Origin of the sequence: Pseudomonas syringae, assembly GCF_002157375.1 — a bacterium.
GTDB classification, from domain to species: domain Bacteria; phylum Pseudomonadota; class Gammaproteobacteria; order Pseudomonadales; family Pseudomonadaceae; genus Aquipseudomonas; species Aquipseudomonas syringae_T.
Window position 1 is genome coordinate 1 of the sequence record NZ_MTSA01000013.1, and the last position, 57,457, is coordinate 57,457.

Below are 57,457 nucleotides of genomic sequence, written 5' to 3' on the forward strand. Positions count from 1 at the left end.
ATCATCCACTGCAGCGACGTCACCACAGGTTTCGCCGCACGATTTCCCAGTCAGGCATTGATGAGCAAGTACCTCGCATTCCTGCGCGAGGTACTTCCAGCAAAGACTCAATACACCGAAAAAGCCACGAACTGGTATCAGGGCTGATGCAACTCAGGCTTGAGCCATCCCCCCTCAAGCCCGAGAAAACAATCAGTGCGCGATCGGTACCGTAAAGCGGAACTCGCTGCCCTGGCCGAGCTGGCTGTGTGCGGCCAGTTCGCCGCCGTGGGCCTTGATGATGCCTTGGGAAATATACAGCCCCAGGCCGGTGCCGCCCGGATTGCCTTCCTTGACCGTCCAGTAGCGCTCGAAGATATGCGGCAATTGCTCAGGAGGAATGCCCTCGCCGGAGTCAACCACCGTAAACACGATCTCGTTGCCGTTGGACATTGCCGCCACGCCGATCTTGCCCTGCTTCGGGGTGAACTTGATGGCGTTGCCAATCAGATTGGACAGCACCTGAAACAGGCGCTCCGGGTCCGCGTTGACCTTGATGTCCGGCTCGGCGCTGAAGGAGATCTCGATGGACTTGTCCATCGCCAGCGGTGCCAGCAAGGTGTAGGCCTCTTCGAATATCTGGCTGACTTCCAGCGGTTGCGGCGTGATGGTGTAGCGGCCGGCTTCGATTTTAGAGGTGTCGAGCAGGTCTTCGAGCAGCACGTTCATGCGGCTGGCCGCCTGTTGCATGGTGTCGATGGCCGTAGAAATGCGTCGCGAGGTGTGCGGGCCGTCGGAGCTGAACGATTTCTGCATCATCCCGCAAAGCATGGAAATGACCGTCATCGGGTTACGCAGGTCATGGGACACGACCGCCACCAGCTCGTCGCGGGCACGAACCGCTTGCTGTTCCTTGCTCACTTGCCGGGCAAGGTCATTTTCCAGTGCGGAGCGGCGCAGGTCGTTGGCGGCGAACACGTCGCCGTGGCTCCACTGGGTGGCAATCCCGGTCATTTCGACCTTCCAGATCTCGAACGACGTACGCGGTCGCAGACGCAGGCCCTGCTCCGAGCTTTCCATGTTCAACGGCTTGTTCGGATCACCGCTCCAGCGAACACTTTCCTTGACCTCGGGACGGAACCAGATCACGCCGTTGTCCACCGGTTTGGGCAAGCTCATCGCCAATACACCACTGGCGATCGGCTGATAAGCCTCGGCTGGCGGGTACACACTGGAAAGATGATGACTGGCATACACCGGCTCGCCACTCGCCATCATCCAGGCGTGCAGTGCCCGGATATCGGCAGGCGCTGGACAGTGACCGAAACAATGCGTCTGACGGTCCTCGATGATCGCAACGCCGGTTGCGCCCACCAGATCCATCAACAGTTGCGGTTGCTGCGTCAGCCCATCAAACACGTCTGCGTCAGACGTCGCCATCAAATGATGCAACTGTTGCAGGGTCTGAAGCTTGGTCTCGCGCTGACGGCTGACTTCGAGCGCCTCCATTGCGCTGATCTGCAGCGACAACACCTGGCCAATGGCCTGGCAGGCGCTGCGCAGCTCGTGGGACACGTACAGCGGCGTACGGTGCCCGCAACTGATCAACCCCCACAGCTTGCCGCCCTGGATCAACGACACACTCATCGAAGACAGGACGCCCATGTTCTTCATGTACTGGCAGTGAATAGGAGAAACGCTACGCAGTGTCGAGAAGCTAAGGTCGAGCTGTTCTTGAGTGTCCGGACGCAATTGCGGCACCAAAGGCACCGGTGTGTAATCGGCGTCCGGAATGATGCGCAGCCAATTGCGGCGATACAGTTCGCGCGCCTGCTCGGGAATGTCAGAGGCCGGGAAGAACAGGCCGTTGAACAACTCCATCGATGGCGCCGACGCTTCGGCGATCACCTGGCCGTGGCCTTCTTCCTCGAACCGGTAGATCAGCACCCGGTCGTAACCGGTCATCTTCTGGATTTCGCGGACGCTGACTTCGTAAAGCGTCTGCAAGTCGGTGGCGGCATGCAACTGGCGCAACATGCGGCCCATATTGCCGGTACGCTCGGAATAACTGACGGCCTGAGCAAGCTTGTCCTGAATTTCGAGTTCCAGTACCAGAACATTCTGACTGCGGTGCAGCATGGCTTCAAACTCGACGCCGTTGACCGACATCAGCAGGCGCGGCGCATCGACAAGCGAATCGTGGGCGCTGGCGCTTCTGATCACGTCAGCCCAGCCGGCCCCCAGCACACAGTCCAGCGACTGCCCCGACAGTTGCTCCGGTGCCTGTCCCAACACCGCCTGCACATTGGCACTGACCTGCAAGATCGTCAGTTCCGGCTCTGTCAACGTGAACAGTATGCCGTGCGGCTGAATGGCACCCGGAAACTGGATAGGCTCATCCGCGCAATTGGCCAATAGGACTTCAAAAGAGTCCTTGTCGAGTTGGCTCATAACAGTACCTCTTTACCACCGAGCCAGTGCTCGAAAAATGCAAATGTAGAGTGTGCCGCCTGTGCAGCGGCTTCAGTAAAAACAACATCTCGCGGTACGGTATCAAGGTAGCCTAAAAAAGCTTTCCAGCGAGGCCCCGTCTCGACACCGTACACGTCAAGAAACGCCGCGCCGCTCTGTTCGTCCAGCCCCAGACGCTTGAGCACCTCGCGGCGCAGCACCTGCCCGCCCAGCGTTGCGCCTTCCAGCACGTACATGACGCCCAGACAGGCGCCGGGGGAATCGATGACCGGCAACTGCGGGCAATGCGGAAGTTGTCTGATGTCATGTTCAGACATACCCAGCGTACGCAAGTCCTTTACCAGCACGGACGTTTTGAGGCGCTCATCCGGAACGAGCGAAAACGGCACGAAACCGCTCTCGCGCAATGCCGCTTCAAGGGGCGCATAAAAACCGTAATAAGCCTGTAGCAAACGAAGGTAATGCGCATGGTCCAGAACAGGTGAAAAAAACGGCATGCGTTTTTCGAGTTGAACGTGCAACTGATTCGTTTCAGCGCGAAGTGCATCAAGCAACTTCGGCGGGGTAACACTTGAAGAACATGCCGGCATCCAGGAAGGCTCTTGAGTATGCGATAGACGGATAACGCTTCCGAACAGAAACTGGCGGCCAAAATACAGAGTCAATGCAAAACCTGACAGGTATTTCCTGTCTTAGCGATGAAATGCTCTTTTGCATGACGAAAACAGCCGACGCTCAAAGGCCGGCTATTTCAGTTGTCCGGACCCCGCTGTCAATGATGACGACAGTCCGGAAGGCAACCCTGTACGCGATTCGAACGGTGTCGGATCACATCATACGGCGTTTTAACATCATCCAGTACAATGCGGCCTTCGCGCAAGCACCGCCCCGCTCGGTTTGCACGGTCAGGCGCGAAAGAGCCACGCGCCTGATCAGCGCACATTCTGGTAAAGCATCATCCGCGACGTCTCATGCAGGCCCCGCGTGAGCTCATGCAGGCGCTGGAACTCTTGCGGGTGCTGCCCGGCGACGTTGTCCAGCGGCGTCGGCGAGGCCAGATCGTGAAGGGTTGGCGAGCTGCCGTCGTGCTCCATCTGCAACAGGAAGTGGCGCGTCACGCCACCGATCAGCGGGAAAGTGCCTTCGCGCAGGACCAGCGGGACAACACGTTCGCCCTCGGGTGAAGGCTGCTGGATGTCACGCCCCATCGTACCGCTGATGAACGGCATGCCTGTCATGCCCGCGAGTGTCGGCAGCAAGTCCGCCAGACCGACCGCTTCATCGATCACGCGTGTGCCGAGCAAGCCGGGAGCATGAATCAGCAGCGGGACGTTGTTGCTTTCCAGCCCCAGTTGCTCGAATGCCGGCGCCATGTGCGGGATCTGGCTGATGCGCGTGTTGTGGTCACCGAACAGCACGAAAATCGTGTTCTCGTAGTAGCCGCCCGCTTTGGCCAGCGCTATCAGCCGTCCGATATTGAAATCCAGCAGGCGCACCGCGTTGTATTGCTCGACACTGCGCGAGCCTGCCGCCTGAACCTGTTCCAGCGTCTTGTCGCTGACCTGAAAGCCGTCATTGTCCTTGGGAATGGTAAAAGGCCGGTGGTTGCCTGCGGTTTGCACATACGCGAAAAACGGCTTGTCGGCGGGCAACGCACGCAGAATCCGGTCGCTTTCCTTGAACAGGTCGAGGTCGGAAATGCCCCACACATCTACCTGCGGCGACTTCCAGTCTCGTTCATCGTACAGGCGCACGTCATCGATACTGCGGCGGATCAACGCGTTCATGTTGGCCCAGCCTGAATTGCCGCCAATCATGTACAGCTTCTCGTAGCCCTTGAAGTCATTGATGATCGTGTGCTGACGCGTCAACAACGGGTGACGCGTCGCGGTTTCCTGGCGGGTCACGTCGGGCACCCCGGTGATGCTCGCCCAGACGGTCTTCGCGGTGCCTGTCACGGGCACATAAAAATGCCTGAAGAACCAGCTTTGGGTCGCCAGATGATCCAGATTCGGCGTCGGATTGAGCGGGTTGCCATAAGCGCCGACTGCGCTGGTGCCCAGGGACTCGAGCATCACGAACATCACATTCAGCGGTCGCTCGCCTGCCAGTCGATACGCTTGTTCAGGCTGCTGACGCTTGAAACTCAGCGTCTGTGCATTGGGTTGCTCTACACCGAGGTAGTGCGCGACCACCGGATAATGCTCGCGCACCTGGGCTTCATCGAAGTGTGACTGAGCGACCTTCAACGTGTCGTACAAAAACAGCGCCGGATTGAGTCCGATAGCTGCGACCTGACTGTTGCCGGAAAAAAATGCATCGCTCCAGCGCAACGGCACCGGGTTTTCCAGGTTGAGGTGTTCGACCCGGCCCAGCAACCCGAGAAACGTCGCGCACACCACCACCGCCGACACCCACACCACGGACGCACGTTTGACCGGCCTGGCCTCGCGATCAAGCGTGGCACGTTCCAGCCGCAGTAGCGCCCAGCCCAGAACCGCGACGCTCAACAGCCAGCCGGCGGTGATCCACAGCACCGGGTAGGTCTGCCAGAGCATGTCGCGGGAAATCTGCGCATCTTCCAGGTAGCGCACCACGCTGGCATTCAACCTGACGCCGAGGTAGGCGTAATGACCGAAATCGACAATGTGGATCATCGTCAGCATCGCCAGCGCAATAATCAGGTAACCCCGAGATACCCAGCGCAGGGCCGGCACACTGATCAGGTTCCAGCGCGGCAGCCAGAGCAGCACGGCAACCGGTAGCAGGATCAGCAGCGCCAGACGCCAGTCGAAGCGCAAGCCGATGCCCAGCGTTTGCAACACCTCGGAGCGGTTGAACAACGCACCCGGCTCAAGGCCGGAGAAACCGTAGAAAAACACCAGCCTCAGCAGTGCCGACAACAGGAACACCAACAGGACAGCGCCCAGCCAATAGCGCAGACGTCGCGATTGCAACCCACTCATTCTTGTTCCTCTAGACGTTGCCGGCACGCAGGGCAGCCGAACGGCGCTGTCCTGTTGCACGACGGTATGCAAAACGGACTGCCAGAACCAGCAAAGCCGCACAACAGTAAAGTGCGAGAAGCGGGTCGATCAGGTAGTCCCAATAGTTTTCCGAGGGTTTTATCCGGAACGTGAACGCCAGCGTGGCAGCCGCCAGCATCACCACTGCCAGCGCGTTACGCAGCCAGATCAGCCCCAGCGCGATGACCGCCACGATGATGATCATCGGTCTCGGGTTGTAGCCCCAGCGGTAAGGATCGAAGTAGGTCAGGCCAAGCGTAGCCGGGTACAGCGTGAGGGCCAGGGCCGCAAAGACCAGCAACGCCATCAGGCGCGTCGAAGCGGCCAGCGGTTGCAGGACACCCAGCCGTTGCAGCGCCAGCCAGCCCAGCAACACCAGACTGCTGATCGCCAGATCATCGGTCAGACTGCGGGCGTAGGCCGCCATCGACAAGCCGTCAACCGAGACGACGCTCAACAGCGACGTGGCTGCCAACAGACCGCAGCGCCACCACAGTGATGAAGTCAGCGGTGCCAGCAAGACAAACAGTCCCCAGGCAAACGCCAGATGAGCCAATCCCAAAGCGATCATAAAAGCTGCTCCGCCAGCCAGGCCTCGTTGAAGCTGACATGCTTGATGAACGTGTTATTCCACGAATAGACCAGGTGATAAAGGCCGTCAGGGCTGCGGATGAAATACGGGTATTCGTACTCGAAATCACAGCCTTGCGGTGAACAGACGCGCTGATCCAGATTGCTCAGGAATTCCGCTTCCATCGGCTGACGACGTGCGCCGCTGGAGGCACGAAACCCTTCGCCGATGACTTCCTTGTAAGCGTCCAGAGAGAACGGCATGCCTGACGGGTCAGGCGACTTGTCGAAGTCCATCAGCGGTCGCCAGACGTCCATCTGCTCGTCAGTCCCATACAGGCTCAGCTTGAAGCGGCCTTCGCGCAGATCGTTGAGCGCGACCAGCAAGCCTTTGCCTGGCACGCCGACCGCCGCCAGCGAAGAGTTGGGGTTGCTGGGGGTCAACGGATACGGCTCGCTCCAGGTCTGCCCGCCGTCTTCGGTGCGGCTGGCCAGTACCCGGTGGAAGGTTTCACCGGCATAACGCAATAACGCCACGCCGCGCTGTGCATCCAGCGGCACCACGGTCGGTTGCAGGGAATTGTTACCGCGGCTGATGCGAAACTTGTCGATCACCTCGCCATTCGCGCTGAGGTACAGGTACTCGGCAAACTTGCCGAGAAACTCGTGGTACACCGGCAGGCCGATCGAGCCGTCGGCATGAAACACCGGCGCGCCGCGAACCAGCGTGCTGATGTTCAGAAACGGCGAGGTCACCAGTTGACGCGGCGGTGACCAACTGGCGCCCAGATCGCTGGAGACCATCGCATTGACCGAACTGCCCGCCCAGCCGCCCACCGAAACCGACACGTAGAACAGCCACAAGCGGTTGTCCGGGGCCAGCGCAATCACCGGATTGCCCAGTTTGCGGATGTACTTGCCGGTGCCGGTCTGGGTGGATTCACGGGTCGCCAGAACCTGCTCGCCGCCCCACTCTTCGGTCTGCGCATCGAATCGCGAGGTGCGAATCTCGACATCCCCCGCGCCTTCGCGGGAACCGGCAAACCACACCGACATCAGGTCGCCGCCGGGCAATGCCGTCACGGCAGAGGAATGCACAAAGTCGTCCAGGTCCGAGGAAGCGAACCGCGAGCTGTAAGACGCTTTGGGCGCAATGCTTTCAGCGCCGACGGGCGCCGGGGTTACCGCAAAGCCGGAAATCCGGTGCAGCGGATGGCTGAGCCAGGCGCTGACAAAAATCGCTACAACAATCAGGCCTGCGCTCCATGCAGTCAGGTTTCGGGAAATAGCACGCATCGGGAGGCATCACCGTGGTGAGAGACAAGAAGGGGAACTCAGCGAGGGGTATCGTCAGGCAGCGGACGTCGCTTTCCTGTCAGCATCGACAGCGGCAGGTTGTCACGCACCTGAACACTCTCGAAGACGGCCGCAGCCATGTGCAGCACCACCAAGGCGCACAGCGTGTTGGCGAGCACCTGATGGGCCTGCAATGGCCAGTCGGCGCCCCACAAGGCATCGACCTCTTCCATCAGAAAACCGGTCACGCCCATGCCGAAGATCAACGTCATCATCAGCACCATGACCAGCGCACCCAGCGGCGAATGGCCCAGGCGATGCATCGGCTGACGCTTGATCAACGATTGCACGTGAGACCGCAGACGCGCCGGGCTCGGCCAGAAATCGCGCCAGCGGGCGCTGGTCGGCCCGATGAATCCCCACACCACTCGCACCGCCAGCCAGGCAACCGCGTAATAACCCAGCCAGACGTGCCAGTCGTCGCCCGCTTCATTGAAGAAGTAATTGGCCACGAAAACACCCGCGATCGAGACGTGAAACAGCCTGACCAGCGGATCCCACAGGCGCAAGGAAGCGCGGTTCATTACTTGATCTCGGTCTTGACCGCCTTGCCGCTGACCGGATCGTGATAGATCTCGACCTTGCGCTTGTCCTTGTCGAAGCCGTAGATCTCGTAGCAGTTGCCGTCAGTCACCTTGAACTTGCTGATCTCGTAACCTTGAGCCTTCAGTTGCTCCTGGAATTTGGCCTGATCCTGCCATTGGGATTTTTCGGCGGTGGTGCATTGCGGGCCGGCGAGCGCCAACGGGCTGGCCAACAACAGGGAAACCAGCAGGACTTTACGCATGGCAGATGCTCTCGGGCAGTGAAGGAGCGCCTACTGTGCGAAACCAGTCTTAGGAAAAGCTTAATGTGCAACAGCTCGTAACATCTTCCCGGACACACGGCACTTCGCGGCACTGCAGGCTGACGGCATCATGGCGCCCTTCTCCCCCACTATCATTGGTCCACACCTATGCGCTTGCTGCTTGTCGAGGATGATCGTGCGATTGGCCAAGGTATCCGTGTGGCCCTGAACACCGAAGGGTATACCCTTGACTGGCTCGAAGACGGAGTGAGCGCGCTGCATGCCCTGCGCAGTGAACCCTTCGACCTGTTGCTGCTCGACCTCGGCCTGCCGCGCATGGACGGCTTCGACCTGCTGCGCCAGTTGCGCGCTGAAGCACTTGCCCTGCCGGTGCTGATCCTGACCGCCCGCGACGGCACTGCCGACCGCATCGCCGGGCTGGATGCGGGTGCTGACGATTACCTGGTCAAGCCGTTCGATGTCGATGAACTGAAAGCCCGGGTGCGCGCCCTGCTGCGGCGCAGTCAGGGGCGTGCGCAACCGCTGCTGGAGCACGCCGGAATCAGCCTCGACCCGGCTTCGCAGCACGTCAGCTTTCACGGCAGCGATGTTCAGATGACGCCGATGGAATATCAATTGCTGCATCAACTGATGATCCGCCCGGGCAAAGTGGTGACCCGCGAACGCCTGTCCAACACCCTGTACGGCTGGCAGGACAAGGTGGAAAGCAACACCCTGGAAGTGCTGATTCACAACCTGCGCAAGAAACTGTCCACCGAGCTGATCCGCACCGTGCGCGGCGTCGGCTACCTGCTGGAGCTCAAGGCATGACCTCGGTACGCGCACGAATTCTGGTCCCGGTATTGCTGCTGTTGCTGCTCGGCGACCTGTCCATCAGCCTGCTCGCCCTGCGCGACAGCCATCATGAAATCGAAGAAGTCTACGACGCCCAACTGGCCCAGAGCGCCCGTTTGCTGCAAGGCGTTCTAAGCCAGCGGGCAGCCGGCGAACAGGATCTGGACAAGCTCTATCAGGCGTTCGATCAGGCCATGAGTCGGGTCGGCACCAGCGGCGTTGCTCACCCCTATGAAACCCGGCTGACCTTTCAGGTCTGGCGCACCTCGGGCGAGCTGTTGGTGCGCTCGGCCGAAGCGCCACTGCTCAGCGCCCCGCCCGCCGAAGAAGGCTCCCATGACCTGATCGAGAACGGTCACGAGTGGTGCGGTTTTCTGTTGGCCGATCCACAGCAGGGTTTTCTGATCTGGGTCGGCGAGCGCGACGATGTCCGCCAAGACCTGATCCAGCGCATCGTCAGTCATACTTTGTGGCCGACACTGATCGGCGTGCCGTTGTTGGTGGTAGCGATCTGGCTGGCCATTGGCTGGGGCCTGCGTCCGCTGCAGTCGATGGCCCGGGTTATCCGCAAACGCGATGCCGAAAGCCTCGAACCCCTCGACGTGACGCCGCTGCCCAAGGAACTGGAACCCATGCAGCACGCGCTCAATCGCCTGCTGACCCAGATCGAAAGCGTGCTGGAACGCGAACGACGCTTTATCGCCGATGCCGCCCATGAACTGCGCACACCGCTGACCATCCTGCGCATTCATGCCCAGAACGCTCGCCAGGCGGAGAGCCCGGAGCAACGTCTGGAAGCACTGGATTTTCTGGTGCATGGTGTGGACCGCGCGGCCCGTCTGGCCAGTCAATTGCTGACGATGGCGCGGCTTGAGCCGCGCCTTGAAGTCAGCCAGTTACACACCTTCGAACTGAACACGCTGGTGCGCGAGGAAATGGCCGAGCTGACACCGCTGGCGCTGGAGAAGCGTGTCGATCTGGTGTTCGAAGCCGGTGAGGATTGCGTGATCCACAGCGACCCGGCGGCCATCACCATTGCGTTGCAGAACCTGCTGACCAACGCGCTCAACTTCGCCCCGCCCGCCAGTGAAATTCGCGTGATGCTCAACCGTCAGGAAGACGGCAGCGCGCACCTGTCAGTCGAAGACGCAGGACCGGGGATCGACGAGAAACAGAAGGCACGCCTCTTCGAACGTTTTTACAGCCAGGGCCACAGCAATGGCTCGGGACTCGGGCTGGCGATTGTCGACATGATCGTGCGCAAACTGGAAAGCAGCCTGCACCTGCGCAAGTCGGCGCAGGGCGGGCTGTGTGCAGAGTTGAGGCTCAAGAGCCAAACGGCCTGACGCCGGTTTGCTTCAGAGTACGACGCGCAGGCACTGTCCGGCGTGGTACAGGGTGAAACCGGCGTCATAGGCCAGGGCGCGCAGGCCGTTGGCCGACACTTTCTTGCTGCTGGAAAAGCCTACCGGCAGCGCCGCCTCGTCGTCGGTCAGCACATAATCGGCAAAGCACTTGCCCACCAGCGTTCCGGTGGTCACGCCGCGGCCATTGAAACCGGTCGCCGCCAGCAAGCCGGGCGCAGGTTCGAACAGGCGCAACAGGTGGTCTGGCGTAAAGCCGATCCGGCCGGTCCAGGTACTTTCCCATTCGACCCGGCCCAACTGCGGAAAGTAATGCTGCTGGACCCGATCAGCCCACTGGCGAATGAACCAAAGCGGATAGTTGCCGGCATTGCCGAGGCTGCCCAGCAGCAGTCGCCCGTGCGCATCGCGGCGGATATTGCTGAGCACGGTGCGTGTATCCCATGAGCCCTGCCCGCCACGCAGAATATCCGCCTGCGCCGCACCACTGAGGGGCTGCGACGCAACCTGATAGTAATAGCCCGCGAAAATGTGGTCCTTGATGTCGGTCCACTCGCCTTCGGTATAGGCGTTGGAAGCAATGATCACTTTCTCGGCACGAACGCTGCCGGTCTTGGTGGACACCTTCCAGCCATCAGCGGTGCGCTGCAGCCCGTTGACCGGGGATTCGCCATACAACTGACCGCCCCGCGCCACGACATTGAGCGCCATGCCGGAGACATAGGCCATCGGGTTCACCGTACCCGCGCGATGGTCAAGCAACGCGCCGCTGACCTTGTCAGTGCCACAGGCGTCTTCGCAGGGTTTGCCGGTCAGCAATTCGACGTTGGCACCGCGCCGTTGCCATTGCTCGGCACGGCTTTGTAAATCCGCCAGGCCCTTGGCGTTGTGCGCCATGTGCAGGTTGCCGGTGCGGGTGTCCTGACAGTCGATGCGGTACTGGTCGATGGTCGCGAACACCAGCGCTGGCGCTGCCCCCAATGCAGTATTGAGGCGACTGGCCTCAACGCTGCCCAGTACTTTTTCCAAGGCATCAGGCGCGACCCAGGTCCCGGCATTGACCAGGCCGACGTTGCGCCCCGAACCGCCGTGACCCACTTGATGGGCCTCGACCACGCAGACTGACTTGCCGCCCTCCAGCAATCGAAGGGCAGCCGACAGTCCGGTGAACCCTGCGCCGATAATGCACACGTCGGCACTTTGCTCACCGGTCAACGCCGGGCTCACCGGACGTTGCGGAGTCAATTGTTCCCACAGACAGCCTTGAGCAAACTGCACCATCGAAAAACTCCAGCAATGTCGGTCAAAAGCGCCCGTTCAGATCAGTCGAAAACGATGCCCTGCGCCAGTGGCAGCTCGCGGGAATAGTTAACCGTGTTGGTTTGCCGACGCATGTAGGCGCGCCACGAATCGGAACCGGACTCACGACCGCCACCGGTTTCTTTCTCGCCACCAAACGCACCACCGATCTCTGCACCGCTGGTGCCGATGTTGACGTTGGCGATGCCGCAATCGCTGCCCGCTGCACTCTGGAACGCCTCGGCTTCGCGCAGGTCCGTGGTGAAAATGCACGACGACAGGCCCTGCGGCACTTCGTTGTTCAGGCGCAAGGCCTCTTCAAAATCGTCGTAAGCCAACACGTAAAGAATCGGCGCGAAGGTTTCGTGACGCACCACCTCGCTCTGGCCCGGCATTTCGGCGATGGCTGGCGTGACGTAATAGCCGTTCGGGTATTTGTCCTGCAACTGACGCTCGCCACCGAACACCTGACCGCCCTCGTCGCGGGCTTTGGTCAGTGCGTTCTGCATGGCCGAGAACGCATGCTGGTCGATCAGCGGGCCGATCAGATTGCCTTCGCGCGGATCACCGACACGCACTTTGGCGTAGGCCGCTTTCACGCGGGTGACGACTTCATCCTTGATCGAACGATGCACGATCAGACGACGCAGCGTGGTGCAGCGTTGACCGGCGGTGCCCACAGCGCTGAACAGAATGCCGCGCACGGCCAGGTCCAGGTCGGCGCTCGGGGCCAGAATCATTGCGTTGTTGCCGCCCAGTTCCAGAATGCTGCGGCCGAAACGTGCGGCCACACGCGGACCGACTTCGCGGCCCATGCGGGTGCTGCCGGTGGCGCTGATCAGCGGTACACGCGGGTCATCGACCAGCGCTTCACCCGCGTCACGATCACCGATCACCAACTGCGCCAGCGCGGCGGGGGCATCCCCGAAAATCTTCAGCGCCTTGTCGAACAGCGCCTGACACGCCAGCGCGGTCAGCGGGGTCTTTTCAGACGGTTTCCAGATCACCGGGTTGCCGCAGACCAGCGCCAGGGTGGTGTTCCAGGCCCAGACCGCCACCGGGAAGTTGAACGCGCTGATCACACCCACCACGCCCAGCGGGTGCCAGGTTTCACGCATGTGGTGGCCGGGACGCTCGGAGGCGATGGTCAGGCCGTATAACTGCCGCGACAGGCCGACGGCGAAGTCGCAGATGTCGATCATCTCCTGCACTTCACCCAGACCTTCCTGAGTGATCTTGCCGGCTTCGACCGACACCAACTCGCCGAGGTCAGCTTTGTGCTCACGCAGCACTTCACCAAAGATCCGCACCAGCTCGCCACGGCGCGGGGCCGGGACGGTGCGCCATTGCAGAAAGGCGGCGTGGGCGGCGTCGATGCGCGCCACGACCTGCGCCTTGTCTTCGAGCGTGACCGAGGCAATCCGGCTGCCATCAATCGGGGTGTAAACCGGATAGTCCCCTTGGGTGTGGGCACTGTTCGCCACGCCCAGACGTGCTAATAACTCGGCAACCATGTTGATGCTCCTGTCATGGACTGAAAATCACTGATGACCGCAGTATCGACCCGGATGCTGCCGGTCCACAAACGACGATTTTGAAAAACATGATTCCTTTTAGGAATGAACTTTTGTGTTTTAAAGGCGTTAAGTGCGCCCACTTCGGGAATTATTGGAATGACCCGGTGATTTTATTTCGTTTGCGGGCGAAGTCTGATGTTTGCTTGGATAGCGCCATCATGATCACCCGCAGGCAAGGCCCGGCCGATGAGCGAATACATCAGCGAATCTATTTCCTTTGTCCACAGCATGACCCTGTCCCACGGCCGCAACGCTGAAGTCTGGGACACCACCGGCACGCGCTATATCGACTTCGTCGGCGGCATCGGCGTGCTCAATCTGGGGCATTGCAACCCGCTGGTGGTCAAGGCGATTCAGGACCAGGCGACGAAACTCACCCATTACTGTTTCAACGCCACACCGCACGATCCGTACATCCGGTTCATGCAGCAACTGACGCACTTCATGCCCGTGAGCTACCCGCTCAGCGGCATGCTCACCAACAGCGGTGCGGAAGCGGCGGAAAACGCCCTGAAGATCGTGCGCGGTGCCACCGGCCGCACTGCGGTTGTTGCCTTTGACGGCGGCTTTCACGGTCGCACGCTGGCGACCCTGAACCTCAACGGCAAGGTCGCGCCCTACAAACAGAAAGTCGGCGTGCTGCCTGGCCCGGTGTTTCACATTCCGTACCCCAGCAAAGACAACGACGTGACCACCGAGCAGGCGCTCAAGGCGCTGGATCGGCTGTTCAGCGTCGAGATAGACGTCAACGACGTGGCCTGCTTCATCTTCGAACCTGTACAGGGTGAAGGTGGCTTTCTGGCGATGGAGCCGGATTTCGCGCAGGCGCTGCGAAGCTTTTGTGATGAACACGGCATCGTGCTGATTGCCGATGAAATCCAGTCCGGTTTCGGCCGCACCGGGCAGCGCTTTGCGTTCACCCGGCTGGGCATTGAGCCGGACCTGATTCTGCTCGGCAAAAGTATTGCCGGGGGTATTCCGCTGGGTGCTGTGGTCGGTCGCAAGTCGCTGATCGACAACCTGCCCAAGGGCGGACTGGGCGGCACCTATTCCGGCAACCCGATTGGCTGCGCGGCGGGCCTCGCTTCGCTGGCGCAGATGACCGATGAAAACCTGTCCGCGTGGGGCGAACAGCAGGAAAACGCGATTGTTTCGCGCTACAACAGTTGGCGGGCGAACGGGCTGTCGCCGTACTTGGGCAGGCTGACTGGCGTTGGCTGCATGCGCGGTATCGAGCTGGTGACGCCGGACGGCAAACCCGGCACCCGACAGCTTGCCGAACTGCTGAACGCCACCAGAGACGCCGGGCTGTTGCTGATGCCCAGCGGCAAGTCGCGGCACATCATCCGATTGTTGATCCCGCTGACCATAGAGCCCGACATCCTGAACGAAGGGCTGGATATTTTCGAGCGTTGCCTGGCAGCGCTGGCTTGAACCTGTACGGAGAAAACACCCTGATGAGCACTGCACGCTTTGCCGACCCGGACAGTATTCGCGCCGGTTTCTCCAGCGCCATGTCGCACATGTACCAGCAGGAAGTGCCGCTGTACGGCACGCTCATGGCGCTGGTCAGCGAGATCAACGAGCAGGTCATGAGCCGCGACAGCAATGTGCTGAACAGCCTGCGCCAGACCGGCGAACTACAGCGTCTGGACAAGGAGCGCCACGGCGCGATTCGCGTCGGTACGGCACAGGAACTCGCCACCCTCGCCCGCCTGTTTGCGGTGATGGGCATGCAGCCGGTCGGTTATTACGACCTGACCGCAGCCGGTGTGCCGGTTCACTCCACAGCCTTTCGGGCGGTGCATGAACACGCTCTGCAGGCCAGCCCGTTTCGGGTATTCACCTCATTGCTGCGTCTGGAACTGATCGAGAGCGACAGCCTGCGCGAATTCGCCGGTCAGGTGCTTGCCCGACGCACGATCTTCACTTCCAAGGCCCTGGAGCTGATCGGGAAGAACGAGGCGGACGGCGGCTTGAGTGAGCCTGACGCAGCCGAGTTCATCCAGCAGGCGCTGGAAACCTTTCGCTGGCACAACACGGCGACCGTCTCGCTCGACGAATACCGACAGTTGAATGCTCAGCATCGCTTGATCGCCGATGTGGTGGCGTTCCGTGGCCCGCACATCAATCACCTGACCCCGCGCACGCTGGACATCGACGCCGTACAGAGCGGCATGCCTGACAAGGGCATTACGCCCAAGGCCGTGGTCGAAGGCCCTCCGCGTCGCGAGTGCCCGATTCTGCTGCGTCAGACCAGCTTCAAGGCGCTGGAAGAGCCGATCAGCTTCACCGGTCAGGGCAACACTCATTCAGGCAGCCACTCGGCACGTTTCGGCGAGATCGAACAGCGTGGCGCGGCACTGACGCCCAAAGGCCGCGCGTTGTACGACCGGCTGTTGAATGAAGCGCGCGACGAGCTGGGGGAGTTTCCCAATGAAGCCAATGCCGTGCGCTATGCAGGGCTGCTGGAGAAGGCCTTCAAGGCGTTTCCGGACAGCCATGATGAAATGCGTGCGCAGGGGCTGGCGTATTTTCGCTATTTTCCGACTGAATCGGGCGTTGCGGCCAGAGACTCTGGCAGCCTGGATGAGTTGATTCAAGCAGGCCACGTGCGTTTCGAACCGCTGGTTTACGAGGACTTTCTGCCGGTCAGCGCGGCAGGTATTTTCCAGTCCAACCTGGGTGACAACGCGCAGGCGCATTATGAAACCCATTCGAACCGGCAGGATTTCGAACGGGCACTGGGCTGCGAGACGCTTGATGAACTGGCGCTGTACGCCGACACCCAGCGGCGCTCGCTGGAAGCGTGTGCCGGGGCGTTGGGGCTGAAAGCACTGGGCTGATCTGATCTTGAATGCCATACCTTGTGGGAGCTTGCTCGCGAAGAAGCCGGTACAGTCGGTAACATTATCGTTCCTCACGCTCCAGCGTAGGAATGCAGTGCGCGACGCTCTGCGTGGCAAGAGGACGCGGAGCGTCCCGAACGGCATGCGACGCGGAGCGTCGCACGATAGTTAGATTGTCGTTCCCTACGCTCTAGCGCAGGAATGCAGTGCGCGACGTTCTGCGTCGCACGACAGTTAGATTATCGTTCCCTACGCTCCAGCGTAGGAATGCAGTGCGTGACGCTCTGCGTCGCACGACAGTTAGATTATCGTTCCCTACGCTCCAGCGTGGGAATGCAGGTCGCGACGCTCTGCGTCGCTAAAAAGGACGCGGAGCGTCCTGAACGGCATGCGACGCGCAGCGTCGCAAAACAGTCATAGCCGGATCATTTCACGCCCTTTCTGTGTTCTGTTTAACGCAACGATAAATAAAATTCGCAATATTGGTGTGCAACCCTCGGCTATGCATACTGCGATGGCGAGTGGACAGCAACGTGCCGTATTCAAAGGTTCATCCCTGCAAACAGGGCACGTGATGATCCCTCGCAAAAGGCTCGAAGCAGCCTGGTCCGGCTCACGCCAGACACTATAAAAAGACTCGGCCGGATACCGGTCTCCATGACGTCATGGACTTCAACGCTGCCCTGGCGCTTCACTGCGCCGACCTGAAAACAGAATAACGATTGATAAGGCCTGAAAAAGGCCATTCAGCAGGCAAGGGGATCATCATGCAAGACTCACACGCTGCAGTGTCGGGCGACAATCAGGCGGTTTCATCGATGGTGAAACTGTACGTCTGGGCCGCCGTTATCCTCATCATTGCCGAAACCATCGGTGCCATCAGTATTCCCCTCGGGCCTGGCAAGGTGGTGTTGCTGCCGATGGTATGGGCGCTGGTGTTAGGTGCGGTGATCGGCATCGCCAGCCGTCGTTTACCCGGCACCATCGGTATCGATCATGGCACCCAGCTGCGCTCGGCTTCGATCCTGCAACCTGCCCTGCTGATCTTCATCGCCAAGCTTGGCCTGGTGGTCGGCGGCTCGCTGCCGGTGGTGTTCGCCTCGGGATGGGCACTGGTGTTTCAGGAATTCGGTCACTTCGTCGGCACCGTGATGCTCGGTCTGCCAGTGGCGCTGATGCTGGGCATCAAGCGCGAAGCCATCGGCGCGACCTTCTCGGTCGGGCGCGAGCCAAGCCTGGCGATCATCGGCGAGCGCTACGGCATGGACTCCCCGGAAGGCCGCGGTGTACTTGCCGAATACCTGACCGGCACGCTGTTTGGTGCGCTGTTCATCGCCATCGTCGCCGGCTATATCGCCAGCCTGGGGATTTTCCATCCCAACTCGCTGGCGATGGGTTCGGGCATCGGTTCGGGCAGCATGATGGCGGCCGCAGCAGGTGCGATTGCCGCCCAGCAGACGCCGGAAGTGGCCAAGGAAGTCATGACCCTGGCGGCGGCGTCCAATCTGATCACCACCACCATCGGCACCTACTTCACCCTCTTTATTTCCTTGCCGCTGGCGGTGTGGGGCTATCGGGTGCTCGAACCGCTGATCGGTCGCACCACCAAAGCGTCCATGAGCGATGAAGGCGTCAGCCAGAGCGATGTGTCGCTGGAGGTTCCGGAACTGGGCTGGCCGGGCAAGATCAGCGCGTGGCTGGCAGCCGGTGCGCTGGCACTGATTGCCAACTATGTCGGCTACAAGACCCTGTCGGCCGACGCCTTTACCGGCATGGGCATCATGATCTTCTGTGCCTTTGTCGGTGAAGCGCTGTGCAGCCTGATCGGTCGCAAGATCCCGGCGGTGTGTACGGTTTCGCTGGTGGCTATGTTCCTGACGTCCCCTGCTTGCCCGTGGGCCACCGAGATCGCTCGGCTGACCAGTTCGATCAACATGCTGGCAGTCATCACCCCGATGCTGACCTTCGCCGGTCTGTCGATCGCCAAAGACCTGCCGGCTTTCCGCCGCCTGGGCTGGCGCATTGTGCTGGTGTCGTTCCTGGCCAACTTCGGCACGTTCATCGGTGCCGTATTGATTGCCGAGCTGTTTCATTGATACGGATTGACTGATCCGGATCAAGCTACCCCAGCGCCTCGCTCACCAGCCAGTCATGCACGGCGCGGCGTGCCGGGGTGCTGAGCGCACCTTCGCGGTAGGCCAGGACGTATTTCTTCCTGGCCTTGATCGGATGACCGAACGGTACGATCAGCAAGCCCTGCTCAAGCTCATCGGTGATCAGCGCCTTGCGGGCGATGGCCACGCCCATGCCCATGCGCGCGGCATCGATGGTCAGGTGGTTGCGGTTGAAGGTGTGGCCGCGGCGCACGTCGATACCGGCCGCCCCAATGGCCGTCAGGTAAAACTCCCACTCAGCGTATTCATAACTGCCGCGCCAGGCGGTGATGTCGTGCAGCAGCGGAAAATGCACCAGCTGGCTCGGCGTATCCAGCGGCGGCTTGCCCTCCAGCAGGCTTGGCGAGCAGACCGGGAACAGCTCTTCTTCCAGCAACGGCGTGGTCGACAGCCCCGGATAACTGCCGTCGTTCAGGTCGATGGCCAGGTCGAAATCATCATCACGCAACGACCCGCTGCTGTCCTCGGCGATGATCCGGAATTGAATGTCCGGAAACGCTTCCTGCAAACGCGGCAGGCGCGGCATCAGCCATTTACTCAGAAAAGACGGGATGCACCGCAGTTTGAACACCCCGCCGATACGCCCGGAATACAACAGTCGCAGTTCTTCGCTGATGCGGCTCTGCACCTCGTTGGCAACCAACGCCAGACGCTGCCCCTCTGCTGTCAGCTCAAGCCCGCGCCCGACGCGATGAAACAGCGCAAAGCCCAGGCGCTCTTCGAGCTGGCGCATCTGCTGGCTGATCGCGCCGGGGGTGACGTGCAGCTCTTCCGCACAGCGGGTGAAAGAAAGATGTCGGGCTGCACAGGCGAAAACCTGTAACCAGGCGTGCATCTGTGCGTTGAAGATTCTGCTCATTGAAGAGTTCCGCTAAAGCGTTGCATAGCAACAATCGTTTGTCGTTTCGAACGTCGAAGCCAAAGATAAGGACCAGAAAAAGGGGAATACCGAATTCCCGTGCATCATCTCACTTGAAGGACCTCCGTGATGGCCATCAGCGTCTTCGACATGTTCAAAATCGGCATTGGGCCGTCCAGTTCCCATACCGTCGGGCCTATGCGCGCCGGCGTACTGTTCGTGACCGAGCTGCGCAACCAGGACCGGTTGCACAGCGTAGAACGTATCGAGGTGCGATTGTACGGCTCTCTTTCGGCCACGGGCATCGGTCATGGCAGCGATCGTGCGACTGTCATGGGTTTGATGGGCGAGTGGCCTGACCAGATCGACCCCAGTCAGGTCAATCAGCGCATCGACGCGTTGCGCGCCGATAACCAGCTGATGCTGGCGGGCGAGCACGCCATCACCTTCGTCTGGGAGCGGGACATGTGCCTGCTCGATGAAAGCCTGCCCTATCACCCCAACGGCATGACCCTGTGCGCCTACGGCAAGTCCGGGGAAATTTACGAGCAAACCTATTATTCCGTGGGCGGCGGTTTTGTGATCGACGCCGAACAGGCCGCCAGTGGCGTGCTGGACAATGACACCACCGTCCTGCCCTACGACTTTTTCAGCGGTGCGCAGTTGCTGAGACTGTGCAAGACACACGGCATGAGCATTTCAGAGCTGATGATGGCCAACGAAAAGGTCTGGCGCAGCGAAGAGGAAATTCGCGAAAAAATCATGGTCATCTGGGCGGCGATGCGCGCCTGTGTCGACAAGGGCCTGCTTGAAACCGGCATCCTGCCCGGCGGGTTGAACGTGCGGCGACGCGCTTACCGGCTGCACCAGAACCTGCAGAACCTCGACAACCCGAACGTGATCGGCTCGACCCTGAGCGCTATGGAATGGGTCAACCTGTTCGCCCTGGCGGTCAACGAGGAAAACGCAGCGGGCGGGCGCATGGTGACCGCACCGACCAACGGTGCCGCCGGCATTGTGCCCGCAGTGCTGCATTACTTCATGAAATTCAAACCCACGGCCAATGACGACGACGTGGTGCGGTTCTTTCTGAGTGCCGCAGCGGTCGGCATCCTGTGCAAGAAAAATGCGTCGATTTCCGGTGCGGAAGTGGGCTGTCAGGGTGAAGTCGGTTCGGCCTGCGCAATGGCTGCCGCAGGCTTGGCAGAGATTCTTGGCGCAACCCCCGAGCAGGTTGAAAACGCCGCCGAGATCGGCCTGGAACATAACCTGGGGCTGACCTGCGATCCGGTCGGCGGGCTGGTGCAGATCCCCTGCATCGAACGCAACGCGATTGCCGCCGTGAAGGCCATCAACGCTGCACAAATGGCCCTGCGCGGCGACGGCGCTCACCACATCTCGCTGGACCACGCCATCCGCACCATGCGCGACACCGGCGCGGACATGCACGACAAATACAAGGAAACCTCACGCGGCGGGCTGGCGGTGAACCTGATCGAGTGCTGACAGGCAATCCATGACGCCTGACGCGCTCACCCTCGAGCGCGCAGGCCGGCGACTCAATCCACCGGCAGACACTGCTCCACCAGCGACGTCCAGACGGCTACGCCCGGCTCGATGACCTGGTCGTTGAAGTCGTAATACGGGTTGTGCAGTGCCGCCGAGGGTTTATCGCCATCGACGCCCATCCAGATATACGCACCCGGGCAGGCATGCAGCATGAAGGCGAAGTCTTCAGACGCCATCGAAGGGTTGCAGCCCCATTGCACATTGGTTTCACCCACGGCCGCGACCGCTGCACGACGAATCGTGGCGGCGGCTTCGGGGTCGTTTTCGGTGACCGGATAGCCCACGTTATAGACCAGTTCACCACGCACGCCGAATGCCGTCGGCAGGCGCTCGACGAATTCGCCGATCAAGTGCTGGACCTTCTCGCGAACCGGCGTCTGCAGGCAACGCACCGTTCCTTTTAACGTGGCGGTTTCCGGAATCACGTTGATGGCCTCGCCAGCATTGAACTGGGTGATGCTGACCACCGCCGAATCCAGGGGCGAGAGACGCCGGGAGACAATGGTCTGCAGCCCGAGTACCAGTTCGGCAGCCGCCACAATCGGGTCGTTGCCCTTGTCCGGCATGGCCGCGTGACTGCCCTTGCCGGTCAGGGTGATTTCGAATGTATCCAGCGACGCCATCATTGGCCCCGGGTTGATCACGACCTTGCCTGCCGGCACGCCCGGCCAGTTGTGCAGACCGTAAATGGCGTCCATCGGGAAGCGTTCGAACAGGCCGTCTTCGATCATGCGTTGCGCACCGCCCAGGTTTTCCTCGGCAGGCTGGAAGACAACATGCACCGTGCCGCGAAACCGGCGGGTTTCCGACAGGTGCCGGGCGGTGGCCAGCAGAATCGCAGTGTGGCCGTCATGCCCGCAGGCATGCATGCAGCCGGCGTGTGCCGACTTGTGCCCGCTGTCGCCCAGCTCCTGAATCGGCAAGGCGTCCATGTCCGCACGAATGCCGATGGTCGGGCCGTCGCCGGTACGCAGGGTGCCGACCACGCCAGTGCCACCCAGCCCGCGATGCACCTCGAGGCCGAAACCGGTGAGCAGATCAGCCACCTTGTCCGAGGTGTGCAGTTCCTGAAACCCCAGCTCCGGCGCGGCGTGGATCGTGCGGCGCCACACGGTTGCTTCGTCAATCAATGTCTTTGAAATAGGCATGTGTTTACTCCAGGCTCGCGCCGTAGCCAAAACTGGCTGCGGGCTTGGCGGCAGTTTCGACCCAGACGCTTTTCACTTCGCTGTACTCGCGCAGCGCATCCAGGCCCGATGAGCGGCCATAACCGCTTTCACCATAGCCGCCAAACGGCGAGCTGACGTGGATGGTCTTGTAACCGTTGACCCAGAATGTCCCGGCACGCACCTGTTTGGCAACCCGGTGGGCGCGGCCCACATCGCGGGTCCAGACGCCACCGGCCAGGCCGAAGCGGCTGTCGTTGGCGATGCGGATCGCGTCTTCTTCATCCTTGAAAGGAATCGCCACCACCACCGGGCCGAAGATTTCTTCCTGGGCGCAATGCAGCTCGTTGGTGCCCGCCAGCACGGTCGGATTGACGTAATAACCCGGCTTGTCCGGGATCGGATCAGCCTGCTCGCCGACCAGCCTGGCGCCGTCTTTCAACGCGCGCTCGACCATGCTTTTCACATGGTTGTACTGTTTGGCGTTGTTGATCGGGCCGATCTGGGTTTCCGGGTCGCTCGGGTCGCCGACCTTGAATTGCGTCGCCGCGACGGCCAGCGCATGGGTGAATTTCTCAAAGATCGATTCCTGCACCAGCAGACGCGAACCGGACACGCAGCTTTGCCCGGCGCCGGAGAAAATAGCGGCCTGAGCGCCGCGCAAAGCGACGTCCAGGTCGGCATCTTCAAATACGATATTGGCCGACTTGCCGCCCAGCTCCAGTACTGCCGGAATGCAGCGCTGCGCCGCCGCCACCGCAATGTGCCGACCGGTTGCCGGCGAACCGACAAACACCACTTTGCGGATATCGGCCTTGGCAATGAACGCCTGACCGATGGAATGACCGAAACCGGCAATCACATTGACCAGCCCTTTCGGCACGCCTGCGCGTTCGATCAGCACACCGACGACCAGCGAGCTGAGCGGCGTCAGTTCCGACGGTTTGAGGATGACAGCGTTACCCGCCGCAATCGCCGGGGCGATCTGCCAGCCGCAGGTGAAGATCGGCGCGTTCCACGGGGTGATCTGCAACACCGTGCCCAACGGCTCGTAGGTCACGTAGTTGAGGTGCGTGGTCGGCACCGGAATGATTTCGCCGTGCAGTTTGTCCGCCCAACCGGCGTAATACTCGAACATCTCGGCCACTTTGAGCACTTCGACGCGGGCATCGCGGATTGGCTTGTTGGCAGTCAGCGATTCGATCTGCGCGAGGTTTTCCTGCGCTTCACGAATCAGATTGCCCACCTGGTACATGGCACGCCCACGCACCTGGGCGGTCAGCGCCCACCACTGTTGTTGCGCCGTTTTGGCAGCCTTGTCGGCGGCGTCGACCAGAGACTCGTCGGCATCCGGAAAGCTCAGCAACAGGCTGTCGTCGTGGGCATTGCGCACATCGACCGGCGCGCCGTGGCCTTCGATGAACTGGCCGCCGACGTAGCTGGCGATGACACTGCGATCGCCCCAGTAAGGGCGCATCAGTTCAAGGATTTTTGCAGTGCTCATCATTTATTCTCCGTGACCGTAAAGTTTGGCGTCAGTGCGCTGCACGATGGCGCAGAAGTCTTCGTTGTCCGCCAGGGTCTGGCTGCTGGCTTGCCACAATTGCGCGACCACACGCGACAACGGCAGGTCCATGTCGAGGCTGTCCGCCAGATCGCTGGCCAGCCCAACGTCCTTGCGCATCAAACCCATGGTGAAGCCCGAGTCATAGGCCTTGTTCAGCACCCAAGTGGGGAACATGACCTGCGTTGCACCGCTGCGACCGGAACCGGCATTCAGGCCCTGCAGGAGTTTTTCCGGATCGACACCGGCACGTGCGGCCATCGCGACGGCTTCGGCGGTACTGATCAGGTGGCAGGCGGCGAGCATGTTGTTGGCGATCTTGGCCACATTGCCCGCGCCGCACTGCCCGACATGCACCCGTGTGCCGCTCATGCCTTCCAGCACCGGCATGGCGCGGGCCAGGTCTGCGTCTTCAGCGCCGATGACCATCGACATGGTGCCGGTGGCCGCGCCTTTCGGGCCGCCTGACACCGGGGCGTCGATGAATGCGATACCGGCTTTAGCCAGCTCAGCGGCCACCTTGCGGCTCATTTCCGGCGTCGAGGTGGTGGTGTCGACCACGATCAGCCCCTGGCGACCGAACTCGCGGATGCCTCCCTCACCGAGGCAGACCGACTCCACATGCTCGGCCTTGGGCAGCGACAGGATCAGAATGTCGACGCTCTGAATCAGTTGCTTGCGGTCGGCAACCGGCTTGACGCCTTTGCTTTCGGCCTGGGCCAGCGCGGCTTGCGACAGGTCAAAGCCACTGACGTCAAAGCCCTTGCCGGCCAGCGTGGCAGCCATGCCGCCGCCCATGTTGCCCAATCCGATCACACCTGCTTTCAAAGTCATGTCTGCATCTCGATTAAAGGTTTTGTATGCGTTCGAAAATGACGCTGCCAGCCGCTGTCGCCAGCCCTGTGCCGATGATTCGAGTATGGACAGCGCTTTCCCCTCTCAGCAATAATCCGAAAATCGAATTTATGTTGCCTTTAGCGCAACACAGGTGCCCCCCATGAGCCTCGTGCAAGATCGTCGCATCCTGTACTTCTTCGAAGCCGTCAGGCTGGGCAGCGGCCGGGCTGCCGCTGTCTTCCTGAACGTCGCGCCGTCGGCGGTCAGCCGCCAGATTGCTCAACTGGAACAGGAGCTCGGCTCGCCCCTGCTGGAGCGGCACCGGCGCGGGGTCAAACCGACCGAGGCGGGTGACAAGGTGCTGGCTTATTACCGCCAGCGATTGACTCAGCAGGAAGTGCTGCTGGATTCGATCCAGGCACTGAAAGGCCTGCACAGCGGCTCGGTGACGCTGGTGTCCGGCGAAGGTTTTCTCGAAAGCCTGGCGCAGCCGCTGGCGCGGTTTTCCGAGCTGTACCCCAGAATCGAGTTGATCGTGAACGTCTGTGGCAGCAACGAAGTGATCCGTCAGGTGGTCGAGGACGAAGCGCACATCGGGCTGGTCTTCAATCCGGCTGCCGACCCGAAAATCCGCTCGCACGCGCATCAGCGTCAGCCCGTCTGCGTGATCACCGGGCCTGATCATCCGCTGGCTCAAGAGCAAAACCCTGTCGAGCTTCGGACACTCGATCAGTATCGCGTGGCGCTTCCCGCAGTCTCCTACGGCATCCGCCAGATTCTGCTGCAAGCCGAACACCAATTGGGCATCACGGTGCAGCCGACGCTGACCTGCAGCACCTTCGCGATGCTCAAGCATTTCGCCATGCAGGGCGGCGTCACCTTGCTGCCGACCTTCGTTGTGGAAGAGGAGATCAAAGCCGGCACTTTACGTGCCCTGCCCTTGCAGCATGAAGTGTTCAGCAGCCCGCAAACCCACCTGATCAGCCGCCTGGGCCGTCAGCTCAGCGTGGGTGCCAGTCGTTTGATGGGCATGCTGCTGCAGGACATGACGGCGTTTCGCAATTGAGATAAACGGAGCCGGCCGGCATACCGTTAGTCCCACCTGAAACAATCGCGCTGAACCATCAAAATCCTCATGGTTCCTCTTTAGTAACGGATCAGAACGTCTGCTGCTATCGAGGATTAATCATGCGAGCTTTGACTTACCACGGCGCCAAAGATGTAAAAGTCGACACCGTGCCAGACCCGGAAATACAAGAAGCCGACGACATCATCCTGAAAGTCACCGCAACAGCCATCTGCGGCTCCGACTTGCACCTGTATCGTGGCAAGATTCCGACCGTGGAACACGGTGACATCTTCGGCCACGAGTTCATGGGCATCGTGGAAGAAACAGGTTCGGCGGTCTCCGCTGTGAAGAAAGGTGATCGCGTCGTGATCCCTTTTGTGATTGCCTGCGGCAGCTGCTTTTTCTGCAATATCGATCTGTTCGCCGCCTGCGAGACCACCAATACCGGGCGTGGCGCGATCATGAACAAGAAGTCGATTCCGCCAGGCGCAGCGTTGTTTGGTTTTAGCCATTTGTACGGCGGCATTCCCGGCGGGCAGGCTGAATACGTGCGCGTACCCAAGGCCAACACCGGCCCATTCAAAGTCCCCGGCACGCTGTCTGACGAGAAAGTGCTGTTCCTCTCCGACATTCTGCCCACGGCCTGGCAGGCCGTGACCAACGCCGGGGTCGGCAAGGGTTCGAGCGTTGCCATCTACGGCGCTGGCCCGGTCGGGCTGATGAGCGCGGCGTGCGCGAAAATGCTCGGTGCAGAGAAGATCTTCATGGTCGATCACCACCCGTATCGCCTGGCTTACGCGCAGAAAACCTATGGCGTGATCCCGATCAATTTCGACGAAGACGATGATCCGGCTGACACCATCATTCGCCAGACGCCTGGCATGCGTGGCGTGGACGGCGTGATCGATGCAGTGGGTTTCGAGGCCAAGGGCAGCACGACCGAAACCATTCTGGCCACCCTGAAACTGGAAGGCAGCAGCGGCAAAGCCTTGCGCCAATGCATCGCGGCGGTCAGACGTGGTGGCGTGGTGAGCGTACCGGGGGTTTATGCCGGGTTCATCCACGGCTTCATGTTCGGCGACGCGTTCGACAAAGGCCTGACCTTCAAGATGGGCCAGACCCACGTACACCGCTTTCTGCCTGAGCTACTTGGGCACATCGAAGCCGGTCGCCTTGAACCCGAAGCGATCATCACCCATCGCATGTCGCTGGAGGACGCGGCCAAAGGTTACAAGCTGTTCGACAAGAAGGAGGAAGACTGCCGCAAGGTCATTCTGACGCCGGGCAATAATACCCTTGCCGTGCCAGACACGGACACCGAAGCACTGGTGGGTGTGGGTGTGCCGGCAATGTGACAGCCGCGAGCTTGTTGTTCCTCACGCTGAAGTGGGAATGCCTCCGGTGAGGCTCTGCGTCATCTAGTTGAGCAGCGCTGCCGGCTCAATGTTCAACGGCTCAGATAGGCAAATCGTCCCTTGAACGGCTTGCCTATCGGGTCGGCCAGGTCGCCGTGCTTGCTGGTGGTCAGCCCCAGGTCCACCAGCGATTCCGCCAGCTTCACCGCTGCTGCAACGCCATCAATGACGGGCAGACCTATCGCTTCGCTGAGTTGCCTGGTCAGATCAGCCATTCCGCCACACCCCAGCACGATGGCGCCGGCACCCTCCTGATCGCGGGCAACAATGGCCTGCTCGGCCATCAGCTCGATGAGCTCCGGGCCGCTGTCTTCAAGTGCCAGCACCGGCAGATCGATACAGCGCACCGATGTACACAACTCACTGAAGCCATAACGCTGCAACAGGTGCTCGGCGATGATTCGGGTGCGGGTCAGCGTCGTCACCACTGCAAAACGGGTGGAGATCAGGCTGGCCATGTGAAAGGCCGCTTCGGCAATGCCGATCACCGGCGCGCTGGCGTATTCACGGGCGGCCAGCAAACCAGGGTCACCGAAGCAGGCAATGATGTGCGCATCTACCTGTTGCTCTCGGCCTTTGCGTATTTCCTCAAGCACGCCGAGGGTGGCAATGGCTTCGTCAAAGTGCCCTTCGATGGACACCGGGCCATCGTCCGGACTGCAGGCAACGATTTGAGTGCCTGGGCGTGCGATGGCTTGCGCCGCCAGTCCGATCTTGCGGGTCATGGCTTCGCTGGTGTTGGGGTTGATCACTTGAATACGCACTGGAACTCCCTCAGCGTCGTTTGAAGATGCTATGAAAATCGACTGTTTCGCTGACCGGCTCGTCCACGTTCAGGCTGGCCCGGATACGACGCAGGTGCTCGGCCATCCATTCCCGGGCCTGCTCGCCCTGCCCGGCCTCGAGCAACGCCAGCAGGTCCACGTGCTGACCACAGTCGCAGCCGACACTGCGCCGCGAACCGTACACGGCAACAATCAGGGATGAACGCGTGGTGAGTTGCGCAACCTGCTCGGTCAACACCTGATTACCCGCCAACGCACACAGCTGCACATGAAAGCGCGCCGACAGTTGAATGGCTTCGCTGTGGCGACCCGCCTGCTGGGCGTCGTGTTCCTGATTGCAGAGCGCACGTAACGAGTCCAGTCGCTGGCCGCTGGCCCGCGCAGCGATGTCGGCCATCAGCGCGGGTTCTATCAGCTGTCTGGCGCCAAGAACATCCTGAGCTTCTTGTGCAGACGGTTGCGCCACTTCAGCACCGCGCTTGGGCCGTAGCGTGACAAGCCGCTCCAGCGCCAGACGTTGCAACACCTTGCGAATGCCAGTCCGGCTGATTTCGAAAACTTCGGCCAACGCGTCCTCGGGCAGACGCGTGCCTGGGGCCAGACGGTGCTCGACGATGGCCTCCAGCACATGCTGATAGATCTGCTCGTCACGGCCTTTTTCATCAGTTGCGGGGGTGAGGAACAGCGGAGCGCTGGCAGGTCGGGTCATGATTGAAACCACTTTTTCAGTGCAGATCGTATACAGGAATAGTGCCCGATGTATCGCTGGATGAGTAGCGCTATCTAGAAGGCATCATCTGAGCCCTGAGCGCGCAATACATGACGCGCACCGTAACTGCGCAAAAGCGCCCTGTTTACGTGCGGTTTCTGCACGGGCACCCCGCCGCTCAAACCAACGACCTTCAGTCATAAGATCGCCACCCTGCACAGCTTTCATCAACTTCAATGACGCAGAAAAACCTGTGGCACAGCTTTTGCGTACAGGATCGTATACAAAAAAATCATCGATCGTACTCTGATCTCATCCCCACTCGACGAGGGAGTTTCGCAATGACAGATCAACGCCCGGCCGGATACAGCCCGCGCCTGCATAACCATGATCTGGGGCCGGTGCCGCAGAAATGGACCTGGTACAACATCCTGGCGTTCTGGATGAGCGACGTACACAGCGTCGGTGGCTATGTTTTCGCCGCCAGCCTGTTTGCCCTCGGGCTGGCCAGTTGGCAAGTGCTGATCGCCTTGCTGGTCGGCATCTGCATCATTCAGGTGATCGCAAACCTGGTCGCCAGACCCAGCCAGCAGGCCGCCGTGCCCTACCCGGTCATCTGCCGACTGGCCTTCGGCGTTTTCGGCGCCAATATCCCCGCAATCATTCGCGGGCTGATAGCAGTGGCCTGGTACGGCATACAGACTTACCTGGCCTCCAGTGCGCTGGTCATTGTGGTGCTGCGTTTCTTCCCGGAGCTGGCCGCCTACCAAAATGTGACCTTTCTTGGCTTGTCCTGGCTCGGCTGGTTCGGCTTCCTGGCGCTGTGGGTGGTGCAGGCTGCCGTGTTCTGGACCGGCATGGAGTCGATCAGACGCTTCATCGACTGGGCCGGCCCCGCGGTCTATGCCGTGATGTTCGCCCTGGCGGGCTGGATCGTCTGGCGTGCCGGCTGGGACAACATCAGCTTTACCCTGGCTGAAAAAGAGTTGTCTGGCTGGGCGGCGTTCGGTCAGGTGGTCATGGCCATTGCGCTGGTGGTTTCGTACTTCTCCGGCCCGACCCTGAATTTCGGCGATTTCAGCCGCTATTGCCGCAGCATGGCAGACGTACGCCGCGGTAACTTCTGGGGGTTGCCGGTAAACTTTCTGGCGTTCTCGCTGGTGACCGTGGTGATTGTTTCCGGCACCCTGCCAATCTTCGGCGAGATGATCCACGACCCTATCGCCACCGTGGCACGCATCGATAACACCACGGCGGTGCTGCTCGGCGCGTTCACCTTTGTGACGGCCACCGTCGGTATCAACATCGTCGCCAACTTCGTTTCGCCAGCCTTCGACTTTGCCAACGTGGCCCCCAGCCGCATCAGCTGGCGTGCGGGAGGCATGATCGCCGCCGTGGCGTCGATTTTCATCACGCCGTGGAACCTGTTCAACAACCCCGAAGTGATCCACTACACGCTGGACGTGCTCGCCGCCTGCATCGGCCCGCTGTTCGGCATTTTGCTGGTGGACTACTACCTGATCAAGAAACAGCAGATTGATGTCGATGCCTTGTTCAATGACACGCCGAGCGGCCGTTACTGGTACACCAATGGCGTGAACTGGATTGCGGTCAAGGCGTTGTTGCTGACTGCACTGGTCGGCCTGTGCTTTACCTTTATCGACTGGTTCAAGCCCATTGCCAACTTCGCGTGGTTCACCGGGTGCATCCTGGGCGGCGCCGTGTTCTATGCGATGACCCGCTGGTCGCCAGAGCAGGCGGCGAACGTGCCGGCAGCGCTCGGCCAGCACTGAATAACAGCGTCAGACGCCGGAGACGGGCATCCGTCGTCGGCGCCTGAAGGCTGTAGTACCTTCAGGCCATATGCTATTGATGCAACCCCTCCCGGGCCGATCGCTCTGAAACGCCCGCTCCAGGCAGCCCCTGCAAATTATTGCGCAAACAAGATGATATTAATTTAACATCACGCATAGTATGAAGTCATTGGATGATCAAGTGTTACTGACTCCTTGCACGAACGGATGCACAAAATAGAATAAATTTTGTACAACTTTCAGGCCGCCGCGCTGCCCTATGACTGAGGCTTTGCGAACCAGGCGTTCAAGTGGGTTGATAGTGATGAGCAATGATGTTTCTGGCGGCAGGCCGTTCGCCCCCCGATTACTCCACACCTCGGCGCAGGAAGCTGCCGAGCGGCTGCAACTCGCGCTTGATTCAGGCGCGGTGGTGGGCACGTGGGTGTGGGACATCGTTGCTGATCGCCTGACCGGCGATGAGCGATTCGCCCGGACATTCGGCCTGTGCCCGAAACTGTGTGCCAAAGGGCTGCCTCTGCACACCGTGGTGGCCTCCATCCACCCTGATGACGCACGCACGGTCAATAAAAGCATTCAAGACGCGCTGTCCAGTGGCGACACCTATCGATTTGAATATCGGGTGCTGCACAAGGACGGTGTCTATCGCTGGGTTGAAGCCAGTGGAAGGATTGAACGCGACGTTGGAGGCAAGCCGCTTCGCAGTCCGGGCATACTGCTGGATATCGACAGCCGACGTACCGCCGAAGCCGAGCGCGACCGACTTAACGAACTGCTGAAAATATTCACGTCAGCCGTGCCCGGCGTCGTCTACGCCAAGGACCTCGAGGGCAGAATGCTGGTCGCGAACCGGGGCACAGCCGAACTGATCGGCAAACCGCCCGAGTTCTTCATTGGCAAGACCGATCTCGAGTTTCTGGATGACAAGGATCAGGCACGTACCCTCATGGAGAACGACCGCCGGATCATGCACGGCAACGTCAGCGAGCAGATAGAGGAACAGGTCAATCTGGCCGATGGCTCCGCGGCCATATGGCTGTCCAGCAAGGCGCCACTGCTGGACGGCAGTGGCAAGGTGATCGGTCTGATCGGCTCATCTGTCGACGTGACGGCACGAAAGCAGGCTGAAGAAGCGGTCAGGGAGCTCAATCAGACCCTTGAGCAGCGTATCGAACAAGCCGTTTTCGAACGGGAGCAAATCGAGGACGCTCTGCGTCATTCGCAGAAGATGGACGCCGTCGGGCAATTGACCGGTGGCATTGCACACGACTTCAATAATCTGCTGGCGGGTATTTCGGGCAGCCTGGAACTGATCACCAAGCGTCTTGATCAGGGACGCGTAGGTGATGTCGACCGCTATGTGTCAGTCGCTCAAGGCGCCGTGCGCCGCGCGGCTTCTCTGACTCATCGCCTGCTGGCGTTTTCAAGGCGCCAGACCCTGTCCCCGAGAGTCACCGATGTCAACGCGCTGATCGAGGACATGGAAGAGTTGATCGCGCGCACGGTTGGCCCGGCCATAGACATCAAAGTGCTTGCCAGTGACGATCTATGGCCTGCATTGATCGATCACGCTCAACTGGAAAGCTCGTTGCTGAACCTGTGCCTGAACGCCCGAGACGCCATGCCCAACGGCGGGCGCATCGTCATCGAGACCGCCAATGCGTCCCTCGAAGAGTGCGTTGACCCGGATCACGGCATTCCGGCCGGCGAGCATCTCAGCATCCGTGTCACCGACACCGGCAGTGGCATGAGCCCGGAGATCGTTACCAAGGCGTTCGAACCCTTTTTCACCACCAAGCCCATCGGCGCGGGCACGGGCCTGGGGCTGTCGATGGTCTACGGCTTCGTGCGCCAGTCCGGCGGGCAGATCCGGGTTGAGTCGGTCGAAGGCCAAGGCACCAGCGTGGTGATGCATTTGCCGCGTCACCTAGCTCAAAGCGCCCCTCGCACCGACGAGCCTGAAGCCGTGGAAGAGTCGACGCCTCACACTGGCGAAACGGTGCTGGTCGTTGACGATGAGCCCTCGGTCAGAATGCTCGTCGCCGAAGTGATCACCGGCCTGGGCTATCACTGCCTGGAAGCAGCCGACGCCCAGTCTGGCCTGGAGATCCTTCAATCAGACGCGCGTATCGACCTGCTGATCAGCGACATTGGCTTGCCGGGCGGCATGAACGGTCGGGAAATGGCTGACGCTGCCGGCCATCGCCGCCCTGGGCTGCCCACCCTGTTCATCACCGGCTACGCCAAGACTTCAGTGCTGGACGACTGCCACCTGCGGCCTTGCACACAGGTACTGACCAAACCGTTCGGCCTGGAAGCGCTCGCCGGGCGGGTAACCGGGCTGATCGGGGCTGATGCGATTGCCCGGGGTTATCCTTAACGTGCATCCAACGACGCCCGACGGTAGGTACTTTGTGGTCAAAGGCCAGCTGTGGCGTTGCTCGGATCCCTCATTGAGCGAAGACGTTCGTCAACAACGGGTTGACGAACTGATGGCTGCGCGACGCAACGTCAAAGCGGCCAAGGCTTCTGAGAATGCCGAGGCGCTGAAGGCCGCCCGAGCGGAAGTCGACAAGGCCAAGGTTGCGCTCGGAGAGCGCGGAAAAGTCTGGTGGACAGACGGAGCAGCGGACTTCAATCGGCGAAACGTTGAAAACACACCGTACGCGCAATGGTTTAAAGATCTGGACAGCCTTCAGCCCTGAAAGAGCACCTCATGATTTTCTGGCGTCGAGGGCAGAAGCGGACTCGCCGATCAGGTGTAAAAAAGGGTCGACCTGAGCGCTTTGCACTTCCAGTGCGGCCTCACCTATTTCGGTCAGGCCTGAAATAATATGCTGCACGTAAGGAAACGAGACGTCGTGATCCAGCACGGCGGCTGAAACCAAAAGACCTTCTTTCACTAGATCATCAATCATCGCCATAAAAGTCCCGATGGCCGGCACCTCAGACTGAAGACGTATCAAGGCCAGATACAGTTGGCCGGAGGTCAACTTTCGGGGACGAATGAAGTGAGCGCTGCGCACGATTTCCAGCACAGCCAGTTCATGGGATAACGGATTAAAACCCACAGCAGCCTCCCGCGTCTAAAGCCCCCGCCCCGCCTGTTCAGGCGTGTCAGGATCTTTAAATGAAGCACAGCTCGTGATGATCGGAAACACATCTGGTTTCCGTTACTCATCTTATGGTTCAACGAGCCAGGTCCTGCTGGCAGGCACGGATTTTATGACGTTGCGTGTCAACGCCCGAGAGGAATAACGGAGGCAATACGCTCGATGTTCATGCGCGGCCGGAGGTCATTGATGGCTGTCCGGTTTCAGAAATCTCATGGCTTCAGCCATCACCGACGGGTGATCGATCAACCGATTGTGACCCAGCCCTTCCGTGGTAAAGAGACGTGCTCCCGGCCACAGTTTTGCAAACAGGGCACCCTTTTCCCACGGTGTTTCACGGTCACGCCGGTCATGGATAATCAGCGCAGGACGATCAAACACGTGCAGCCGCGTACTGGCGTCGAAGTCCGCAAAGCGGTGCCCGGTCAGCGAATGCAAGACGCCTTCAAAGGGTTTGAATACCTTATGTGAAACACCGACCGTATCGAACAGTTGCAGCACGCTGTCGGTGGGTGCCAGGAACGGCGCGATCAACACAAACCGCTCGGGACGCCATTGTTCTTCTTGAGCAAAGACGATGGATGAAGCGCCCAGTGAGTGCGCAATCACCGCTGCCGGCTTTCCGAAATGACGCCCCACGCGCTGTTGCACGTCGACGAATTGAGTCATGTGGCTGATGCTGCCTGCGCTCAATCCATGTGCGGGCTGATCGAAGCCCACCACGGCGTACCCCATTGAACGCAACATCGGCACCCACCCGACAAATCGCATCGCATAGCTTGACCAGCCGTGCGCCAGCAGCACATAGGGTTGGCTCGAAGGGTCTCCCCACACGTAGGTGGAAATCTTGATGCCGTCCAGTTCCAGGGTACTCGTTTGCACATCCGGCGATGCGCCAAGGGCTGCCGCTGCCTGGGCACGTCCGGCCGGCTGGGGCGTAATGAAACGTCGAGCGAGATATCTTCCGGTGACGCCCGGTACAATACGGCTGGCCAGCGCGAAGAGGCCCCGTAGCGTCGATAGTCGAAGCGTATTGATAACCTTGCTCATCGGTATTCTCCGCCAGTCAAATGACTTGGGGGGCATTAAAACAGCCTATCTTGTCACTGACAAGATAGGCTGTGCGACGGGCACATAACTTTTATTTCATGATAGGGAGCCTTCCATGTCGACGTCAGACACCCCGCGGACCTACCACCACGGCAATCTGCCAGCCGTCTTGCGCCAGGCAGCCTGGGACATTGTGGGGGAAGCGGGCGTGCGCGGCATGTCGCTACGCGAGTGCGCCAGACGGGCGAATGTTTCCCACGCAGCCCCTGCTCATCATTTCGGCTCTCTGGAAAACCTGTTGGCGGAAGTGGTGGCAGACGGTTATGAGCGCTTGGCCGAGTCCATCATTACCGCGCAACAGGCGCTTGACGACACCCTCCTAGGCTGCGGCGTCGGCTATGTCAATTTCGCCAGAAGCTACCCGGAGCATTTTCGGCTGATGTTTGGCTCTGCCGTCAATCGCACGCTGCCCAGACTTATCGAGTCGGGTGAACGTGCGCTGCAAGTGCTCAGCCAATCGATACGCAACGCATGGATAGCGAAATACGGCAGCGAACCCGACCCGGCAGTGCTTGAACAACGCACCTTTCTCGCCTGGAGCACTGCACACGGCTACGCATCACTGACGATCGACAGGAAGACAGACCAACCGCCCATTCCCACCGCCGAGTCGATATTTCAATTGATGACGAACTTCGTGCTCGCGCCAGAAGCCTGAAAACAGGCGCACCCTCCCCCCGTCAGACCCCTATGCAAAACGCCGTCATGACCGTGCTTTTGAAGGCACGCGTCCAACGGCGTGCGCGCAATGTGGCAGCGACTTTTCTGACGACTTCCTTCATCGCCCCCTGCGAACGATGAACACGATCGCCCCTTTTGATGCCGATCAACATCAATAAATTGACATTTTAGATTTAGATCGTAATCATAAACGCCGACTCCACTTCCAGAAGCAGACACCATGTCCGAGAAAGCGCTTTTTGAAACGACAACGCCCTCCACTGTGCTGATCACCGGCGCCTCCAGCGGCATCGGTGCCGTCTATGCCGAGCGATTCGCCCGTCGCGGTCATAGCCTGGTGCTTGTCGCCCGAGACAAGGCACGCCTTGAGGCGTTGGCCGTGCGCTTGCGGGCAGAAAACGACGTTGCTGTCGAAGTGCTGCAGGCCGACTTGACAGATCCTGCCGACCTGACCGCGCTTGAAACCCGTCTTCGCGACGACGCCCGCATCGGCGTGCTGATCAACAACGCCGGCATGGCTCAATCCGGAGGGATCGCTCAGCAAAGCGCCGAGGCCATCGACAAGTTGATCACCCTCAACGTCGTTGCCCTGACCCGGCTCTCGGCAGTCGTGGCCCCGCGCTTTTCGCAGTCAGGCACAGGCGCCATCGTCAATATCGGCTCGGTGGTGGGCTTTGCGCCGGAATTCGGCATGACCGTTTACGGCGCTACCAAAGCATTCGTGCTGTACCTGTCCCAAGGCATGCACCTGGAATTGTCTCCTAAAGGTGTCTACGTCCAGGCGGTACTGCCGGCAGCCACCCGCACCGAAATCTGGGAGCGCGCCGGCATCGACCTCAACACCCTTTCCGAGGTGATGGACGTTGAAGAACTGGTCGATGCGGCACTGATCGGCTTTGATCGCCGCGAGTTGGTGACCATTCCGCCCCTGCACGTTGCGGAGCGTTGGGATTCGCTGGACGAAGCGCGCCAAGGATTACTGTCGGACATTCGACAGGCCCGCGCCGCTGAGCGCTACCGGCCACAAGTCTGAAATCAGGGTATCGGTCATGAGCAGCTCAAACCTGGCACAGTCATTTATCCAGGCACCCAATAAAATCGCGACAGTCGGCGGCATTGCCTTCGCCTATCGCGAATCAGGTTTGCGCAGTGGCGTGCCGGTTTTCCTGCTCAACTATTGGGGCGCAGTTCTGGACGATTTCGACCCGCGCATAGTCGACGGTCTTGCCGCTGAACATCACGTTATCGCGATCAACTACCGAGGCGTCGGTTTATCCGGCGGCACCTCGCCAGTGACGATAGACGAGATGGCTCGGGACACCGTCGAGCTTATCCGGGCATTGGGCTACAAACAGGTTGATCTGGTCGGTTTTTCAATGGGCGGTTTTGTGGCCCAGGATGTGGCGTCAAAGGCGCCAGGTCTGGTGCGCAGGCTCATCCTGGCAAGCACTGGCCCGGCAGGCAGTAAGGGCATCGATCAAATCGGCGCCATGTCCTGGCCGCTTATTCTCAAGAGTCTGCTGACGCTGCGCGACCCCAAGGCCTCTATGTTTTTCACCTCGACACTCAACGGCCGACATGCTGCCAGAGACTATTTGATGAGGGTGAAGGAGCGCACGGTTGCCCGCGACAAAGGGCCGACGCCGGGTCTGTTTTTTCGTCAACTCAACGCCATAAAGGCCTGGGGCAGACAGCAACCGCAAGACCTTGCACGCCTGCGCATACCTGTACTTATCGCCGCTGGGGACAGCGACATCATCGTCGCGAGCGAGCTGAGCCGTGACATGGCCCGACGTATCCCGCTGGCGCAACTGGTGATCTACCCGGACGCCGGGCACGGCGGCGTATTTCAGTATCACGCTGACTTCGTATCTAAGGCTCTGGTGTTCCTGAAGTAACGCATTCCACGTTCAGCCGCAAAGATGTTCATACAGCAATCCCATCATTGTTTTGACGCCCCTGGAAAACGAGCGACATGAAAGCACTGACATTTGAAAGCTATGGCAAGTCGCCTGAAATAGCGATTACGCATGTTCCTCGGCCGACACTCAAACCCGACGAGCTGTTGGTGGAAGTGTATGCCGCCGGTTTGAACCCGATTGACAACATGATCACAACAGGCGCGTTCAAACCGGTCTTGAAGTACGAACTGCCTGCCATTATGGGCAGCGATCTGGCCGGCGTGGTCATAGAGGTGGGCAGTGCGGTGACCCGCTTCAAAGTCGGTGACGCCATTTTTGCCAGCCTCTTCGACCTTGGCAGAGGGTCTATCGCCGAACTCGTCGCCGTGCCGGAGCACACGGCTGCGTTGAAGCCGGCCAACCTGGACTTCGTGCAAGCGGCCTCTATCCCAATGGTCGGGCTTACGTCGTGGCAAGCCTTGAAAGAGCGCGCCAATCTTCGACCCGGCCAGAAGGTATTCATCCCTGCCGGCTCTGGCGGCATCGGCACCTTCGCCATTCAACTGGCAAAACACCTGGGTGCCAAAGTCGCCACAACCACCAGCGCCGGAAATGTACCGCTGGTTCGCAGCCTGGGTGCAGATGAGGTTGTGGACTACAAGAAGCAGGCGTTCGAGCAGGTGGTGCGAGACTGCGACCTGGTACTTGGCACCACCCGAGGCGACACGATTAAAAAGGCCATTGGCGTCCTCAAGCCCGGTGGCTTGATCGTCTCCCTCGTCGGCCCGCTGGACAAAGCATTTGCTCAGGCTCGCCGAATGAATGTTTTCTTCGCCTTTCTATTCGGGCTGATGAGCCGCTCGATCATCCGCCGTGCGAGAAAAAACAAGGTCACGTACTCGTTTTTGTTCGTGCGACCGGACGGCGCTCAACTGGGGAACATTGCCGAGCTGCTTGAACGCGGACAGATCAAACCCGTGATTGACAGGGTCTTTCCGTTTCAACAAGCCAGAGAGGGCCTTGAGTATCTGGCCAAAGGTCGCGCTAAAGGCAAGGTTGTCGTGACGATCAAGTAAGTGTCGATGGCCAGCCTGGTCGTCTATCCGCATCACTCACGTGTTGGTATGCCACTTTTTGAGCATCGGAGTATTTCATGAGCACCACTTCCAGAAAAACCGCCATTGTCACCGGCGCATCCTCCGGCATTGGCCGCGCGACAGCCGAGGCGCTGGTGCAGTCGGGCTATACCGTGTTCGGCACGAGCCGCAAGATCGGCGACGGTTTAGCGCAGATGTCCATGCTGACGTGCGACGTTACAAACGATGAATCTGTGCGCACGCTGGTTTCCACCGTGCTCGCGCAGACCGGGCGAATAGACCTGTTGGTCAACAATGCCGGCATCGGACTGCTGGGTGGCGCAGAAGAGTTCTCGATCCCGCAGGTGCAGGCGCTGTTCGATGTCAACCTGTTCGGCGTGATCCGCATGACCAACGCGGTATTACCGTCGATGCGCCAACGTGGCGAAGGGCGCATCATCAATATCGGATCAATTCTGGGCTTGGTGCCCGCACCCTACTCGTCTCATTATTCGGCGGCCAAGCACGCGCTGGAAGGCTATTCGGAATCGCTCGATCACGAAGTTCGCGCTTTCAATGTTCGCGTCTCGGTCATCGAACCGGCATTTGTACGAACCGTCTTCGACCAAAACGGCATCGAGCCGGATTCGCGCTTGAAGGAATACGACCAGGCCCGGGTCGGGTTCAAGGCTCTGTTGGCCGATGTGATGCCAACAGCCGACCTGCCGGATGTCGTAGCGGCTGTCGTGCTGAAGGCGGCGAGCGATGCACGACCGAAACGTCGTTATACGGCTGGCAAGGCCGCGCGACAGATCAGCATGCTGCGTCGTTTTGCACCTGCAGGGCTGTTTGACAAGAACCTGCGCAAGCAATTTCGTTTGCCGGTGTGAGGTGTGGGGCACGGGTCATGGCCGGTTTGTCAGCGCTTCGTCCCATATCCGTCGACAATAAAAAACAATGCCAGCAAGGCACCACTGATTCCCAGGGTGGCGGGTGCTCCCAGTGCCGCGGCACAGAGCCCCGCCAACAGTCCGCCGATGGCTTCGAAACCAAACCTCATTGCAATGTAGAACGCGATGATACGCCCGCGAAGCTCTGAGGGTGCCTGGCTTTGCAGCAGCATGTTGGTGCTGACGTTACTGGCGGTAATCCCGAAACCCACCAGTGCCAGCAGCCCCAACGCCACGGTCAGCGGAAGACTGAAGCCCAGCCCGAGCATCGCAGCTGAACAACACACGACGGCCATCGAAATGAATACGTGAAGCCGGTCAAGCGTCCCGCCTAACGCAAGCATCAACGTAGCGATAAACGCGCCAGCGCCGGCAGCGCCCCACAACCACCCCAATGTCTGAGCGTCACCGGCATAGTCGGTCTTTGCCAGGATGGGCAGCAACACCGCGTAGTTTGAGGCCAGCAGGTTCACTGCCACCACGCTGATGATCAAGCGACGGACACTCACTGTGCGCCATATATAGCTCAACCCCTCCTTGAACATCTGACCGGTAGAACCGATTGCCCTCGCGACAGGCGCTATTTTCGTTCTGCTCAGGCTGACCAGCAAAAGCGTGAATGCGATGGAAGTCATGAGAAAGCATGCCCCCTCGCCACTGACCGTAATCAGTACACCTGCCAGGGGCGGGCCAATGAAGCGAGCTGCATTGATGAGCATGGCATTGAGCGCCAAGGCATTTGGAAGGTCAGCCGGGTCCGGTACAAAGCTCCCGATGAGTGCCTGACGAAGAGGCGTTTCTACCGCATTCAGCAGCCCGAGGATCAATGCCATGACGATGATTGCGACGTCCGTCATCCATCCTGTCCAGGCCAGCACGGCCAGGGAAAACGACTGGATGGCCAACAATCCTTGAGCCAGGATCAGCAGCCGACGCTTGTCATGACGGTCGATCCAGGCACCTGCCAACGGGCCGACCACCAACTGCGGCGCCAGTGTGAGAAACGTCAGCAGCCCCAATAACAGTGCAGAGGATGTCAGGTGGTAGGCCAGCCAGGATAGCGCCACCTGCTGCACCCACTTGCCGAGGGTAGAGATGGCCTGACCCGCAAAATAAATCTGGAAATTTCGATGCGCCAAGGCCCGCACCGGAGCGGGCCAACGCGTTGGAACTGAATCAGGGGACGATTGCATGGAGCCCTCACCTAAGGCCCTTCGCGTTCACCCCTGGCAAGCTGGAGATCGTGCGCGAAAGGCACGATTACGCCAGCTCATTCTGGAAGCTGACAGCCTTTTTTCTTCAGTGACTCGAGTACCCAGGAGCGATCATTTTCACCGTTGGCGATCTGCTCCAATTGCTTTTGCTCTGCATGGTGCTTGGCTGCTGCCCGGTCATAGACCTCGGCAACCTGGTCGTAAGGAACGCACAGCAAGCCGTCGTCGTCCCCAATCACCAGATCTCCCGCCTCGATGACCATGCCATCAATGGCGATCGGCACATTGATTTCACCTGGCCCGTCTTTATAAGGCCCCCGGTGCGAAACGCCCGCTGCAAACATCGGAAAGTCGCCTGCACCGATGCTGGCGGCATCACGGATTGCCCCGTTGATGACGATGCCCGCCACCCCCCGTTTTACAGCATAAGCCACCATCATTTCGCCGATCAGCGCATTCGTCAGGTCTCCCCCCGCATCCACCACGATCACATCACCCGGCTGTGCGATGTCAATGGCGTAATGCAGCATCAGGTTGTCGCCCGGGCGGGCTTTAACCGTCAAGGCCGGGCCGGCGAGAACACCGGCACGGTGCATGGGTCGCAGTTGCGATCCGCCAGCGGTCATCCGGTTCATCGAGTCACTGACATTGGCCACCGGGACATCGCGGTAGCGTGCGACCCATTCCGGGCTGACTTTGCGGGCTGCATCGAGAACTCTGAATCCGATCGTCATGTGGCTTTTCTCTCTTGAAATTATTGGATGCCGACAGGTCACAAGAACCTTATAACAGAATGTCATTTCATTTTAATACGTTCAAGAGGCGAAATTCTCAACGAAGCGCCGCTCGTCAAGATTATTTATCCGATTATATTGCAACGTCATTTCATTATGGTAGGGTTCAGTCAAGTGCTGATGACCTCTGGCCAACCGCGCACGAACCCTATAAGAACAAGGTATTGATCATGAATCGGAAGATCCTGCTGACAGGCCCCGAACTGGCGGCCGATGCGATGGCGTACGCTGCGTCCCAAGGCATCACCATCATCCCCACCACGCCCTACATGCCCGCCGAAGCGCTGACTGCAAAGATCCGTGATGAACAGCCTCATGCGATCATCGTGCGTCAGGGCAAGCTGACCAGGGACATGATCCAGGCCTCAAGCAATCTGAAGATCATCGCCAAGCATGGCGTGGGTTACGACACCATCGACATACAGGCGGCGGCTGACAGCAACGTTCCCGTGACCATCGCATTCGGTGCCAATGCCCAGTCGGTGGCAGAGCATGCCTTTGCGCTGATGTTCAGCGTGGCGCGCCAGACCGCCGCACTCGATGCCCGGATGCGGGCGGGCCACTGGGACAAGGCCACCGCCAACGGGGTCGAGCTTTTTGGCAAGACGCTGGGCCTGGTGGGCCTGGGTTCCATCGGCAGCATCCTGATGGACCTGGTCGCCCCGTTGCGCATGAACGTAAAAGTCTTCGACCCTTACCTCAAAACACTCCCTGATCGCGATTACGTCGCGCGTGAAACCGACTTCAATCGGCTGCTGGCTACCAGCGATGTCATCAGCCTTCACTGCCCTCTTACCGACGAGAACGGCAACCTCTTCGGCCGCGAACAGTTCGAGCGCATGCGACCCACCAGCATTCTGATCAATACTGCACGCGGCGAGCTTGTCGACACGGCAGCGCTGGTCGAAGCCTTGAAGACAGGTCAGATCCTCGGAGCCGGGCTGGACACTTTCAACCCTGAACCACCTTCCGCGGACAGCCCTTTGTGGAGCCTTGGGAATCTGGTGGCGACACCTCACGTCGGCGCCAACACCACCGACTCCCGCGACCGGGTCGGACTGCTGGCTGTTCAGCAGATCGTGATGGCGTGGGAAGGCGGTCATCTTGACCCCCGCAGCATCGTCAACCGACGCTTGCTATCGGCTGAAGCCTGACGTTTCACGACCGGATCGGCACACCCGAGCCCGCGATAACCTGCACACCGATTCTCCAGAAAAATAAGCATAGGAGAGCATCATGGCCGTAGCCCCAGCCTCACCCGGCATCAGTGAATTAGAACGTCTGACGATGAAACGCGTGGCCTGGCGCCTGCTTCCCTTTCTGATTATCTGCTACCTGATCGCTATCATCGATCGCGGCAACATCGGGATGGCATCGCTGCAAATGAACCATGATCTGGGCCTGAGCCCGGCCATTTTCGGGTTTGCCAGCAGTCTGTTTTTCGTTTCATATTTTCTGGTCGAAGTACCCAGCAACCTGGCCCTGCAAAAATTCGGCGCACGGGTATGGATCGCCAGAATCATGATCACCTGGGGCATCGTCTCCGCGGGCACTGCGTTTGTTCAGGGTGCGAACTCCCTGTACGTCATGCGCTTTCTACTGGGCGCGGCGGAAGCCGGCTTTTTCCCGGGCGTTCTGCTCTACCTCACTTACTGGCTGCCGGCAGCTTATCGGGCACGCATGGTCGCCATCTTCATGGTCGCGATCCCGGGCGCTAACTTTATTGGCTCGCCGTTATCCGGGTTGCTGCTCAGTCTGGATGGCTGGATGGGGATGCGAGGCTGGCATTGGCTGTTCATTCTGGAAGGCATTCCGGCGGTATTGCTGGGTATTGCCTGCCTGTTTGTACTGACGGATCGTCCTGAACAAGCGAAGTGGCTGACTGACCAACAACGCCATTGGCTCACCGGAAGGCTCGCGGAGGAGCGTGCGAAGAAAACCAACATCGGGCATATCTCGCTTTGGAAGCTGCTCAAGCACAAAGATATCTGGGTGCTTGCACTGATCTACTCCGGAGCCTCCGCAGCGGGCAGTACCATGAGCGTCTGGGCGCCGCAGCTGTTGAAAACCTTCGGCCTGTCCAACCTGGAAATAGGCCTGGTCAATGCCATCCCCTATGGCATTGCCTCGGTGGCGATGATCATTTGGGGCCGTAGCTCCGACCGCACCAACGAGCGCCGCTGGCACACCTCGCTGACCTTGCTGCTGATTACCGCAGGCCTGCTGCTGGCACTGGTGACGTCCTCGCTTGCCGCGACCGTCTTCCTGCTCACGATGGTGCTGATCGGTGCCTACTCGATGAAAGGCCCCTTCTGGGCACTGGTGTCTGGCTGGCTGTCTTCGTCCACCGCGGCCGCCGGCCTGGCCGCAATCGGCGCACTTGCCAACCTGATAGGCGGCGGGTTGATGGTCAACGCTTATGGCGCCATTCATGAAGCCACCGGCAGCTATGCCATTGCCATGCTGCCATTGGCTGCACTGTGTGCGACAGGCGGAATCATGGTGCTGATCATGGGCCGCAAGCGTCAGAAAGAAGCGTCTTCCTGCCCAGACCTTTCGAAAGCAAACTGACGCGTTCTCTGCGCAACGCCATTGGCATTGAAGATGCCAATGGCGTTGACGCTGGCACCCTGGACCTGTTGATCCAATGGGTTCCGAAGAGAAGGATCACCGCCGAACGCTTCGCGACAACCCTCTCGAACTCTACGGTTTCAGTTAACCGCGTCGGCTTTCAGAGCATCCTTTGAAAGCGGATCGGCCCGATGCTGTTTGCCGCCCAGGCTGCGCGTCAGGTCATCAGCAACGTCAGAGAACACTTTCCCCAATCGCTGGGCATGCTCTTCCGTCAAGCGGCTGGCCGGCCCGGAAATAACCAAGGCCCCGACCAGCTCATTCAATGGCCCGAACACAGGCAGCGCCATCGAGGCCGCATGAGGATCGGTGGCGCCGCACGAATAGATAGGCTCCATTCCCTCCACAGCGTCTGTGACGCGCAACGCCTGCGCACCCGCCGCCCGGTCCATCGGCCGCATATCACCGGGTTGAAGGTGGAGCCGAAGCGGATGAGGCGAATTCACGCGGTACTGACACAGCCGATAGGCGCCATGCCGGACATAAAAAGAAGCGGTCTCCCCGGTTTCATCGGTCAGGCGTTGCAGCCTTGGCAACACATGCCGCTCCAGGTCCAGTGCTTCCTGATAAACAGCGTTAAGCCGCATCACTTCACTGGCCAGCATGTAGCGACCATCCGACAAGCGCGTCACAAAACCATGATTCTCCAGGGACACCATGAGGCGCATGATCGTGCTTTTTATCAGGCCTGTGCGCTCGGTAAGCTCCACCAGATTCAGGGCCGTGTCCCCCACCTGAAACGCGGTCAGAACGGTCAGCACACGATCAGCAGACGCAACACCACTGACGGCTGGCCTTGGACGCGTTTTAACCATTGAATAGATGCTCCACTTGTCATGTGTCGTTCAGCGGTGACTGAACCTGTGGACGTCATTATCCGTTAGCCGCGCCTTGATCGCCATGAGTCAGTTGGGGGCTTCTGACTGAACGGGTTATGCCTGAGCGTCAAAGTGGATCAATCTGATAGGCCCACATGAACACGCCAACGGAAGACGTTGCCTCAACAGGATTTATCTCCCGCCAGCCATCTCCTGACACCCTCGAGGGCAGGACGTTTCGTGCCAACCGCACTCAGTCCTTTTAGGGTGTAAAGCCTGATCAGTGTCGAGGCCCCAGATACTGGGGCGATGTCGATTATGGAGAGATTCAATCGCACGCCTTGGGCGATCATCCGCTGGGTAATTCGACCCTCACGAATCTCTGAGTCGAACTCGTTCTCCACGGTCACGGGGGTGCCCATAGGTGAGTGCTCCAAGCAGAGACGGCTTGCGTCCCGAAGATTTCGATACGCTGCCGCAGCACTCAAATCTGTGTGGATCTCACCGTCAAAACTCCTGGAGTCGGTAAGCAGATCGGTAGCGCTGTTTGTGCAACCGACGAGCAAAATTGACGCAGCAAGAATTTCTGAAAGCTTCACGGATTTTCCTTAGGCAGGACGGATGACTAGACTCTAGACCGACAGCAAGGTAGTTGATAGTGGTGCAGCGGTCTTGAATATCAGATTGGCCTGGCGGGTATCGACACTACACTGATTGCCCGCTTTTACCACCTGTTGTCGCTGGACGTACATCAGTTGTGGGCATATTTGAGGCTCGGTTTTTGGCTGATTGCTGGGTTGTGGAAGCAGCAAAACCATGTAGCCACTCACCAACCCCACGACCAAAGTAAGCAGCGCATTTTTTAGCTCTTTTTTATTCATCATTGCCCACCTCTTTTTTTAAGGGCAACAGTTGGAATAACGGCAGATTTTTTTCTGACCAGGTTTGCTTACTATTTACTGGGGGGTGGTCATCGCGGTCTCGCTCGCTGTGTGATTTCTTGATCGTGCTGTCACGACCCATTGCAGGCGATATTTTCACTGGAGTTTTGCTGTGTCATCGGCAGGGGTTTGCATGGTTTTCGCAAATCCTGAAACCCGAATTTGCGAAGTCAGCTGGACGCGAACAGCCATTATGCGCACGTTGGTTATGTCGAATCGATCCGTTGTCATCGCGACTGGCGACTATGTCGAGATAGCGCAGAGAGGAACCGTCGTCATGGACAACCAGACAGGCTCTGATCGCTGTGCTGCAATCTTGAGTTCAACGTAATGGGGAGAGTCAGCCTTGGCCTCTCGAGCGTGATATCAACATCGATGCGCCAGCAGAAAACCGTCACTGGAAAACTTGAAAACTTTTAAAGCACGATCATATCTTCGATGGCTGCCTCATAGGCATACCTCTCAAATATGAAGGGGCCAATTCCAGCTATGATTTGAGGCTCTTCATAGCCGTTTTCGTAAGCAAATAAAGCCCACGTGAAACATTCATCACTTTGACGAACACATACTGAATAGGCGCCACAGCCCATGTCGCCGCACTCCGGACACATGTAAAGTAGAACACGATCACTTTCTATTTCTGTGTGTTCGCGTAGAAGCAAACGAGACTTGGACACGCTGTTTGACTCCGTAAAGCCCTTGACAAAACAGCCCATAAAATCTGAGTGACCGCCCGCAGCAGACACAAGAGCATCGAGAAGTGAACATTCATTAATGAGGAAATCAATGGAGAGTCGCTCGACCGCGGAGCAACCGTTCAAGGAGCTTCCCGGACGAAATAAACGCTGAGATGAGAGCGAGCTAATGTCCATGCCTGCGAACCATTTTATGCACTGAATACCCGAGGCATTAGATGCATTATCGAAAAAGGAGCCAGCCAGAAAAGACGATTGAGGAGGCAGATCCTAAACGCGCCAATCCTTTGATTATATGGTGTCCCAAGCGAGGTTCGAACCATTAACTGCAGTGACCAACTTATAATCAATCGTATAAAACACATATGGCATTGATTCTTATAGATTTTTTTAAAACATCAATGGCGCACCCAGGCGCGCTTTTGAAGGTACGCAAGTATTCTTTCCAATACAGACTTGCACTTCATCACTTGAAGGAAACCAGACACAAGCCGATATGACATGGTTGAAACCGAAGGTTTCAACCATGTCGGCATGTGACAAAATTGATATCGTTGAGATGCGTGAAAATGACTGAGGCACCGCTCACGAACAGCTTTGGTTAATCTGAGAGGGGCACTACAAGCTAAGCGGCGGGAAGCTGAAGCTCACCGTCGATGTAGGAGATGGATTAAGAGGATGCTGGCACCCTCATCAAGTGCTTAAAAGGCACGTAAAGTGGAGCCTGTACGTAGAGCCCTCACGAACCAACCCCAATCTCTCTCGCGTCAAGCTTCTTGTCAGAATGTCCTAAAGTGGGCACTCAGACCTCCTAGTCTTGAGATTTCGGAATACTGACCTAGAATACCATCATTATGCTACCATGCACGGTTTGCAGCTGACGTCGAAGCGTTCAGAATTTATAGCCACTACGGATGAAAACTAGCATGGATGATCACGCATCAACCTCTCCTCAAACGCCCCCTGAAGCAGAGGCACCAAAGCCTGACGTGAAACCGCTCGTTGTGCTGAACGCATGTGCAGCGAAGTTTTTCAAGAAGACGCTTGGCGGCCTGACGTTCTACGATAGCAACAAGGGAAGCAACTGGAACCTGAAATCCCCAGTGTGCGTTGATTTCGTCAATTTTATCGGTAAAAAATTTTCCAAGAGCGGGAGGATCTACGGATACGTGGACTCTAATATGCTCTCGGCTGCTGCCAACTTTTCAAAATATGCCAGCGATCTGAAATTCGATGCTTTCGTTAATGGTGTCATGACGCAACTGTGCGACGAGGCAAACGACCCCGCACGGCGCTCGCTGAGTGAAGGCTACGTAATATTTTCACACTACCAAGACCACAGGCAGGTGGATCATCTCTTAATCGTTATGCTGGGTAAAAAAGCTGGTTATGACTTCGACGATGACAACAACCTCAACCCGAAAGACACAGAAAGCCTGAACCTTCAGGATTTCCGCCAAGCTGCTTGCATGGATTTGACCGAGTTCAGAAAAGGCTTCCCGCTGAATACGGGTGATTCCTACCTTTACTTTATTAAAGGGAATTCAAAGAGCGAGTTCTTCACTGCTGCTTTGGGCTGCTCAGACTCGATTGCGGGAAAGGTGTGTATCGACAACTTGAAAAACGCCATAGGTGCGTATTTCCAAGAAGAGGCGAGCTCCCTGACAACAACAGAGCGACGCACAATCCACAAGCGCGTCGTTGAATATATTGAAAATAAAGCAGGTGAACGCATACACTTGTCAGAAATTCAGCACGTCATTAACAAATGCCTTAAAGAAGACTCGTCTCACCACGGCGGCCTCATAAAATTCATCTCGGAAAATTTTGAACGTTTCAAAGTGAGCGAAGAGTTCCAGCCCTCGGGTGTCACCGCCAAAAGCATAGCTTATGTTGATCTCAAGCTTCCATCAGGGGAGTTTGCGGGCCGTTTCAAGCTGGGTGCCGTAGCCGTCGACAAAAGTGATGCGGACCTGAGCGTCGACAAAGATTTCGTATATCTAAAGGTTAAGCTTCCAATTGAAGTATCGAACCAACTGAGAAGCATTAACGTTGACAATCCGTCTTCGGGCTCAAAAGATGTTTGATCGCATCTTGCTGGATGACGGCCAGCTCATTTTAAACACGCAGTCGCTCGATATAGGAGAGGTGCATGCGTTTCTCAAAACCTACGGCTGTCATAAACGGGCAGGATGGCAAGGCAAACAGCGAGCAATCACATTCCTGGGTAATTTGTGGGATCGTCACGATGCAGAGCAGAAAGAACCAGGCTCGCGCATCAGGTCGTTGAGGAATTGGGAGCAACGTAGAAAGGGACGACCAAAATTCCAAACCTTCTGCAGCCTGGCGAATGCAGTGACGGTGGAACAGGCGCTGCTTGCAGGTGAGTCCGCAGAAGGTCGAGATTACGACACTTGGATGCAAGCTGTAATTCTTCGCATAGGGGAAACGCTTACTGAGACCCTATACGCACTCAACACACTCGGTGTCGAAGCAACTCACATCGTGGGGATCATGGATGCCTATAGGCAGGAGTATCGCATTGCCCGCGAGGCGCTTGGAAAACCTATGAGTCAGCTCTGAGACCGAGACTGCATCTGTGCAGCCTCGATATCTGGTGAACATCAATCAAGAGCCTTTACGGCCACCTTGATTCGGATTCAGTTGCTTGCCGCGATTCCCTTGCGCCTTATCCCAGACTGCATTCGTTCCTGGTGTACCACGATTAGGATTCTTCCGATCAGAGTTAGCATCTTTAGGCGATTTAGGTGTGTTGGCCATCTCAGTTTTCCTCCTCAGAACGATCTTCCCAATCTTCTGGGCGCTCGTCGTAGCCGCGTGATTGCCAGTACGCGTCGTTGTTGTCGTTGAGCTGATTGGCGCGGTTGTCATCGTCGCTTTTGGTGCTCATAGTTTTGCCTCGTAAGCTTAGTTAACCCTTATGGCGGCTGCCTTGGAACGACTTCATTCTTCAAGGGTTGACCGCAAACCAATAGGGAACTGGGAAGGAAATTTTCTTACCCGAGCGTCAGTTCGCTCGAAATCCGCACCAGCTTGCTCCCCTCAGAGAGGGCTAGTGGCTCGGCAGGCTCAGCATCCGCACTGCGCCATGCGATGCTAGAATCAGTCCCGCGACATCCCTTCCTGCGAGAAACCTCATGAACACAGATTTGACCGAAGAAGAGATGCGCCAAGCCCTCTACGACAGCCCTGCGCCAGCGACACAAGTGACTATATCCCCAGCATCGACACCGATCCTTGATATAGCGGCACCACCGGCAAAACCGCTGACGAAACGCAAGGCCGCGAAGGCGTTCACTCCCCGCCAGCGAGTGACGATGCAGGTAGGCAACGAGTTTGAGGGCAAAACCTACGAGCTGATCCACGAGGCCGACACCTTGAGCACGCTCCTAGCAGAGCAGGAAGCGGTCAAGGTGGCCCGGAGTAAGTACCGCTACGTGGAAGTGATTTCAGAGAAGTCAATGTAAAGCCTGCTGCTCTGAAACTCGAACCGTCACGTTCTTCCACAAATGCTTAGCTCCCCCTCTCACCAGAGGTCTGTCAGCTCCAGAACCCTCCATAGCAACACACTAGCCTATCCATCCGATACGCGGCATGGCTAACTTGCCGATATCTTTCGTATGCACAGGCCCCCTATGGACACTCGACTTGCTACGCTCATCGACGATTACACACAGGCTGTTCGGACTGCTCTGACGCTGATGAAGAAGTCAGGAATCCCTCTTCCATACACCACCTCGGAGTGGAGTAGAACCAACCTGTCAGGGATCAAAAGCTTAATTGATGGAATCAAGTACACGAGCCACGGGAATGGATGCCTGGTGGAGCTACCAGACGGCGATGTAGATTTTGATTTCGGACAGCTGGGAGAAATTTGCGGATTTGATGATTGGCGGATTGCAAATTTTGCGAAGGCCAGACACTCCACCTATGGCTTCGCAACAGACGCAGAGCTGCGCGAATGCTTTAATCATGCAGTAGCAACTAAATCTATCCTCCCCATGGAGAGCCAGCTTTTCCGCCTTGCTGACAGGCCAGTGGAGAATGGTTCCTGCATCGACACTCGGCAAGCGGGCGACCTGCTTCCTTCAAGAGACCGAGATCAGGTGCTTACCCTTCAGGTACACCATTTTCACGCTGCTGACCTGATGCTTGAGCACTATGATTCGCTACTCGCGAAATGGAACAAAACACAGAGACTTAGTCGCGATGATCAATCCGACTTCAGGGTGTACATGAGTTCGTGGCTGGGATTCCTCGCTGTGACATGCGAAGGTTTCAGAAAGCTAAAAATGTATCTACTCCTAAACGATCACCGGCCAGTTGAGTATCAAGAGCTTCTTCCCGAATGTAATAAGCTGAACCGTGCCATCAATGCGCATTTTGACAGCTTACGGAAGTATAGAAACAATGTCTTTCATCTTCGCGACACTGCGGTCGATACCCTAGATTTCCTCGCTCCCAATGCTGGACGTCTTGGTTGGGCGAAGTCAATTCACGCTGACCTCAAGCAGTTTTTCTCTAACTATCGAATTTTGTGCGAATGCCATTACCTGGAAAACGAGAGGGAAAGTGAGTCCGAGTTCGGCCCAAAAGTTCATTGAAACGCAGTGCGTTAACACCCAGATTGTCGGCGCTGATTAAAAACCGGCCCACCTTGCCGGTTGAAAAATTACCCAGGGCAAATTGCCGATTTGTTATAAGCAATTGTGGATTAGGGTAGCAGCCCAGTCCGACAAGTCTCTGACCCAAGCGCCGGCGCGCTCCGCTTGCACTTTCAACAGAGCATTGAATGCGAGCCTGCTCAGATGGCCCCGTATTGAGGTTCCGTGCCCTTGTTGACGGTGGGGCTGCCGGCCAGGCAGTTCCTTCTGATGAACGAGCCCTCGCGCAGATCCTCTCCTGCGGTTGCGCCCGCCCCACTCCGCACATCCGCTGCGAGCTGACATTGCCGGATACTTGCGGGGTCACCAACCAAGGGACATCAGGACTCCTAACTTAGATCCTGGCTCTACCTGCACGGCTCAACGCCCCCCCCTATACGACCTTGGATGACAGCCGTACACTTCAATCGAAGCAGCGAACACGTCACAAGAATGTACGAAGATATAAAGCCATCCACTAACTCAGCGCAATAGGAAAGAAATGCAACAGCTAGAAAACATGATTGATGAGCTTTTTGATGAAAACCCCATCCTAAAGCTGCCATTTCCATACATTTACAACCAGTTCTGCCAAATTGTCACGCATAGCCTTCTTGATACCAAGGAAGTGCCATTCAGCACCCTAATACCCTACGCCTTTATATTCAATAAAGTCACAAACTTCACTAACCACACCCTAGAATCATGCACCGACTCAATGTATGAAATTAACCAGGAAGACTTCAAACATCTTTTTGCCTGCGCCAACCTAAACATAGTATTCCCCTTTATTCGACATGAAATCTACAGCCTGACACAAAAAGGTGAAACTGAATGGTACATTGACTATACCAGCAACGACGCTGAAACCCACGAACTAAACGACATCATAGTTACCCAGCTATCACTACCGGTAATCCCCGCACTTGAGCGCAGCCCAAAAACCTTGGCGGAAAACATTAGACACCGGCTAATCAGGGGAGAATCGATGGATCCATTAGCTTATCGTGAATACATAGCCGCGATGTACACTAACCCGAAAAACACTTTTATCGAAGCGGACATCGTCCCGGACGAGTTCTATACGCATATTGGTTTTTCGTCAGCAGAAGAATTCAAAAGAATCAGAAACGCGTTCGTGTGCGTTGGCCAAACCTACATTGACGTGTCGATCATGGTCAACATGCACCTAGCGGCAAACGAGATCTACGACAGCCCTCTAGGCAATCAGCTGTGGCAAGGCCTAGCTATGGCCAAACTCAAGAACTCCGTACTCAAAGAGCATATCCTGGATCTAACCAAGTCATCCGATGAGGATTACGAGAAATTCTCCGAATTTTTCTTTTGTGGCGCAGGCGAAAACACCGAACTGCACAACAAGTTTATACCTCCCTTCTGGCAAATTGAAGACGAGATCTACTTCTGCCCTGCCATAGTCCCAACTCTCTTGGGCGCCCGAAATCTTCTTATCTCCATTCAAAACAACAAAATCAAAAAGAAGAAATACAAATATGACAATATGATTTCCAAGCTATTTGAGCCTGCACTGCTAAGAAGAGCAAAAAGTCACTTTGAAGCGCACGGCTTCGAAACAGCTTTTGAGAAGAATTTCGAAGGTGGAGAAATTGACCTCCTAGCGTACTGCAAGAAATCTCACTCCATCATCACAATCCAAGCAAAAGCGACACTTTATGCCGAATCTGCCCGTATGGCCATAAGGCTGGGCGACAGAGTATTGGAAGGTATTGATCAAACAATTCGCTTCGACATGCTAGATAAAAACTCCAAGGAAGCACTTTACAAAAAAGCATTCCCTGAAATCAAAAATACAGAAGGGGTTAATCACCTCCGCGCTATTCTCACCAACTCCGGATTTGGAACCACTTTTAGCTGGGAGAAATTGGAAGAACATAACATCACCCCAATAAACTGCAATATTCTCAGAAACATTCTCCCACACTGCGAATCTCTACCTGACCTCCCCCAGAAGGTAAGCCAGTTCATTCAAAGGGCCAAGGCTGAAATTGAGTTTGATGAAACCACAAAGTTATTCGACCTGCCTGGACACACCATCTACCAAAGACATGTTGAGCCGTTAGGTATGAAAAAACTGTTCGATGCTCAGTATTGGGGCGAATAGTTAGAAACGACATCATCTAGGCCTTATACAGAGGCCTCGAGATCGCTCCGGGTAAGTGATCAGTGCCGACAGCGGTGCTGAGAGACCACTGGCCAATGCGGGCATCAACGCCATGGTGGCGGCATATAGGCCTACACAGAGCGCAGCGTGCTCCGGAAGATTCTTCTTCACCAAGGGTACATTCAGCACGTTTGCTGTGGCGATGCCCGTACCGATAAGCAACGGGCGGGTGTCTGCAGCGATCTGTGACGGCGTCCTTGGTTGCAAACCATTCATCATTGATTAGATATGGCACTGTCTTCCCTCAGGTAATGTCTCTCGCAAATTATTCGGTATGGCGGGGAGAGTTAACTACCTCCTTTATAGGTCAAGCTTCGAAAAAAACACGGCAGGCGTTCATCAAAGCAGTTGCGTCATTTGAAGCTCGGTGGTGCCTGGTTGTCGGCAGTAGTCGATAAATATCGCTGGCAGCCTGCCGCCCCACGAACACCTCCAAAGGCTTCAACTCGAAGGTAGGTCTCACATCTGCTGCCTCATAAAGGACGTCGAACCAAAACACGTCTTGAGGTGAGTCGCTGCAAAGCAGCTGCCCTGAAAACAGCTGATTCATTCGTTCCGCCACGGTGTGTGGATTATCACCTTCCTGAAGCAAATGATCCGGAGTGAGACCATGCATGTCTTGCGCATCGAACGACCAGTGCGTCCAGTACCGGACTGGCTTGATAAGCGAGCTAAAGGAGGTCTCACTCGACACGACAGCGACTTCGATAGGATAGCTGTCAGGCGCTATTCCAGAGGCTTCAAAATCAATAAAAAAAGAAGGCCGTTCCACCTTGCTGCTCCTGTTTGAGACTGCGATTTTCAGCGGATACAACGACCGCTTGTGTGCTTGCCCCGCCATCGCTCGAGCCAGCCGTTCTGGCTGGTAGGAGCTTGTGCAGCTCGGTGATTTTTCAGATGCTGCATCTCACGCTGCCATTCAGTCAGAAACTTCTTCCAGTCACGCGCATATGGCCCCTCAGGGAGTCGCGTAGAGCGCATGCCTGATAGCGTTGCCTTGGTGAAGATCCACGACCGTGATGGTTATCACTGCAGATTTTGTGGAGTGCCGGTTATCCGCAAAGAGGTACGCACGTTGCTAAGCAAATGCTACCCAAATGCCTTACGTTGGGAGCGCACGAACCTAGGACAACACGCTGCTTTCCAGGCTATGTGGGCACAGTACGATCACGTCTTGGCCCATGCACGAGGCGGTGATAACAGTATCGACAACACGATCCTCACTTGCGCGCCCTGCAACTTTGGCAAGATGAACTACACGCTGGAGGAGCTGAATCTCGTGGATCCTAGAGTTCGCCCGCCAGTAGCAAGCTCATGGGATGGTCTAGAACGGCTACTTAAAACGGAGTCGGTTTCTCGCCGTTACGACGAGATATCCGGGTGCAAGATATAGGATCGCCAAACCGCCGTCTGTTCCTGGGTACGGACGTCCGGCGTACCTATGCGGATGCACATCGCAGCTCCTGGCTCTCCAGCAAAGCGAGAGTCGTTCTGCCTTCGAATCGGTTGGAGAATTACATTCCACCTGACCAGGCGTTTGCATCGGACTTGACCCGCAAATTTCGTGTCCTTGACCGGCAGAAATCGGCCAGAAGCGGTCATTCGACTTGGTTTCCGTTCTGATTGAAATACCATAGGTCTCAGGCGATGCCCATATATAGGTATGGCACCCGGAGGCCATCATGTTCGTCTCATCATTGAAGAACGATGTGACTACAGCTACATATTCCGTATATGCTGGATATGCTGGATATGCTGGATATGCTGGCCAGATAGCGACTTCCTTTCCTGTCCACCACTAAATATTACAACTCGGATAGCCTAACTATCATTTTGTGAGCGTCTTCACGAGCAATCGGGGTTACTGATCGATGAAGAATGATTCCTTCAATCAAAGCATCTAGCGCGACTGCTGACAAGGGGGAGAAATAGAGTTTGAGTGTTCCTCTGATTTCAAGCATCCAGTCTTTCATAACATTCTTCATGACAGGGTTACGACCCGCAAAAATATAGAGCTCGCAAGTCAGCTGGATCGTTCTAGTGCCGAATGTGGATTTTTCAAAGATAACATCCACTATTGCATGGCAAGCGTCTTCTTTAGTCTTTGCTTTTCGAATTACTGCTGCAAATCGAGTAGATACGGACTGAGCCAACAGCTGAAATGCCTCCAGCAGCAGCTCCTGCATGCTCGGGAAGTAGTGTGTAAGTGAACCGAGAGGCACGCCCGACAGTTCGGAAATTTTTCGGTACGTTGTGCATGCAACCCCGTGCAGCTCGATGCAGTCTAGGGTTGCCTTGAGGATATGCTCCCTACGATGAGGGTCTTGCTGCCAAGTCTTCCGTTTCTCGTTCGTCATGCATGCTCCCATCTCAGTCAGCTGACACTAGCATAAGACGTAAAATCGTACAAATGTACGATTTCATTGACCTTGATCAGCGCTCACAGTAGGATAGAAATCGTACATCTGTACGGTTTCTACTGCTGAGCAAGAGACCGAGCCAAATAGTTGCTGTGATAGGAAACTTTGGGATGAACAAATTGACCGGTGTTGTTGATGGTTTTTTGTATGACGCGAATTTCGACAAATCGCTTATTGGTTTGAGGAAGAACCCGTACCAGATTGCTTGAAGAGATTTTATGAAAGCACTGAATACAGCAACTCAAGCATCGTTTCTTAGGCTGACATTCGGTAACAGTCGGTGCAGGGCATCGCTGATTGTCATGGTGACAGTTGACCCCTCCGGGCACAGAGCGGCTGCGCGCTGAAGCGTATTGCCCAAGATGCCGACGAAAACTTGGCTACTCACCAGACGTCTTCACTGTCGAGTGCTACATCCATAAGAAATGAGCCTAGCTGTTAAGGTCGCATGCATCATGCCAAGTTTTTTACTATCGGTCTGCAACATAAGTTACGGGCGTAGTGTCCATTTGCCAACAACAGGCTTTAGTAGATGAATAGTACGGAACAAGCTTTTTTTACCTCTAATACGCTACCTGCTTCCAGATATGCATTCTTCCTGGCCGGATGTGGCATGGGCGCATGGGCACCTTTGGTGCCATTTGCTAAGGAAAGGGCGCAAATAGGTGAGGCGGAACTTGGTCTGCTCCTCCTGGGCCTTGGTACCGGAGCAATGTGCATGATGCCGTTTGTGGCCCGTTTAGCGAATCGAGTTGGCTGCAGAAGTACGGTCTATCTTGCAAGCGCTTTTACCGCTGTCGGCTTGGTTGGCCTGGCAACAGCCACCTCATACTGGGTGCTCTTGGCTTTTCTGCTTCTGTTTGGGGCCGCCATCGCTACAGCCGATGTAAACATGAACCTTCAAGGCTCGCTTGTTGAGCGCCACCACGGCAAGCAGATGATGTCTGGCTTTCATGGGCTGTTCAGCGTCGGGAATATTTTCAGCGCGGGCACGATTAGCTTGCTGCTCTGGCTCGGCCTCAATCCCATACAGTCAATCGTTATATTGGCTCTTGGATTGGGCATGGCGCTCTTGTATTTTGGTCGTTACATGCTCCCGTTCGCGGAGCTGGAGGGGGCGCCAGCCAAGACGAAGCCAACCAAGCTGGTGTTGCTACTGGGGGCGCTGTGCTTCATCGCTTTTCTGGTTGAAGGTTCAATGCTCGACTGGAGCGCCGTCTATCTGACTTCGAACCGAGATATGGAGCCTAGTATCGCGGGCATCGGTTACGCCGCGTTTTCCGTAACTATGGCAGTAGGGAGACTGTTAGGCGATTGGATCGTAAGCAAGCTCGGATCGCGAGCAGTGCTACTTGTAGGAAGTGTACTGGCAATGGGCGGCATGGCCTTGGCGGTGGGCATCGACCATTGGATAGTTTCGGTTTTGGGGTTCGTACTCGTCGGATTAGGAATTTCGAATCTCGTTCCGATATTTTGTTCCAAGGCCGGGCATCAGACTGCTATGCCCGTCGCTCAAGCTCTGGCAATCATCAATGCGATTGGCTACCTAGGCATACTGATGGGGCCGGCTGCGATTGGATTTATCGCTCATGCTACGTCCCTAAGCCTCTCTTTGCTCTTAACCTCTGCGTCACTGATCCTCGTCCTCTGCAGCGCTAAGATCGCATCATACAAATAGCATTGGGCCTGGCAGGTGGTCGCCATCTCGGGGCACAGATGGCGATTACCTTTATCTTCCTGGATTACCCTGCTGCCGCGCTGGAGGGGGGAGATTCTCTCGCCCTGATACTTTCCCACTCCATAAGCGCCCAGCGTAAAAGTAGCACCCGATCCTTGGAGAAGAAATATCCAGCGAGCATCTTCCTTAGCGGCGTACTCGGCACCTTCACTCGTTTTTTATACCACTTCGCTACAAGGCTACATGGATGTCTACGCACCGTAAGCGTCTGCCGAAATCACCTTGCATGGCTCAGGCAAATACGCCCGAAAGGATAGTTGGGGGATCTCGTTCCGCCTCGATAATGGGTGAACGGAAACTCTACAAAAAGGATCTGCAAATGGTCATTGGCAAGGCAATGTTTGTTGATCCCCCTCGTAGAGATTTGAGGCTCCGAGTTAACTTACCAGCCATGGTGTTCATGATTGCCAATGCCC

52 protein-coding genes and 1 pseudogene are annotated in these 57,457 nt (G+C 57.8%); 26 read left to right on the forward strand and 27 right to left on the reverse strand.

Going from position 1 to position 57,457, the window contains the following annotated elements; translation table 11 throughout:
- Window positions 1-147, forward strand: a pseudogene (locus BW686_RS27175) (permease); the annotation flags it as partial.
- 45 nt (window positions 148-192) lie between these two features.
- On the opposite strand, the gene BW686_RS17055 reads toward BW686_RS27175, so the two are convergent.
- From BW686_RS17055 to BW686_RS17085, 7 genes are all read right to left on the reverse strand, one after another.
- Complete coding sequence (locus BW686_RS17055; RefSeq protein WP_084918733.1) at window positions 193-2,430, reverse strand: ATP-binding protein; 2,238 nt, start codon at window positions 2,428-2,430, stop codon at window positions 193-195.
- Complete coding sequence (locus BW686_RS17060; protein ID WP_084918734.1) at window positions 2,427-3,041, reverse strand: biliverdin-producing heme oxygenase; 615 nt, start codon at window positions 3,039-3,041, stop codon at window positions 2,427-2,429. Before BW686_RS17060 ends, BW686_RS17055 begins: the two co-directional genes overlap by 4 nt.
- A 342-nt stretch (window positions 3,042-3,383) precedes the next feature.
- On the reverse strand, window positions 3,384-5,417 hold the full coding sequence (locus BW686_RS17065; protein WP_084918735.1) for an LTA synthase family protein: 2,034 nt from the start codon (window positions 5,415-5,417) through the stop codon (window positions 3,384-3,386).
- A 10-nt stretch (window positions 5,418-5,427) separates the two neighbouring features.
- A complete protein-coding gene (locus BW686_RS17070; RefSeq protein WP_084918736.1) occupies window positions 5,428-6,048 on the reverse strand; it encodes a hypothetical protein in 621 nt (206 codons plus the stop codon).
- Window positions 6,045-7,343: a sialidase family protein gene (locus BW686_RS17075; RefSeq protein ID WP_084918737.1), complete on the reverse strand. Its 1,299-nt coding sequence runs from the start codon at window positions 7,341-7,343 to the stop codon at window positions 6,045-6,047. Before BW686_RS17075 ends, BW686_RS17070 begins: the two co-directional genes overlap by 4 nt.
- A gap of 38 nt (window positions 7,344-7,381) precedes the next feature.
- Window positions 7,382-7,927, reverse strand: coding sequence for a cytochrome b/b6 domain-containing protein (locus BW686_RS17080; protein ID WP_084918738.1), 546 nt, complete (start codon window positions 7,925-7,927; stop codon window positions 7,382-7,384).
- A complete protein-coding gene (locus BW686_RS17085) occupies window positions 7,927-8,190 on the reverse strand; it encodes a PepSY domain-containing protein (RefSeq protein ID WP_084918739.1) in 264 nt (87 codons plus the stop codon). Before BW686_RS17085 ends, BW686_RS17080 begins: the two co-directional genes overlap by 1 nt.
- Before the next feature lie 168 nt (window positions 8,191-8,358).
- Here BW686_RS17085 and BW686_RS17090 point away from each other — a divergent pair, with 168 nt between their 5' ends.
- Both BW686_RS17090 and BW686_RS17095 read left to right on the forward strand, forming a co-directional pair.
- Entirely contained in the window at window positions 8,359-9,021 is a 663-nt protein-coding gene (locus BW686_RS17090; protein WP_084918740.1) for a response regulator, read from the forward strand.
- Window positions 9,018-10,391 (forward strand): ATP-binding protein, encoded by a 1,374-nt coding sequence (locus tag BW686_RS17095; RefSeq protein ID WP_084918741.1) that lies wholly within the window; start codon window positions 9,018-9,020, stop codon window positions 10,389-10,391. Before BW686_RS17090 ends, BW686_RS17095 begins: the two co-directional genes overlap by 4 nt.
- A gap of 12 nt (window positions 10,392-10,403) precedes the next feature.
- Here the strand turns inward: BW686_RS17095 and amaA are convergent, their stop codons facing one another.
- Window positions 10,404-11,690: an L-pipecolate oxidase gene (gene amaA, locus BW686_RS17100; RefSeq protein ID WP_084918742.1), complete on the reverse strand. Its 1,287-nt coding sequence runs from the start codon at window positions 11,688-11,690 to the stop codon at window positions 10,404-10,406.
- Between the two features lie 41 nt (window positions 11,691-11,731).
- Window positions 11,732-13,222: an L-piperidine-6-carboxylate dehydrogenase gene (gene amaB / locus BW686_RS17105; RefSeq protein WP_084918743.1), complete on the reverse strand. Its 1,491-nt coding sequence runs from the start codon at window positions 13,220-13,222 to the stop codon at window positions 11,732-11,734.
- Between the two features lie 249 nt (window positions 13,223-13,471).
- Here amaB and BW686_RS17110 point away from each other — a divergent pair, with 249 nt between their 5' ends.
- The 3 genes from BW686_RS17110 to BW686_RS17130 all read left to right on the forward strand — a co-directional run bounded on the left by BW686_RS17110 (window position 13,472) and on the right by BW686_RS17130 (window position 18,230).
- On the forward strand, window positions 13,472-14,719 hold the full coding sequence (locus BW686_RS17110) for a 2-aminoadipate transaminase (protein WP_084918744.1): 1,248 nt from the start codon (window positions 13,472-13,474) through the stop codon (window positions 14,717-14,719).
- Window positions 14,720-14,742: 23 nt separating this feature from the next.
- Window positions 14,743-16,131, forward strand: coding sequence for a 2-oxoadipate dioxygenase/decarboxylase HglS (hglS, locus tag BW686_RS17115; RefSeq protein WP_084918893.1), 1,389 nt, complete (start codon window positions 14,743-14,745; stop codon window positions 16,129-16,131).
- 770 nt (window positions 16,132-16,901) lie between these two features.
- Window positions 16,902-18,230: a DUF3100 domain-containing protein gene (locus tag BW686_RS17130; protein WP_084918745.1), complete on the forward strand. Its 1,329-nt coding sequence runs from the start codon at window positions 16,902-16,904 to the stop codon at window positions 18,228-18,230.
- Between the two features lie 25 nt (window positions 18,231-18,255).
- Here BW686_RS17130 and BW686_RS17135 read toward each other — a convergent pair whose 3' ends face one another.
- Window positions 18,256-19,167: a LysR substrate-binding domain-containing protein gene (locus BW686_RS17135; RefSeq protein ID WP_084918746.1), complete on the reverse strand. Its 912-nt coding sequence runs from the start codon at window positions 19,165-19,167 to the stop codon at window positions 18,256-18,258.
- 129 nt (window positions 19,168-19,296) lie between these two features.
- On the opposite strand from BW686_RS17135, the gene BW686_RS17140 reads away from it, so the two are divergent.
- Window positions 19,297-20,673: an L-serine ammonia-lyase gene (locus BW686_RS17140; RefSeq protein WP_084918747.1), complete on the forward strand. Its 1,377-nt coding sequence runs from the start codon at window positions 19,297-19,299 to the stop codon at window positions 20,671-20,673.
- 53 nt (window positions 20,674-20,726) lie between these two features.
- Here the strand turns inward: BW686_RS17140 and BW686_RS17145 are convergent, their stop codons facing one another.
- The 3 genes from BW686_RS17145 to BW686_RS17155 are packed head-to-tail and all read right to left on the reverse strand — an operon-like array spanning window position 20,727 to window position 24,300.
- Window positions 20,727-21,884: a M20 aminoacylase family protein gene (locus BW686_RS17145; protein WP_084918748.1), complete on the reverse strand. Its 1,158-nt coding sequence runs from the start codon at window positions 21,882-21,884 to the stop codon at window positions 20,727-20,729.
- Between the two features lie 4 nt (window positions 21,885-21,888).
- The gene (locus tag BW686_RS17150; RefSeq protein ID WP_084918894.1) at window positions 21,889-23,406 is read right to left on the reverse strand and encodes an aldehyde dehydrogenase family protein; all 1,518 of its coding nucleotides are present in this window, start codon (window positions 23,404-23,406) and stop codon (window positions 21,889-21,891) included.
- A 3-nt stretch (window positions 23,407-23,409) separates the two neighbouring features.
- Window positions 23,410-24,300, reverse strand: a complete 891-nt coding sequence (locus BW686_RS17155) for an NAD(P)-dependent oxidoreductase (RefSeq protein ID WP_084918749.1) — start codon at window positions 24,298-24,300, stop codon at window positions 23,410-23,412.
- A 163-nt stretch (window positions 24,301-24,463) separates the two neighbouring features.
- Between BW686_RS17155 and BW686_RS17160 the strand changes: the two genes are divergently transcribed.
- Both BW686_RS17160 and BW686_RS17165 read left to right on the forward strand, forming a co-directional pair.
- Window positions 24,464-25,369 (forward strand): LysR family transcriptional regulator, encoded by a 906-nt coding sequence (locus tag BW686_RS17160; protein WP_084918750.1) that lies wholly within the window; start codon window positions 24,464-24,466, stop codon window positions 25,367-25,369.
- 122 nt (window positions 25,370-25,491) lie between these two features.
- On the forward strand, window positions 25,492-26,727 hold the full coding sequence (locus BW686_RS17165) for a zinc-dependent alcohol dehydrogenase (RefSeq protein WP_084918751.1): 1,236 nt from the start codon (window positions 25,492-25,494) through the stop codon (window positions 26,725-26,727).
- Window positions 26,728-26,819: 92 nt separating this feature from the next.
- Here BW686_RS17165 and BW686_RS17170 read toward each other — a convergent pair whose 3' ends face one another.
- Window positions 26,820-27,551: an aspartate/glutamate racemase family protein gene (locus BW686_RS17170; RefSeq protein ID WP_084918752.1), complete on the reverse strand. Its 732-nt coding sequence runs from the start codon at window positions 27,549-27,551 to the stop codon at window positions 26,820-26,822.
- A gap of 10 nt (window positions 27,552-27,561) precedes the next feature.
- On the reverse strand, window positions 27,562-28,281 hold the full coding sequence (locus BW686_RS17175; RefSeq protein WP_084918753.1) for a GntR family transcriptional regulator: 720 nt from the start codon (window positions 28,279-28,281) through the stop codon (window positions 27,562-27,564).
- Window positions 28,282-28,622: 341 nt separating this feature from the next.
- Between BW686_RS17175 and BW686_RS17180 the strand changes: the two genes are divergently transcribed.
- The 3 genes from BW686_RS17180 (at window position 28,623) to BW686_RS17190 (ending at window position 32,800) form a co-directional block, all read left to right on the forward strand.
- A complete protein-coding gene (locus tag BW686_RS17180) occupies window positions 28,623-30,074 on the forward strand; it encodes an NCS1 family nucleobase:cation symporter-1 (protein ID WP_084918754.1) in 1,452 nt (483 codons plus the stop codon).
- Window positions 30,075-30,399: 325 nt separating this feature from the next.
- Entirely contained in the window at window positions 30,400-32,475 is a 2,076-nt protein-coding gene (locus BW686_RS17185) for a hybrid sensor histidine kinase/response regulator (RefSeq protein WP_084918755.1), read from the forward strand.
- 1 nt (window position 32,476) lies between these two features.
- Window positions 32,477-32,800, forward strand: coding sequence for a hypothetical protein (locus tag BW686_RS17190; RefSeq protein WP_084918895.1), 324 nt, complete (start codon window positions 32,477-32,479; stop codon window positions 32,798-32,800).
- A 9-nt stretch (window positions 32,801-32,809) separates the two neighbouring features.
- On the opposite strand, the gene BW686_RS17195 is transcribed toward BW686_RS17190, so the two are convergent.
- On the reverse strand, window positions 32,810-33,166 hold the full coding sequence (locus BW686_RS17195) for a hypothetical protein (RefSeq protein ID WP_084918756.1): 357 nt from the start codon (window positions 33,164-33,166) through the stop codon (window positions 32,810-32,812).
- Window positions 33,167-33,391: 225 nt separating this feature from the next.
- Window positions 33,392-34,258, reverse strand: a complete 867-nt coding sequence (locus BW686_RS17200; RefSeq protein ID WP_084918757.1) for an alpha/beta hydrolase — start codon at window positions 34,256-34,258, stop codon at window positions 33,392-33,394.
- A gap of 115 nt (window positions 34,259-34,373) precedes the next feature.
- Between BW686_RS17200 and BW686_RS17205 the strand changes: the two genes are divergently transcribed.
- The 5 genes from BW686_RS17205 (at window position 34,374) to BW686_RS17225 (ending at window position 38,866) form a co-directional block, all read left to right on the forward strand.
- The gene (locus BW686_RS17205; RefSeq protein ID WP_084918758.1) at window positions 34,374-34,976 is read left to right on the forward strand and encodes a TetR/AcrR family transcriptional regulator; all 603 of its coding nucleotides are present in this window, start codon (window positions 34,374-34,376) and stop codon (window positions 34,974-34,976) included.
- A gap of 243 nt (window positions 34,977-35,219) precedes the next feature.
- Entirely contained in the window at window positions 35,220-36,032 is an 813-nt protein-coding gene (locus BW686_RS17210; protein WP_084918759.1) for an SDR family NAD(P)-dependent oxidoreductase, read from the forward strand.
- A gap of 16 nt (window positions 36,033-36,048) precedes the next feature.
- Window positions 36,049-36,897, forward strand: a complete 849-nt coding sequence (locus BW686_RS17215; protein WP_084918760.1) for an alpha/beta fold hydrolase — start codon at window positions 36,049-36,051, stop codon at window positions 36,895-36,897.
- 77 nt (window positions 36,898-36,974) lie between these two features.
- Window positions 36,975-37,976 (forward strand): NADP-dependent oxidoreductase, encoded by a 1,002-nt coding sequence (locus BW686_RS17220; RefSeq protein WP_084918761.1) that lies wholly within the window; start codon window positions 36,975-36,977, stop codon window positions 37,974-37,976.
- 77 nt (window positions 37,977-38,053) lie between these two features.
- Window positions 38,054-38,866, forward strand: a complete 813-nt coding sequence (locus tag BW686_RS17225) for an oxidoreductase (protein WP_084918762.1) — start codon at window positions 38,054-38,056, stop codon at window positions 38,864-38,866.
- A 29-nt stretch (window positions 38,867-38,895) separates the two neighbouring features.
- Here BW686_RS17225 and BW686_RS17230 read toward each other — a convergent pair whose 3' ends face one another.
- Window positions 38,896-40,119 (reverse strand): MFS transporter, encoded by a 1,224-nt coding sequence (locus tag BW686_RS17230; RefSeq protein WP_084918763.1) that lies wholly within the window; start codon window positions 40,117-40,119, stop codon window positions 38,896-38,898.
- A gap of 77 nt (window positions 40,120-40,196) precedes the next feature.
- On the reverse strand, window positions 40,197-40,874 hold the full coding sequence (locus tag BW686_RS17235) for an RraA family protein (protein WP_084918764.1): 678 nt from the start codon (window positions 40,872-40,874) through the stop codon (window positions 40,197-40,199).
- 230 nt (window positions 40,875-41,104) lie between these two features.
- Between BW686_RS17235 and BW686_RS17240 the strand changes: the two genes are divergently transcribed.
- Together BW686_RS17240 and BW686_RS17245 are read left to right on the forward strand one after the other, a co-directional pair.
- Window positions 41,105-42,088, forward strand: coding sequence for a hydroxyacid dehydrogenase (locus BW686_RS17240; RefSeq protein ID WP_084918765.1), 984 nt, complete (start codon window positions 41,105-41,107; stop codon window positions 42,086-42,088).
- An 82-nt stretch (window positions 42,089-42,170) separates the two neighbouring features.
- Window positions 42,171-43,505 carry an MFS transporter gene (locus tag BW686_RS17245; protein WP_084918766.1) on the forward strand — a complete coding sequence of 445 codons (1,335 nt, stop codon included), beginning with the start codon at window positions 42,171-42,173 and terminating at the stop codon, window positions 43,503-43,505.
- 140 nt (window positions 43,506-43,645) lie between these two features.
- Here BW686_RS17245 and BW686_RS17250 read toward each other — a convergent pair whose 3' ends face one another.
- From BW686_RS17250 to BW686_RS17265, 4 genes are all read right to left on the reverse strand, one after another.
- Complete coding sequence (locus BW686_RS17250; protein WP_084918767.1) at window positions 43,646-44,380, reverse strand: IclR family transcriptional regulator; 735 nt, start codon at window positions 44,378-44,380, stop codon at window positions 43,646-43,648.
- Window positions 44,381-44,565: 185 nt separating this feature from the next.
- On the reverse strand, window positions 44,566-44,982 hold the full coding sequence (locus BW686_RS17255) for a hypothetical protein (RefSeq protein ID WP_084918768.1): 417 nt from the start codon (window positions 44,980-44,982) through the stop codon (window positions 44,566-44,568).
- Between the two features lie 33 nt (window positions 44,983-45,015).
- Window positions 45,016-45,267 carry a hypothetical protein gene (locus tag BW686_RS17260; protein WP_084918769.1) on the reverse strand — a complete coding sequence of 84 codons (252 nt, stop codon included), beginning with the start codon at window positions 45,265-45,267 and terminating at the stop codon, window positions 45,016-45,018.
- A gap of 473 nt (window positions 45,268-45,740) precedes the next feature.
- Entirely contained in the window at window positions 45,741-46,196 is a 456-nt protein-coding gene (locus tag BW686_RS17265; protein ID WP_084918770.1) for a hypothetical protein, read from the reverse strand.
- 749 nt (window positions 46,197-46,945) lie between these two features.
- Between BW686_RS17265 and BW686_RS17270 the strand changes: the two genes are divergently transcribed.
- Window positions 46,946-48,106: a nucleoid-associated protein gene (locus BW686_RS17270; RefSeq protein WP_084918771.1), complete on the forward strand. Its 1,161-nt coding sequence runs from the start codon at window positions 46,946-46,948 to the stop codon at window positions 48,104-48,106.
- The gene (locus BW686_RS17275; RefSeq protein WP_256898780.1) at window positions 48,099-48,602 is read left to right on the forward strand and encodes a hypothetical protein; all 504 of its coding nucleotides are present in this window, start codon (window positions 48,099-48,101) and stop codon (window positions 48,600-48,602) included. Before BW686_RS17270 ends, BW686_RS17275 begins: the two co-directional genes overlap by 8 nt.
- 45 nt (window positions 48,603-48,647) lie before the next feature.
- On the opposite strand, the gene BW686_RS26890 is transcribed toward BW686_RS17275, so the two are convergent.
- Window positions 48,648-48,800: a hypothetical protein gene (locus BW686_RS26890; protein WP_179149299.1), complete on the reverse strand. Its 153-nt coding sequence runs from the start codon at window positions 48,798-48,800 to the stop codon at window positions 48,648-48,650.
- Between the two features lies 1 nt (window position 48,801).
- Window positions 48,802-48,930, reverse strand: a complete 129-nt coding sequence (locus BW686_RS27180; protein ID WP_256898782.1) for a hypothetical protein — start codon at window positions 48,928-48,930, stop codon at window positions 48,802-48,804.
- A 247-nt stretch (window positions 48,931-49,177) separates the two neighbouring features.
- Here BW686_RS27180 and BW686_RS17280 point away from each other — a divergent pair, with 247 nt between their 5' ends.
- The 3 genes from BW686_RS17280 (at window position 49,178) to BW686_RS17290 (ending at window position 52,823) form a co-directional block, all read left to right on the forward strand.
- On the forward strand, window positions 49,178-49,507 hold the full coding sequence (locus BW686_RS17280) for a hypothetical protein (RefSeq protein WP_084918772.1): 330 nt from the start codon (window positions 49,178-49,180) through the stop codon (window positions 49,505-49,507).
- A gap of 168 nt (window positions 49,508-49,675) precedes the next feature.
- Window positions 49,676-50,644 carry a DUF6896 domain-containing protein gene (locus BW686_RS17285; RefSeq protein ID WP_084918773.1) on the forward strand — a complete coding sequence of 323 codons (969 nt, stop codon included), beginning with the start codon at window positions 49,676-49,678 and terminating at the stop codon, window positions 50,642-50,644.
- Window positions 50,645-51,185: 541 nt separating this feature from the next.
- Window positions 51,186-52,823, forward strand: coding sequence for a hypothetical protein (locus BW686_RS17290; protein WP_084918774.1), 1,638 nt, complete (start codon window positions 51,186-51,188; stop codon window positions 52,821-52,823).
- Window positions 52,824-53,190: 367 nt separating this feature from the next.
- On the opposite strand, the gene BW686_RS17300 is transcribed toward BW686_RS17290, so the two are convergent.
- On the reverse strand, window positions 53,191-53,655 hold the full coding sequence (locus tag BW686_RS17300) for a hypothetical protein (protein WP_084918776.1): 465 nt from the start codon (window positions 53,653-53,655) through the stop codon (window positions 53,191-53,193).
- 378 nt (window positions 53,656-54,033) lie between these two features.
- Here BW686_RS17300 and BW686_RS27185 point away from each other — a divergent pair, with 378 nt between their 5' ends.
- Complete coding sequence (locus tag BW686_RS27185; RefSeq protein ID WP_256898842.1) at window positions 54,034-54,276, forward strand: HNH endonuclease; 243 nt, start codon at window positions 54,034-54,036, stop codon at window positions 54,274-54,276.
- A 412-nt stretch (window positions 54,277-54,688) separates the two neighbouring features.
- Here BW686_RS27185 and BW686_RS17315 read toward each other — a convergent pair whose 3' ends face one another.
- Entirely contained in the window at window positions 54,689-55,240 is a 552-nt protein-coding gene (locus BW686_RS17315) for a TetR/AcrR family transcriptional regulator (RefSeq protein WP_084918778.1), read from the reverse strand.
- Window positions 55,241-55,835: 595 nt separating this feature from the next.
- Here BW686_RS17315 and BW686_RS17320 point away from each other — a divergent pair.
- A complete protein-coding gene (locus BW686_RS17320) occupies window positions 55,836-56,981 on the forward strand; it encodes an MFS transporter (RefSeq protein WP_143514198.1) in 1,146 nt (381 codons plus the stop codon).
- The last annotated feature ends 476 nt before the right edge of the window (window positions 56,982-57,457 follow it).

Bases quoted from the DNA above. Each gene is read 5' to 3' on its own strand.
- BW686_RS17055 (WP_084918733.1), bottom strand. From the start codon at position 2,430: ATGAGCCAACTCGACAAGGACTCTTTTGAAGTCCTATTGGCCAATTGC.
- BW686_RS17060 (WP_084918734.1), bottom strand. From the start codon at position 3,041: ATGCCGGCATGTTCTTCAAGTGTTACCCCGCCGAAGTTGCTTGATGCA.
- BW686_RS17065 (WP_084918735.1), bottom strand. From the start codon at position 5,417: ATGAGTGGGTTGCAATCGCGACGTCTGCGCTATTGGCTGGGCGCTGTC.
- BW686_RS17070 (WP_084918736.1), bottom strand. From the start codon at position 6,048: ATGATCGCTTTGGGATTGGCTCATCTGGCGTTTGCCTGGGGACTGTTT.
- BW686_RS17075 (WP_084918737.1), bottom strand. From the start codon at position 7,343: ATGCGTGCTATTTCCCGAAACCTGACTGCATGGAGCGCAGGCCTGATT.
- BW686_RS17080 (WP_084918738.1), bottom strand. From the start codon at position 7,927: ATGAACCGCGCTTCCTTGCGCCTGTGGGATCCGCTGGTCAGGCTGTTT.
- BW686_RS17085 (WP_084918739.1), bottom strand. From the start codon at position 8,190: ATGCGTAAAGTCCTGCTGGTTTCCCTGTTGTTGGCCAGCCCGTTGGCG.
- BW686_RS17090 (WP_084918740.1), top strand. From the start codon at position 8,359: ATGCGCTTGCTGCTTGTCGAGGATGATCGTGCGATTGGCCAAGGTATC.
- BW686_RS17095 (WP_084918741.1), top strand. From the start codon at position 9,018: ATGACCTCGGTACGCGCACGAATTCTGGTCCCGGTATTGCTGCTGTTG.
- amaA (WP_084918742.1), bottom strand. From the start codon at position 11,690: ATGGTGCAGTTTGCTCAAGGCTGTCTGTGGGAACAATTGACTCCGCAA.
- amaB (WP_084918743.1), bottom strand. From the start codon at position 13,222: ATGGTTGCCGAGTTATTAGCACGTCTGGGCGTGGCGAACAGTGCCCAC.
- BW686_RS17110 (WP_084918744.1), top strand. From the start codon at position 13,472: ATGAGCGAATACATCAGCGAATCTATTTCCTTTGTCCACAGCATGACC.
- hglS (WP_084918893.1), top strand. From the start codon at position 14,743: ATGAGCACTGCACGCTTTGCCGACCCGGACAGTATTCGCGCCGGTTTC.
- BW686_RS17130 (WP_084918745.1), top strand. From the start codon at position 16,902: ATGCAAGACTCACACGCTGCAGTGTCGGGCGACAATCAGGCGGTTTCA.
- BW686_RS17135 (WP_084918746.1), bottom strand. From the start codon at position 19,167: ATGAGCAGAATCTTCAACGCACAGATGCACGCCTGGTTACAGGTTTTC.
- BW686_RS17140 (WP_084918747.1), top strand. From the start codon at position 19,297: ATGGCCATCAGCGTCTTCGACATGTTCAAAATCGGCATTGGGCCGTCC.
- BW686_RS17145 (WP_084918748.1), bottom strand. From the start codon at position 21,884: ATGCCTATTTCAAAGACATTGATTGACGAAGCAACCGTGTGGCGCCGC.
- BW686_RS17150 (WP_084918894.1), bottom strand. From the start codon at position 23,406: ATGAGCACTGCAAAAATCCTTGAACTGATGCGCCCTTACTGGGGCGAT.
- BW686_RS17155 (WP_084918749.1), bottom strand. From the start codon at position 24,300: ATGACTTTGAAAGCAGGTGTGATCGGATTGGGCAACATGGGCGGCGGC.
- BW686_RS17160 (WP_084918750.1), top strand. From the start codon at position 24,464: ATGAGCCTCGTGCAAGATCGTCGCATCCTGTACTTCTTCGAAGCCGTC.
- BW686_RS17165 (WP_084918751.1), top strand. From the start codon at position 25,492: ATGCGAGCTTTGACTTACCACGGCGCCAAAGATGTAAAAGTCGACACC.
- BW686_RS17175 (WP_084918753.1), bottom strand. From the start codon at position 28,281: ATGACCCGACCTGCCAGCGCTCCGCTGTTCCTCACCCCCGCAACTGAT.
- BW686_RS17180 (WP_084918754.1), top strand. From the start codon at position 28,623: ATGACAGATCAACGCCCGGCCGGATACAGCCCGCGCCTGCATAACCAT.
- BW686_RS17185 (WP_084918755.1), top strand. From the start codon at position 30,400: ATGAGCAATGATGTTTCTGGCGGCAGGCCGTTCGCCCCCCGATTACTC.
- BW686_RS17200 (WP_084918757.1), bottom strand. From the start codon at position 34,258: ATGAGCAAGGTTATCAATACGCTTCGACTATCGACGCTACGGGGCCTC.
- BW686_RS17205 (WP_084918758.1), top strand. From the start codon at position 34,374: ATGTCGACGTCAGACACCCCGCGGACCTACCACCACGGCAATCTGCCA.
- BW686_RS17210 (WP_084918759.1), top strand. From the start codon at position 35,220: ATGTCCGAGAAAGCGCTTTTTGAAACGACAACGCCCTCCACTGTGCTG.
- BW686_RS17215 (WP_084918760.1), top strand. From the start codon at position 36,049: ATGAGCAGCTCAAACCTGGCACAGTCATTTATCCAGGCACCCAATAAA.
- BW686_RS17220 (WP_084918761.1), top strand. From the start codon at position 36,975: ATGAAAGCACTGACATTTGAAAGCTATGGCAAGTCGCCTGAAATAGCG.
- BW686_RS17225 (WP_084918762.1), top strand. From the start codon at position 38,054: ATGAGCACCACTTCCAGAAAAACCGCCATTGTCACCGGCGCATCCTCC.
- BW686_RS17230 (WP_084918763.1), bottom strand. From the start codon at position 40,119: ATGCAATCGTCCCCTGATTCAGTTCCAACGCGTTGGCCCGCTCCGGTG.
- BW686_RS17235 (WP_084918764.1), bottom strand. From the start codon at position 40,874: ATGACGATCGGATTCAGAGTTCTCGATGCAGCCCGCAAAGTCAGCCCG.
- BW686_RS17240 (WP_084918765.1), top strand. From the start codon at position 41,105: ATGAATCGGAAGATCCTGCTGACAGGCCCCGAACTGGCGGCCGATGCG.
- BW686_RS17245 (WP_084918766.1), top strand. From the start codon at position 42,171: ATGGCCGTAGCCCCAGCCTCACCCGGCATCAGTGAATTAGAACGTCTG.
- BW686_RS17250 (WP_084918767.1), bottom strand. From the start codon at position 44,380: ATGGTTAAAACGCGTCCAAGGCCAGCCGTCAGTGGTGTTGCGTCTGCT.
- BW686_RS17260 (WP_084918769.1), bottom strand. From the start codon at position 45,267: ATGATGAATAAAAAAGAGCTAAAAAATGCGCTGCTTACTTTGGTCGTG.
- BW686_RS17265 (WP_084918770.1), bottom strand. From the start codon at position 46,196: ATGGACATTAGCTCGCTCTCATCTCAGCGTTTATTTCGTCCGGGAAGC.
- BW686_RS17270 (WP_084918771.1), top strand. From the start codon at position 46,946: ATGGATGATCACGCATCAACCTCTCCTCAAACGCCCCCTGAAGCAGAG.
- BW686_RS17275 (WP_256898780.1), top strand. From the start codon at position 48,099: ATGTTTGATCGCATCTTGCTGGATGACGGCCAGCTCATTTTAAACACG.
- BW686_RS26890 (WP_179149299.1), bottom strand. From the start codon at position 48,800: ATGGCCAACACACCTAAATCGCCTAAAGATGCTAACTCTGATCGGAAG.
- BW686_RS27180 (WP_256898782.1), bottom strand. From the start codon at position 48,930: ATGAGCACCAAAAGCGACGATGACAACCGCGCCAATCAGCTCAACGAC.
- BW686_RS17280 (WP_084918772.1), top strand. From the start codon at position 49,178: ATGAACACAGATTTGACCGAAGAAGAGATGCGCCAAGCCCTCTACGAC.
- BW686_RS17285 (WP_084918773.1), top strand. From the start codon at position 49,676: ATGGACACTCGACTTGCTACGCTCATCGACGATTACACACAGGCTGTT.
- BW686_RS17290 (WP_084918774.1), top strand. From the start codon at position 51,186: ATGCAACAGCTAGAAAACATGATTGATGAGCTTTTTGATGAAAACCCC.
- BW686_RS27185 (WP_256898842.1), top strand. From the start codon at position 54,034: ATGTGGGCACAGTACGATCACGTCTTGGCCCATGCACGAGGCGGTGAT.
- BW686_RS17315 (WP_084918778.1), bottom strand. From the start codon at position 55,240: ATGACGAACGAGAAACGGAAGACTTGGCAGCAAGACCCTCATCGTAGG.
- BW686_RS17320 (WP_143514198.1), top strand. From the start codon at position 55,836: ATGAATAGTACGGAACAAGCTTTTTTTACCTCTAATACGCTACCTGCT.